Origin of the sequence: Janthinobacterium longum (genome assembly GCF_051380735.1) — a bacterium.
GTDB lineage: Bacteria > Pseudomonadota > Gammaproteobacteria > Burkholderiales > Burkholderiaceae_D > Janthinobacterium.
The window spans coordinates 226419-284089 of the sequence record NZ_JBNYXQ010000006.1 but is presented as its reverse complement, the minus strand read 5'-3'; the positions used below and the strand labels follow the sequence as shown (position 1 = coordinate 284089).

Annotated in this window: 40 protein-coding genes and 10 tRNA genes (1 of these 50 only partly in view); 18 read left to right on the top strand and 32 right to left on the bottom strand. The window is 62.3% G+C overall.

The window, feature by feature from the left end; all coding sequences use genetic code 11:
- Window positions 1-147: 147 nt before the first annotated feature.
- Window positions 148-1182, bottom strand: coding sequence for a phosphate ABC transporter substrate-binding protein PstS (gene pstS / locus ACQ4WM_RS17340; protein ID WP_436547907.1), 1035 nt, complete (start codon window positions 1180-1182; stop codon window positions 148-150).
- Window positions 1183-1486: 304 nt separating this feature from the next.
- Between pstS and ppk1 the strand changes: the two genes are divergently transcribed.
- From ppk1 to ACQ4WM_RS17325, 3 genes are all read left to right on the top strand, one after another.
- Entirely contained in the window at window positions 1487-3577 is a 2091-nt protein-coding gene (ppk1, locus tag ACQ4WM_RS17335; RefSeq protein WP_436547906.1) for a polyphosphate kinase 1, read from the top strand.
- A gap of 40 nt (window positions 3578-3617) precedes the next feature.
- Window positions 3618-4076: a phosphohistidine phosphatase SixA gene (gene sixA, locus ACQ4WM_RS17330; RefSeq protein WP_436547905.1), complete on the top strand. Its 459-nt coding sequence runs from the start codon at window positions 3618-3620 to the stop codon at window positions 4074-4076.
- A 149-nt stretch (window positions 4077-4225) separates the two neighbouring features.
- Window positions 4226-4351, top strand: a complete 126-nt coding sequence (locus ACQ4WM_RS17325; RefSeq protein ID WP_436547904.1) for a hypothetical protein — start codon at window positions 4226-4228, stop codon at window positions 4349-4351.
- 83 nt (window positions 4352-4434) lie between these two features.
- Here the strand turns inward: ACQ4WM_RS17325 and ACQ4WM_RS17320 are convergent, their stop codons facing one another.
- The 7 genes from ACQ4WM_RS17320 to ACQ4WM_RS17290 form a co-directional block, all read right to left on the bottom strand.
- Entirely contained in the window at window positions 4435-5550 is a 1116-nt protein-coding gene (locus ACQ4WM_RS17320) for a polyamine ABC transporter substrate-binding protein (protein ID WP_436547903.1), read from the bottom strand.
- Window positions 5551-5650: 100 nt separating this feature from the next.
- Complete coding sequence (gene clpB, locus ACQ4WM_RS17315; protein WP_436547902.1) at window positions 5651-8257, bottom strand: ATP-dependent chaperone ClpB; 2607 nt, start codon at window positions 8255-8257, stop codon at window positions 5651-5653.
- A gap of 136 nt (window positions 8258-8393) precedes the next feature.
- Window positions 8394-8855 carry a molybdopterin synthase catalytic subunit MoaE gene (gene moaE, locus ACQ4WM_RS17310; protein WP_436547901.1) on the bottom strand — a complete coding sequence of 154 codons (462 nt, stop codon included), beginning with the start codon at window positions 8853-8855 and terminating at the stop codon, window positions 8394-8396.
- Window positions 8852-11458: a DUF349 domain-containing protein gene (locus tag ACQ4WM_RS17305; protein WP_436547900.1), complete on the bottom strand. Its 2607-nt coding sequence runs from the start codon at window positions 11456-11458 to the stop codon at window positions 8852-8854. Before ACQ4WM_RS17305 ends, moaE begins: the two co-directional genes overlap by 4 nt.
- Window positions 11459-11585: 127 nt before the next feature.
- The gene (locus ACQ4WM_RS17300; RefSeq protein ID WP_436547899.1) at window positions 11586-12221 is read right to left on the bottom strand and encodes a hypothetical protein; all 636 of its coding nucleotides are present in this window, start codon (window positions 12219-12221) and stop codon (window positions 11586-11588) included.
- A gap of 129 nt (window positions 12222-12350) precedes the next feature.
- The gene (locus tag ACQ4WM_RS17295) at window positions 12351-15020 is read right to left on the bottom strand and encodes a bifunctional acetate--CoA ligase family protein/GNAT family N-acetyltransferase (RefSeq protein WP_436547898.1); all 2670 of its coding nucleotides are present in this window, start codon (window positions 15018-15020) and stop codon (window positions 12351-12353) included.
- A gap of 130 nt (window positions 15021-15150) precedes the next feature.
- Window positions 15151-16140 (bottom strand): DUF2804 domain-containing protein, encoded by a 990-nt coding sequence (locus ACQ4WM_RS17290; RefSeq protein WP_436547897.1) that lies wholly within the window; start codon window positions 16138-16140, stop codon window positions 15151-15153.
- Window positions 16141-16428: 288 nt separating this feature from the next.
- On the opposite strand from ACQ4WM_RS17290, the gene ACQ4WM_RS17285 reads away from it, so the two are divergent.
- Window positions 16429-19611 (top strand): di-heme oxidoredictase family protein, encoded by a 3183-nt coding sequence (locus ACQ4WM_RS17285; protein ID WP_436547896.1) that lies wholly within the window; start codon window positions 16429-16431, stop codon window positions 19609-19611.
- A gap of 89 nt (window positions 19612-19700) precedes the next feature.
- Here the strand turns inward: ACQ4WM_RS17285 and ACQ4WM_RS17280 are convergent, their stop codons facing one another.
- The gene (locus tag ACQ4WM_RS17280; RefSeq protein ID WP_436547895.1) at window positions 19701-20072 is read right to left on the bottom strand and encodes a YajD family HNH nuclease; all 372 of its coding nucleotides are present in this window, start codon (window positions 20070-20072) and stop codon (window positions 19701-19703) included.
- 193 nt (window positions 20073-20265) lie between these two features.
- On the opposite strand from ACQ4WM_RS17280, the gene ACQ4WM_RS17275 reads away from it, so the two are divergent.
- The 8 genes from ACQ4WM_RS17275 to ACQ4WM_RS17240 all read left to right on the top strand — a co-directional run bounded on the left by ACQ4WM_RS17275 (window position 20266) and on the right by ACQ4WM_RS17240 (window position 31134).
- Window positions 20266-23277 (top strand): PAS domain-containing protein, encoded by a 3012-nt coding sequence (locus tag ACQ4WM_RS17275; RefSeq protein WP_436547894.1) that lies wholly within the window; start codon window positions 20266-20268, stop codon window positions 23275-23277.
- 44 nt (window positions 23278-23321) lie between these two features.
- Window positions 23322-24548 carry an exonuclease SbcCD subunit D C-terminal domain-containing protein gene (locus ACQ4WM_RS17270; protein WP_436547893.1) on the top strand — a complete coding sequence of 409 codons (1227 nt, stop codon included), beginning with the start codon at window positions 23322-23324 and terminating at the stop codon, window positions 24546-24548.
- Window positions 24549-24566: 18 nt separating this feature from the next.
- Window positions 24567-28322, top strand: coding sequence for an AAA family ATPase (locus tag ACQ4WM_RS17265; RefSeq protein ID WP_436547892.1), 3756 nt, complete (start codon window positions 24567-24569; stop codon window positions 28320-28322).
- Window positions 28323-28399: 77 nt separating this feature from the next.
- On the top strand, window positions 28400-28609 hold the full coding sequence (locus tag ACQ4WM_RS17260; RefSeq protein WP_065308902.1) for a hypothetical protein: 210 nt from the start codon (window positions 28400-28402) through the stop codon (window positions 28607-28609).
- A gap of 77 nt (window positions 28610-28686) precedes the next feature.
- Window positions 28687-29559, top strand: a complete 873-nt coding sequence (locus ACQ4WM_RS17255) for a hypothetical protein (RefSeq protein ID WP_436547891.1) — start codon at window positions 28687-28689, stop codon at window positions 29557-29559.
- Window positions 29560-29634: 75 nt separating this feature from the next.
- Window positions 29635-30813: a methyltransferase gene (locus ACQ4WM_RS17250; RefSeq protein ID WP_436547890.1), complete on the top strand. Its 1179-nt coding sequence runs from the start codon at window positions 29635-29637 to the stop codon at window positions 30811-30813.
- Between the two features lie 47 nt (window positions 30814-30860).
- Window positions 30861-30937: transfer RNA gene (locus tag ACQ4WM_RS17245), tRNA-Met, on the top strand.
- A 120-nt stretch (window positions 30938-31057) separates the two neighbouring features.
- Window positions 31058-31134 (top strand) — tRNA-Met (locus tag ACQ4WM_RS17240).
- A 55-nt stretch (window positions 31135-31189) separates the two neighbouring features.
- On the opposite strand, the gene ACQ4WM_RS17235 is transcribed toward ACQ4WM_RS17240, so the two are convergent.
- Entirely contained in the window at window positions 31190-31861 is a 672-nt protein-coding gene (locus tag ACQ4WM_RS17235; protein WP_436547889.1) for a hypothetical protein, read from the bottom strand.
- Window positions 31862-32092: 231 nt separating this feature from the next.
- On the opposite strand from ACQ4WM_RS17235, the gene ACQ4WM_RS17230 reads away from it, so the two are divergent.
- The 3 genes from ACQ4WM_RS17230 (at window position 32093) to dbpA (ending at window position 35769) form a co-directional block, all read left to right on the top strand.
- Window positions 32093-33745, top strand: a complete 1653-nt coding sequence (locus tag ACQ4WM_RS17230) for an acid phosphatase (RefSeq protein ID WP_436547888.1) — start codon at window positions 32093-32095, stop codon at window positions 33743-33745.
- Between the two features lie 217 nt (window positions 33746-33962).
- Window positions 33963-34208 (top strand): hypothetical protein, encoded by a 246-nt coding sequence (locus tag ACQ4WM_RS17225; RefSeq protein WP_436547887.1) that lies wholly within the window; start codon window positions 33963-33965, stop codon window positions 34206-34208.
- A gap of 121 nt (window positions 34209-34329) precedes the next feature.
- On the top strand, window positions 34330-35769 hold the full coding sequence (dbpA, locus tag ACQ4WM_RS17220) for an ATP-dependent RNA helicase DbpA (RefSeq protein ID WP_436547886.1): 1440 nt from the start codon (window positions 34330-34332) through the stop codon (window positions 35767-35769).
- A 19-nt stretch (window positions 35770-35788) separates the two neighbouring features.
- Here the strand turns inward: dbpA and ACQ4WM_RS17215 are convergent, their stop codons facing one another.
- The 3 genes from ACQ4WM_RS17215 to ACQ4WM_RS17205 all read right to left on the bottom strand — a co-directional run bounded on the left by ACQ4WM_RS17215 (window position 35789) and on the right by ACQ4WM_RS17205 (window position 39131).
- Entirely contained in the window at window positions 35789-36172 is a 384-nt protein-coding gene (locus tag ACQ4WM_RS17215) for a hypothetical protein (RefSeq protein ID WP_436547885.1), read from the bottom strand.
- An 84-nt stretch (window positions 36173-36256) separates the two neighbouring features.
- Window positions 36257-37651 (bottom strand): cysteine--tRNA ligase, encoded by a 1395-nt coding sequence (gene cysS / locus ACQ4WM_RS17210; protein WP_436547884.1) that lies wholly within the window; start codon window positions 37649-37651, stop codon window positions 36257-36259.
- 241 nt (window positions 37652-37892) lie between these two features.
- Window positions 37893-39131, bottom strand: coding sequence for an MFS transporter (locus tag ACQ4WM_RS17205; protein WP_436547883.1), 1239 nt, complete (start codon window positions 39129-39131; stop codon window positions 37893-37895).
- A 107-nt stretch (window positions 39132-39238) separates the two neighbouring features.
- Here ACQ4WM_RS17205 and ACQ4WM_RS17200 point away from each other — a divergent pair, with 107 nt between their 5' ends.
- A complete protein-coding gene (locus tag ACQ4WM_RS17200) occupies window positions 39239-40075 on the top strand; it encodes an AraC family transcriptional regulator (RefSeq protein ID WP_436547882.1) in 837 nt (278 codons plus the stop codon).
- Window positions 40076-40081: 6 nt separating this feature from the next.
- Here the strand turns inward: ACQ4WM_RS17200 and ACQ4WM_RS17195 are convergent, their stop codons facing one another.
- From ACQ4WM_RS17195 to ACQ4WM_RS17125, 15 genes are all read right to left on the bottom strand, one after another.
- On the bottom strand, window positions 40082-40492 hold the full coding sequence (locus tag ACQ4WM_RS17195) for a hypothetical protein (RefSeq protein ID WP_436547881.1): 411 nt from the start codon (window positions 40490-40492) through the stop codon (window positions 40082-40084).
- Between the two features lie 140 nt (window positions 40493-40632).
- Window positions 40633-41208 carry an elongation factor P gene (locus ACQ4WM_RS17190; protein WP_070223695.1) on the bottom strand — a complete coding sequence of 192 codons (576 nt, stop codon included), beginning with the start codon at window positions 41206-41208 and terminating at the stop codon, window positions 40633-40635.
- Between the two features lie 135 nt (window positions 41209-41343).
- Window positions 41344-42510, bottom strand: coding sequence for an elongation factor P maturation arginine rhamnosyltransferase EarP (gene earP, locus ACQ4WM_RS17185; RefSeq protein ID WP_436547880.1), 1167 nt, complete (start codon window positions 42508-42510; stop codon window positions 41344-41346).
- Between the two features lie 40 nt (window positions 42511-42550).
- Window positions 42551-43198, bottom strand: a complete 648-nt coding sequence (locus ACQ4WM_RS17180; RefSeq protein WP_436547879.1) for a retron system putative HNH endonuclease — start codon at window positions 43196-43198, stop codon at window positions 42551-42553.
- Entirely contained in the window at window positions 43188-44534 is a 1347-nt protein-coding gene (locus ACQ4WM_RS17175) for an AAA family ATPase (RefSeq protein WP_436547878.1), read from the bottom strand. The genes ACQ4WM_RS17180 and ACQ4WM_RS17175 overlap by 11 nt, the downstream gene beginning before the upstream one ends.
- A 160-nt stretch (window positions 44535-44694) precedes the next feature.
- Window positions 44695-44770: transfer RNA gene (locus ACQ4WM_RS17170), tRNA-Glu, on the bottom strand.
- Window positions 44771-44826: 56 nt separating this feature from the next.
- Window positions 44827-44902 (bottom strand) — tRNA-Glu (locus tag ACQ4WM_RS17165).
- Window positions 44903-45026: 124 nt separating this feature from the next.
- Window positions 45027-45102: transfer RNA gene (locus tag ACQ4WM_RS17160), tRNA-Glu, on the bottom strand.
- Between the two features lie 303 nt (window positions 45103-45405).
- A tRNA-Ala gene (locus ACQ4WM_RS17155) sits at window positions 45406-45481 on the bottom strand.
- A 50-nt stretch (window positions 45482-45531) separates the two neighbouring features.
- Window positions 45532-45607: transfer RNA gene (locus ACQ4WM_RS17150), tRNA-Glu, on the bottom strand.
- Window positions 45608-45643: 36 nt separating this feature from the next.
- Window positions 45644-45719: transfer RNA gene (locus ACQ4WM_RS17145), tRNA-Ala, on the bottom strand.
- 134 nt (window positions 45720-45853) lie between these two features.
- Window positions 45854-45929, bottom strand: a tRNA-Glu gene (locus tag ACQ4WM_RS17140).
- Window positions 45930-45993: 64 nt separating this feature from the next.
- Window positions 45994-46069, bottom strand: a tRNA-Ala gene (locus ACQ4WM_RS17135).
- 126 nt (window positions 46070-46195) lie between these two features.
- Entirely contained in the window at window positions 46196-47602 is a 1407-nt protein-coding gene (gene gltX, locus ACQ4WM_RS17130; RefSeq protein WP_436547877.1) for a glutamate--tRNA ligase, read from the bottom strand.
- A 69-nt stretch (window positions 47603-47671) separates the two neighbouring features.
- Window positions 47672-48583, bottom strand: coding sequence for a LysR family transcriptional regulator (locus ACQ4WM_RS17125; protein WP_436547876.1), 912 nt, complete (start codon window positions 48581-48583; stop codon window positions 47672-47674).
- A gap of 102 nt (window positions 48584-48685) precedes the next feature.
- Here ACQ4WM_RS17125 and lysA point away from each other — a divergent pair, with 102 nt between their 5' ends.
- Together lysA and ACQ4WM_RS17115 are read left to right on the top strand one after the other, a co-directional pair.
- Window positions 48686-49924: a diaminopimelate decarboxylase gene (lysA, locus tag ACQ4WM_RS17120; RefSeq protein WP_436547875.1), complete on the top strand. Its 1239-nt coding sequence runs from the start codon at window positions 48686-48688 to the stop codon at window positions 49922-49924.
- Between the two features lie 57 nt (window positions 49925-49981).
- Entirely contained in the window at window positions 49982-51547 is a 1566-nt protein-coding gene (locus ACQ4WM_RS17115; protein WP_436547874.1) for a phospholipase D family protein, read from the top strand.
- A 14-nt stretch (window positions 51548-51561) separates the two neighbouring features.
- Here ACQ4WM_RS17115 and ACQ4WM_RS17110 read toward each other — a convergent pair whose 3' ends face one another.
- From ACQ4WM_RS17110 to apbC, 4 genes are all read right to left on the bottom strand, one after another.
- The gene (locus ACQ4WM_RS17110; RefSeq protein WP_436547873.1) at window positions 51562-52515 is read right to left on the bottom strand and encodes a hypothetical protein; all 954 of its coding nucleotides are present in this window, start codon (window positions 52513-52515) and stop codon (window positions 51562-51564) included.
- 219 nt (window positions 52516-52734) lie between these two features.
- Window positions 52735-54399, bottom strand: coding sequence for an alkaline phosphatase family protein (locus tag ACQ4WM_RS17105; RefSeq protein ID WP_436547872.1), 1665 nt, complete (start codon window positions 54397-54399; stop codon window positions 52735-52737).
- Between the two features lie 147 nt (window positions 54400-54546).
- Window positions 54547-56697, bottom strand: coding sequence for a TonB-dependent siderophore receptor (locus tag ACQ4WM_RS17100; RefSeq protein ID WP_436547871.1), 2151 nt, complete (start codon window positions 56695-56697; stop codon window positions 54547-54549).
- Between the two features lie 226 nt (window positions 56698-56923).
- On the bottom strand, window positions 56924-57671 hold the 3' portion of the coding sequence (gene apbC, locus ACQ4WM_RS17095) for an iron-sulfur cluster carrier protein ApbC (RefSeq protein ID WP_436547870.1). Its footprint extends 353 nt past the window's final position; the window shows 748 of its 1101 coding nt (coding positions 354-1101); the start codon falls outside the window, past its right edge; the stop codon is at window positions 56924-56926.

Sequence of the window (57671 nt, the reverse complement as noted above, 5' to 3'; positions counted from 1 at the left end):
TGGTGGTACTGACGGTACAGCTCGATGACTGTTTTGACTCGTTTAGCCGGGAGCGCCTGCCGTGGAGGCGGGCGGCCCTGGCTAACTCCCTGCTGCGCCGCAGGGCGCGGCGTAGCAAGGAAGGGACTTTAGGTTAAAGCTGTCTGATTAGTAGATCGCTTTGCCCGATGCATCTTTCAGGTTGGCTTTCCACGATTCCTGCACCAGTTTCACGACCGATGCCGGCATCGGCACGTAGTCCAGTTCCACGGCAGCGGGGCCACCGTTTTTGTAGGCCCAGTCGAAGAACTTCAGCACTTCCTTGGCCTTGGCGGCATCGGCTTGCACTTTGTGCATCAGGATGAACGACACGCCGGTGATCGGCCAGCTGTTCTTGCCAGCTTGGTCGGTCAGTACCACGCCGAAGCCTGGGGTCTGGGTCCATGGTGCCGAGGCAGCAGCTGCCTTGAAGTTTTCGTCGTCAGGCTGCAGGAAGTTGCCGTCCTTGTTTTGCAGCTGGGTGTGCGACATATTGTTTTTCTTGGCATACGCCCACTCGACGTAGCCGATGGCGCCCTTGATACGCTGCACATTGGCGGCGACGCCTTCGTTACCCTTGCCGCCCACGCCCACTGCCCATTTCACGGCCGTGCCAGCACCGATTTTCGATTTGAATTCCGGATTGGTTTTCGACAGGAAGTCGGTGAACAGGAAGGACGTGCCCGAACCGTCGGCGCGGTGCACCACGGTGATTTCGGTATCCGGCAGCTTGACGCCGCTGTTCAGCGCAGCGATTTCCGGCGCGCTCCATTTGGTGATCTTGCCCAGGTAGATGTCGGCAACAACCTTGCCGGTCATTTTCAGCTGGCCAGGTTTCACGCCGTCCAGGTTGACGATGGTGACCACGCCGCCCATGATGGCCGGGAACTGCATCAGGCCGGCTTCTTCCAGCTCTTCTGCTTTCAATGGCATGTCGGACGCGCCGAATTCAACCGTCTTGGCCTTGATTTGCTTGATGCCTGCGCCGGAACCCACGGATTGATAGTTCAGGCCGTTGCCGGTACTGGCTTTGTAGGTCTCGGCCCATTTGGCGTAGATCGGGTACGGGAAGGTTGCACCAGCACCTGTCATATCTGCCGCCATGACGGAAGCGGAAGAAAATGCCATCGCTGCCGAAGCACCCACGACGATAAATTTGAACATTTGCTTCATTTGCATATCAAGTCCTCAGGTTATTACAAGGTTGTTGGGGCCTTATGCCCCGGTGAATGCTGTGCAGTCTAGCAAGCGAATATGACAGGTTTATGACATGCCAAAAATTAGTTGAAATATTTGCCTACGCCCCGCAAACTGCAGTTTTGCATGGCCTTCATGACAGCCGGAACCGCCATTTATGACATGCTTTGTCACCAGCGCGTCATATTTCATGATTACACTTCGGGCACGTCTATGCATGTCCACGCGCCCGAATACGGCTAGAATTAACTATCTGCAAAGTTAGAAGAATATGAAACCTGAACTGCACACGGAAGTGACCAAATCGGGCACCCTGCTTGACCGGGAATTGTCGCAACTGACCTTCAACCGGCGCGTTATGGCGCAGGCCGAAGATCCGAATATTCCCCTGCTCGAACGCCTGCGCTATCTGTGCATTGTCAGCAGCAACATGGATGAGTTCTTCGAAGTGCGCGTGGCGAGCCTGCTGGCAGCTGGCAGCATCGGCAGCACGCTGGCCGGCCACCCTGCCCTGGTCGCCAACCTGAAGCGTATCGACAAGGAATGCCATGCGCTGGTAGAACAGCAATACGAGATCCTCAATAATGACGTGTTGCCGGCTTTGCGCACGGCGGGCGTACACCTGCTGCGCGACCAGGACCGCAACGAGGCGCAACGCGCCTGGGTCAAGGATTATTTCGACCGGGAAGTGCGCCCCCTGCTGACGCCGATCGGCCTGGACCCGGCCCATCCGTTTCCACAAGTAGTAAACAAGAGTCTCAATTTCATCGTCTCGCTGAGCGGCAAGGATGCGTTTGGCCGTGGCACGGCGATTGCCATCGTCAAGGCGCCGCGTGTCTTGCCGCGCGTGATCAAGCTGCCCGATGACATCTCGGACGGCGTATCGTTCTGCCTGTTGTCGTCGGTGATCCACGCGCATATCTCGGACCTGTTCGCCGGGCGCGAGGTGATCGCCTATTCACAGTTCCGCGTCACGCGCGACAGCGACCTGTGGGTCGACGAGGACGAAGTCAAGAATCTGCGCCAGGCCCTGAAGGGCGAGCTCGTCGGCCGCCAGTTCGGTACCTCGGTCCGGCTGGAAGTGGCGCACAACTGCCCGCAAGAATTGTCGCAATTCCTGCTCGACCAGTTCAGCCTCGACCAGAGCCGCTTGTACCGGGTCAATGGCCCCGTCAACCTGGTGCGCCTGTCGGAAATGATCGACCACGTCAAACAGCCGGCCTTGCGCTTCGCGCCGTTTTTCCCGGGCCAGGCGCACAAGGGCATCGGCAACGATATCTTTGCCGCCCTGCACAAGCACGATATCCTGCTGCATCACCCCTACCAGTCGTTCCAGACCGTCATCGACTTTATCCGCAGCGCCGCCTATGACCCGAGCGTCGTCGCCATCAAGCAGACGATTTACCGCACCGGCATGAATTCGGACCTGATGGAGTCCTTGATCACGGCCGCCAAGCTGGGCAAGGAAGTGACCGTCATCGTCGAGCTGATGGCGCGCTTCGACGAGGAAGCCAATATCAACTGGGCCGACAAGCTGGAACAGGCCGGTGCGCAGGTGGTCTACGGCGTGGTTGGTTTGAAGACGCATGCCAAGGTGGCGCTGGTCATCCGCCGCGAAGAAGGCGCGCTGCGCTTCTATGCCCACCTGGGCACCGGCAACTACCACCCGACCACCACCAAGCTGTACACGGATTTCGGCTTGCTGACGGCCAAGCAGGACCTGGCGGTGGAAGTGAACGAAGTGTTTATCCACCTGACCAGCCTGACCAAGCCGCATAACCTGAACCACTTGTGGCTGGCGCCGTTCGGTCTGCAAAGCGAGATCATCAAGGCCATCCGCAACGAAGCCAAGATCGCCCGTTCGGGCCGCCGTGGCCGCATTATCGTCAAGATCAATGCGCTGGTGGACGAATCGGTGATACGCGCGCTGTATGCGGCCTCGACCGACGGCGTGAAGATCGACCTGATCGTACGCGGCGCCTGCACCCTGAAACCGGGCGTACCTGGCCTGTCCGAAAACATCAAGGTGCGCTCGGTGATCGGCCGCTTCCTGGAACACAGCCGCATCTATTACTTCCGCAACGACCTGGCACACGATGTCTACCTGGCCAGCGCCGACTGGATGAGCCGAAACCTGTTCCGCCGCGTGGAAGTGGCGTTCCCGATACTGGACCGCGCCCTGAAACGGCGCGTGATTGCCGAAGGACTGAACCCGTATCTGAAGGATAATACGAATGCGTGGGAACTCGAATCGAGCGGCCACTATACGCGCCGCAAGCCGCGCGCCAAGCAGATGCCGTTCAGTGCCCAGCAATATCTGATGCACAACCTGGGCACGCCCGCGCCGGACGTGGGCGAGTAAGCCCGCCGACAGCCACAGTTACTATCAGGAGAAAACCATCATGGATCTTATCTTGTGGCGCCATGCCGAAGCCGAACCGGGCGTGCCCGACCTGGAACGTGCCCTGACCGTCAAAGGGCAGAAACAGGCACGCCGCATGGCCGAATGGCTCGGTTCGCAGTTGCCAGACAATTGCCGCATCCTCGTCAGCCCGGCCGTGCGCACCTTGCAAACGGCCGAGGCGCTGGGCCGCAAGTTCAAGCTGATGCCGGAACTGGCGCCCGGCGCCGAAGCGGAAGATATCCTGAAGGCGGCCAACTGGCCAGGAAACAAGGAAACCGTGCTGATCGTCGGCCACCAGCCGACCCTGGGCCAGGCGGCTGCACTGTTGCTGACCGGTGAAGCGCAGGATTGGGACATGCGCAAGGCCAGCGCCTGGTGGTTTTCCCAGCGCGAACCCGGTGATGCCCAGAGCGTTTATCTGAAGGCGGTAATGGCGCACGACCTGGTGGTGAAGTAAAGGTCAAAACCGGTGCAATGCCATTGCACCGGTCGCTTGTAAAGTGGCGACTATCTGCTAGAGTTTAATTGCATCAACTACGCGCCGTGGCACTGCTGCGGCGCATTGAGCAACCCAGCGGACAGCCGTCCAACGGCGGCTGAAACACCATGTTGACCTTTCTTGTGTTTCTCTTTATCGCCATCTTTGCCGCCATCGTCGGCTTTGTCGCCTTCGAACTGATAGCAGAAACGCGCGGCAGCCACCATAAACTGATGGACCGCTATCACGAGTAGCGCACCCCAGCTCCTGGCCCTCAGGCCTTGGGCTCATCAATGGCGCCAGTGGCGAATACTTCGCCCCTCGCGCCATCGCTTTTTTACACCCCGGTCTTGAACTTGGTATAAATCCGCGTCATCAGGCGGCGAATATCGGCCGAGATCGGCTCAGGCGCAGCCATGCGCTGCTTGTCGGCGTCCGGCAGGAAGATGGCCTTGTTCTCGGCAATGTCCTTGCGCACATACTTCAGGCTCGGCACGTTCGGGTTGGCATAGAACACCTTGTTGGTCAGGCTGGCATGCACTTGCGGACGCAGGATGTAGTTAATAAAGGCGTGCGCATTGTTCGGATGCGGCGCGTCGGCAGGAATGGCCATGGTGTCGAACATCAGCGCCGCCGTTTTCGGCACCAGCACCTGGATCACATTGCCGTTCTTGGCGTCAATGGCACGCTGGCGCGCAATATTGATGTCGCCCGACCAGCCCAGCGCCACGCAGACGGAACCGTTGGCCATGTCATTGATATAGCCCGACGAGCTGAACAGGGTTACGTACGGACGGATCGCCTGCAGCACCTTGCCCGCTTCCTGGTAGTCGGCCGCCGTTTTCGAATACGCAGGCTTGTTCAGGTATTGCAGCGCGGCCGGCAGCACTTCGGAGGGCGAGTCGAGAAAAGAGACGCCGCACGATTTCAGCTTCGACACATATTTGGGGTCAAAAATCAGGTCCCAGGCGTTTTCCGGCATCGGCATGGTACCGAGCGCGGCCTTGACCTTGTTGACGTTGATGCCCACCGTGGTATAGCCCCACAGCCAGTCGACCAGGTAGTCATTGTTCGGATCGATCTTGGCCAGCTTGGCCTGCAGATTGGCGTCCAGGTTGCCGATGTTGTTCAGCTTGCTCTTGTCGAGTTTGCGCAGCAGACCTGCATCGATCTGCAGCCGTGCCCACTGGGCCGTCGGCACCACGATGTCATAGCCCGACTTGCCGGCGACCAGTTTCGCGTTAAGGATTTCGTTGTTATCGAAAACATCATAGCGTACCTTGATGCCGGTTTCCTTCTCAAAATTCTTGATCGTCTCGTCGCCGATATAGTCCGACCAGTTGTAGATATTCAGCACTTTTTCTTCCTGCGCATGCGCAGGCGCCGCCAGCACGGCCGCCGCCAGGCTCATTCCAAGTACGATGCGTCGCCCTGCCTGCCATTTGCTTGCCATATCCCAACCTCCAGAGTCATCGAAAAATATCGTTGATGATAGCAACAAGGGCGCGCTCAGGTCCAGCCTGATCGCGCCCTCGCCTTTACTGCAAGAAAGATTACACCTTGTCGTGGCCCACCTGCGTGCCGGCAAACACCAGGTTGCCGGCCTGGGCATCGACACGGATCTCGTCCTTCGGACCAAAACGGCCTTCGAGTATCAGTTTCGACAGCGGATTTTCGATCTGCTGCTGGATCGCCCGCTTCAGCGGCCGTGCGCCATACACCGGATCGTAGCCTGCCTCGGCGATCTTCTGCAGCGCGGCATCGCTGATCGACAGGCCCATGTCCATGCGCGCCAGGCGTTCTTCGAGGATCTTCAGCTGAATCTTGGCGATCGCGCCGATATTTTTCTCGTCCAGGCCATGGAACACCACGATCTCATCGATACGGTTGACGAACTCGGGACGGAAGTGCGAACGCACCTCGGCCATCACCGCCAGTTTCACCACGCCGGGGTCATCGCTTTCCATCGCCTGGATTTTGTGCGAACCCAGGTTCGAGGTCATGATGATGACGGTATTCTTGAAGTCCACCGTGCGGCCCTGGCCGTCCGTCATGCGGCCGTCGTCCAGCACCTGCAGCAGCACGTTGAAGACGTCGGCATGGGCCTTTTCCACTTCGTCGAGCAGGATCACGCTGTACGGTTTGCGGCGCACGGCTTCGGTCAGGTAGCCGCCCTCGTCGTAGCCTACATAGCCGGGCGGCGCGCCGATCAGGCGGGCCACCGAGTGCTTCTCCATGAATTCGCTCATGTCGATGCGTATCATCGATTCTTCCGTATCGAACAGGAAAGTCGCCAAGGCCTTGCTCAGCTCGGTCTTGCCGACGCCCGTCGGCCCCAAAAACATGAACGAGCCATACGGACGGTTCGGGTCCGACAGGCCCGCGCGCGAGCGGCGGATCGCGTCGGCCACGGCCGTGATCGCTTCATCCTGGCCCACCACGCGCTCGTGCAGCTTCTCTTCGATATGCAGAAGCTTGTCGCGTTCGCCCTGCATCATGCGCGACACGGGGATGCCGGTTGCGCGCGACACCACTTCGGCGATCTCTTCGGCGCCCACCTGGGTGCGCAGCAGCTTGGGCTGGTCGGACGGCACATTCGCCAGCCCGCTATCGGCCTGCTTGAGTTGGGCTTCGAGTTGCGGCAGCTTGCCATACTGCAGCTCCGACACCTTCTGCCAGTTGCTCTCGCGCGTGGCCTGCTCCATCTGCAGCCTGACCTGTTCGATCTCTTCCTTGATATGCGTGCTGCCCTGCACCACGGCTTTTTCCGCCTTCAGGATTTCCTCGAAGTCGTTATATTCGCGCTGCAGCTTGAGAATCTCTTCGTCGATCAGGCCCAGGCGGCGCAAGGACGCCTCGTCCTTCTCTTTCTTGACGGCTTCTTTCTCGATTTTCAGCTGGATCAAACGGCGTTCCAGGCGGTCCATCACTTCCGGCTTGGAGTCGATCTCGATCTTGATCTTGGCCGCCGCCTCGTCGATCAGGTCGATCGCCTTGTCGGGCAGGAAACGATCGGTGATATAGCGGTGCGACAATTCGGCCGCTGCGATAATTGCCGCGTCGGTAATCTCCACCTTGTGGTGCAGCGCGTATTTGTCCTGCAGGCCGCGCAAAATCGCAATCGTTGCCTCCACCGTCGGCTCGTCGACCAGTACCTTCTGGAAGCGGCGCTCGAGCGCGGCGTCTTTTTCGATATATTTGCGGTACTCGTCGAGGGTGGTGGCGCCCACGCAGTGCAGCTCGCCACGCGCCAGCGCGGGTTTGAGCATATTGCCGGCGTCCATCGCGCCTTCAGCCTTGCCGGCGCCAACCATGGTGTGCATCTCGTCGATAAAGACGATGCTCTGGCCTTCATCCATCGCCAGTTCCTTCAGCACCGATTTAAGCCGTTCCTCGAATTCGCCACGGTATTTGGCGCCAGCCAGCAGGGCCGCCATGTCGAGCGACAGTACGCGCTTGCCTTTGAGCGACTCGGGCACCTCGCCATTGACGATGCGCTGCGCCAGGCCTTCGACGATGGCCGTCTTGCCGACACCGGGCTCGCCGATCAGCACCGGGTTATTCTTGGTGCGGCGTTGCAAAATCTGGATGGTGCGGCGAATCTCGTCGTCGCGACCGATCACCGGATCGAGTTTACCCTTGCGGGCGCGCTCGGTCAGGTCCAGCGTGTATTTTTTCAACGCCTCACGCTGGCCTTCGGCTTCCTGCGAGTCGACTTTATTGCCGCCGCGTACGGCTTCGATGGCCGATTCCAGCGACTTGCGGCTCAAGCCGTTTTCGCGCGCAAGCTTGCCCGCATCGGACTTGTCGTCAGCCATCGCCAGCAGCACCATTTCGCTTGAAATGAACTGGTCGCCAGCCTTTTGCGCTTCCTTGTCGGCCAAGTTGAGCAGCGCCGCAAATTCGCGGCTGATCTGCACATTGCCGTCTGTGCCCGAGACTTTCGGCAGGCGTTCGAGCGAGGAGGTCAGCGCTTTGGACAGGCCGCCAACATTCGCGCCGGCGCGCTGCAACAGCGAGCGCGCGCCGCCGTCGTCCTGGTTCAGCAGGCTGGTCAGCAGATGCACCGGTTCGATATACGGATTGTCGTTGCCGACGGCCAGGCTCTGCGCGTCGGCCAGGGCTTCTTGCAGTTTGGTGGTGAGTTTATCTTGTCGCATGATGAAAAGTGCTCCCGGTTAATTCGTTGTGAATCAAATTGGGGTAAGGCAGAACTTTTCAAGCATACACATTGCAACAAAATAATGCCGTGGCGCTGCGCCAGCGTCTACGGCAATCTTGACCTGGGAGGCCGTTTTACAAGCTGCGCCACTTGTCCAGCGCCGTTTCATCGGTCACGCGTGCATCGACCCAGCGCGCGCCTTGCGGCGTGGCTTCTTTTTTCCAGAATGGCGCTTCGGTTTTCAGGTAGTCGATAATGAATTCGCAGGCGGCAAACGCCTCGCCGCGATGGGCGGACGATACCGCCACCAACACGATCTGCTCCTGCGGCCTCAAAGGCCCTACACGGTGGATCACCACGCTGCCTGCCAGCGGCCAGCGTGCTGCAGCCTGCGCGACGATGGCCTCGATCGACTTTTCCGTCATGCCCGGATAGTGTTCAAGTTCCATCGAGGCCACGTCCAGCCCCTCATTCATGTCGCGCACGGTGCCGACAAACCCCACCACCGCGCCCACCTTCGGATCGTGCGCACGCAATTGTGCGATCTCTTGACTCAAGTCAAAATCGGCTTCCTGGATGCGCACGCTGATACTCATTGCGCACCGCCGATGCGGCGCAGCAGCGCCTCGATGCGGCTGGCCGTGCGGGCATCGGTCAGCGCGGCGATCGCGCACAGCTGCATCAGCTGCGTAGCCTGACTCAAAGGCTGCTGGCCCGATTTCAGCGACGACTGCAGCACTTCGACCTGCATTTTCAGGCGATCGCGCGCATACTCGGCGCCGCTGTCGACACCGGCAACGATTTCCAGGCGCAGCACTTCTTCCAGCAAACGTGGCTGGTTCGCGTGCAACTTGGCCACATACGCAGCGCTGCCGTCACCGATGGCAGCGAGCGCGGCGGCAAAGCGCGTCTGCAAGCTGCGTTCGTATTGCGCGTCCAGCGGCGGCAAGGCGCTCCAGCGTTCGGTCCAGGCCTGCGCGTCGGTGGCACCAGCGTCGGCCAGCTCCAGTTCCAGCGCCTGCACCAGGCGCAGCTTGTCGCGCATGGCGTTCGCTTGCGCGGCGCCCGCACGCTGGGCGATGGCGTCGGCCTGCGCCTGCAGCGAGGCGACCGCCATCTGGTAGCGCTGCTCAATTCTCTCTTCGCTGGCGCGCGGCACCGGCCCAGTGCTGTTCCAGGCGGTGCGCGTGTCGCGCAGCAGCTGATGGATAAAAGCAGTACGCTGCTTGTCGTCGCCTTCGGGTACCACGGCCGTTTCCAGCTTTTCGCACAGCGCTGCGCGCGCCTGCAGATGTTCGCGCCGCTCATGGTCGGCCGCATGGGCGGTTTCCTTGCGCCTGGCAAATATATCGTCGCAGGCGGCGCGGAAACGCTGCCACAGGGCTTGTTCGGCGCGGCGCTCCAGCGGCAGCGCCTTGGCCAGCTCCTGCCATTTGTCCTGCAGGGCCTTGAGCATGTCGACCGTATTGCGTTCGGACGGTTTCAGCAGGCCCACTTCGACGATCAGCTGTTCGCGGCGCGCCGTTTCGATCAGCCGCTGGGTTTCCAGCGGCTTGGCCAGGGCGTCCAGCGCCTCGCCGAATTCGACATCCAGGCGTTTCTTTTCCTTGCGGTCGATGGTACCCAGGCGCGTCCAGGCCTGGCGCAGGCGCTGCGAGCTGGAAGCGACCTGCTTCCAGTCAGTGCTTTCCTGGGCGGCCAGGTGGCTCGCCTCCAGTATCAGTTCCTGAGCCCTGGCAGCGTTGCCGTGGCGCTCTTCGGCCAGTTGCTTGAAATGCAGCGCCGCCGGCGCATAGGCCACCGTGCAGGCGGCGTCGAAACGCTCCCACAGTGATTTCGGTGCCGGGCCGGACAAGGTGTCGAGCGACTTCCAGCGCTCGCGCAGGCTGCCGACCTTTTTCGCCAACTCGCTCATAGGCAACGCTTGCGCCGGCAATTCTTCGCCGGCCTTGACCAATTCCTCGCGCGAGACATTGCCGCCCCAGCGCGCCCAGTCGGCCAGGCGCTTGAACTCGCCGCGCACATGGGCAAGGCGGTCGGCCTGGGCCGGCGTCAAGCGGCCATGCTTGCTGTCGCGCAGGGTTTTATCGTGTTCGGAGGCCACCTGCAGCAGGCCTTCGGCCAGCGCCGCTTCCATGGCGTCGAGGGCCTTGAAAAATTGTTCGGTGGTTTCCTTTGACGCCGCGGCGGCTTCATGGCGCGGCTTGCGCATGTTCGAACCTGATTCGGCAGCTTCCGTAGCGGCTGGAACGTCAGGCGCCAAAGGGGCCGGCGCGCTGGCCAGCAGCGCCTGAAATTGCTTCTGCAAGCTGTCGCTCAAAGGCGATACAGGCAGGCGCGGCAGTGCTTGCCAGCTACGCCTGAGCGCATCCGCGTCCAGTGTGGCGCCATCCTGCGCCTGCCATTCGGCCAGCGCCGCCTGGCGCGCGTCGAACACGGCCTGGTGCTGCTGCAGCGCCTGCAAGGCTGACTGCGCCTGCTCGCGCGCCTGGGCGAAGTCCGAAGCGAGGTGTTTCGGCAGCGAAGCGCACTCGGGCGACTGCATATGCTGCGCATGCGCGGCATCGAGCAATGCCAGCGCTTGCGCCAGCTTTTGCGTCGACGCTTGCGCCGACTGGCCGCCGGCGGCCAGCTTGCGGGCAGCAGCGACCGCGTCGATCACGGCGCGCTGCAGCGCCACTTGCGCTTCCAGGCGCGCTGCCAGGCCGGCGCGCACGCTGGTGAATTGTTCAGCCAGTTCCGGTGTCGCCTTGATGACTTGCCATTGGCGGTCCAGCTCGGCTACCTGGTTGGGGCTGAGTTTTTCATCGTTCAGCAAACGCTGCGCGGTGGCGATGCCGGCCAGGGCGCGCTGCGCCTCGGCCGCCTGGTGGCGCAGCAGGTCGATGCGGCCCTGCACCAGCTTGGCGACGCGGCGGTCGGTGTTGCGCATGGCCTGGTGGACTTTTTCCAGCAGCGGCAACGCGTGCACATGTTCGGCCGCGATCAGGCGGGCTTCGGCAAATTCACTGGCAATAATGAATTCAAAGGCGGCCGCTTCATCGCCGGCCAGGGCATGCGCGCGCGCCACCTGTTCGGCGCGGCGCGATGCGCTCTGCGCCGTGGCTGCGGCCTGCTCTGCCACCACAGGAGACGGTGCGGTGGTTTTGCCGGCCTTGCTGGCCTTGCTGGCAGTACGCTTGAAGAGAAATTCGAACATGACGGGTTTCGCGTGGATCAAAAACACCATCATAACAAAGCCGGGGGTATTGCATCAGACAGCAATGAAGTAATTATTAAAAAATTAACTTTAGATTTTTTTCATTGCATCCATCCCGATGTCCGCCTCATGCAACATGGTGCAGCGCCAGCACCGCCCCCTCCTGCATACTGGAGTTAGCGGCCACTGCAGGTGCATGGGCAGCAGGGGCAAGCGCGGCTGGCGGCACAAAGGGCAGCACGCGCGCCTTGCTGCGGCGATTCTCTGCCAGCCGCGCATCATGGGCCAGGAACTGGTGGGCGATGGCAAACCAGGCCTCGCCGGCGATCACCCGGCGCGCCAGCGCGAACAGTACGCGCTCGTCCATCTCGAGCCGCGCCATCAGGGCGGCGCAGAAGCTGTCGATGGCCGCGCCCAGCTGTTCCAGTTGCTCCGAGTCATAGCCGGCCGCCATGGCGCGCCGCCGTACCAGGCTGACGCTTTCCAGCGCGGCATGGTTGAGCCGGTCAAGTTCCGCCAGCAGGCCATCGGCATGCGGCGTGGCCTGGCGTATCGCGGGAAGCAGATACTGGTCGACCTTGCGCCAGTAGCTGAACTGATACACGCGGTTCAGCCAGTCGCCCGCATAATCGAGGTGTGCCAGCGTCAACTGGCGCTGCTGGCGCAACTGCGCATGCATATATTGCTGGAACGTCAGCAGGCTGACGCGGATGCTGGCCTGCTCGACCGACAGGGATACCAAAGCATATGTAGCTGTTAGCATGCACTCACTCCTCTCACTACCGCTATGCGCTCGATGACGCAGGCTGAAAGTAAAAGTGTAAGGATTGCCGACACTCTCAGGCTTGATCCTGCACAAAACTGGCGCAGGCCCGGTCTAGCCGGCCAACCGTCAGGTTGGCGTGCGCAAGCTGATATGCAGGTCCACCACGCCAGGCTCTTCCGATGGCGTGACGGTGCCGCCAAAGCTTTTCACCAGCCTTTGCATGCCCTTGTTGCGCGCCATCGCCTCGCCCACCAGTTCCTCGGTGCCGCGGCTGCGGAAGTAGTCGACCAGCTTTGCAAACAGGATATGGCCCAGGCCCTGCGCTTTCAGTTTCGAGCGCACGGCAATCGCGAAGTCGGCGGTGATATTGTCCGGGTCGGCCACCGCGCGTACCACGCCCAGGGTTTCCCGTTCGCCGTCCGACCGCACATGGGTGGCGATAAAGGCCATCGCGCGGTCGTAATCGATCTGCGTCAGGCGCGCCAGCTGCGACAGCGGCAATTCGCGCATCGAGGTGAAAAAGCGCAGCCGCACGTCGTCCGGGTCGAGCGCATTGAACAGGTCGATATGATGCAGCGCGTCCTCGGGGCGGATCGGGCGCAGCACGATGGACTGGCCCATCCACGTCACCTCTTCTTCCAGCTCCTGCGGATACGGCCGGATCGCCAGGCGGTCGGCGCTTTGGCCTGGTTGCAGGCGGATGCGCGCGTCGAGCGCGATCACGCCGTCGGCATCGGCTACCAGCGGGTTGATGTCCAGTTCGGCCAGTTCGCCGATATCGGCCACTAGTTCTGCCACCTGTATCAGCGCATAGCAGATGGCGTCGATATTGGCGGCCGGCTGGTTGCGGTAGCCGGCCAGCAGTTTCGACACCCGCGTGCGCGAGAGCATGTCGCGCGCCAGCACCATGTTCAGCGGCGGCAGGCCGATCGCGTGGTCGGCCGTCACTTCCACCGAAATGCCGCCCTGCCCCACCAGGATCACGGGGCCGAAGGCGCTGTCAGTGGTCACGCCGACTATCAGCTCATGCGACTGCGGCCGGCGCGCCATCTGCTGCACCGTGAAACCGTCGATCAGCGCGTCGGGTCGCATCTTGCGCACGCGCTTTTCCATCGCCGCGGCCGCCGTACGCAAGATGGTCGGATTGTCGAGGTCCAGCGCCACGCCGCCGACATCGGATTTATGCGCAATATCGGGCGAATGGATTTTCAGCGCCACCGGGTAGCCGATGTCAAGCGCCACCGCCAGCGCCTCTTCCACGTCGGCTGCCATGCGGGTAATTGCCACCGGGATGCCGTAGGCGGCCAGGATCTCTTTTGACCTGCATTCGCCCAGCACCGTCTGGCCGGCGGCCAGCGCCTGCGCGACGATTTCACGCACGCGCGCGCGGCGCGGCGTGTTTGACTGCGGCAACTGCGCCGGCACCTCCATCAAGGTGTCCTGGTTGCGCCGGTACTGCACGATCTGCATAAAGCCATGCACGGCTTTTTCGGGCGTATCGTAGGTGGGAATGCCGGCGCGGTTGAACACCTGGCGCGCCGGCGCTACCATGGTGCCGCCCAGCATGCACGACAGCACCGTGCGTGAGGTGGCCTTGATCAGCGGCGTCACGGCTTCGGCGATCTCCACCGAGGACACCATGGCGGTCGGTGCATGCAGCAGCAGCATGGCGTCCGCCTCAGGCTCGGACAGCAGGGGCTTGATGGCATCGACGTAGCGCTGCACCGGCGCGTCGCCGGCCAGGCCAACCGGGTTGTCGTGCGACCAGCCGGGCGGCAGGGCTTTTTCCAGTGCGATCACGGTTTCGGGCGACAGCTCGGCCAGCTTGCCGCCGCTGCCCACCAGCGCATCGGTGGCCATCACGCCCAGCCCGCCGCCATTGCACAGTATCGCCAGGCGTTCGCCGCGCTGGGCGCGGATATGCGTCAGCGTCTCGACCGCGTCGAACAACTCCTCGGCCGAATACACGCGCAGCATGCCGGCGCGGCGTATCGCCGCGTCGTACACGGCGTCCGATCCCGCCAGCGCGCCCGTATGCCAGGCCGCCATCGCCGCGCCTGCCGCTTCGCGCCCCGCTTTCAGCACAATCACGGGCTTGCTGCGCGCCGCCGCGCGCGCGGCCGACATGAATTTGCGCGCCGCCTGGATGTCTTCCATGTACAGCAGGATGGCGGCCGTATCGATGTCGCCGGCCAGGTAGTCGAGCAGGTCGCCGAAATCGATATCGGCGCTGCCGCCCAGGGAAATGAATTTCGAAAAGCCCACGCCATGGGCATGCGCCCAGTCCAGCACGCCCGACACCAGTGCCCCCGATTGCGACACAAAGGCGATCTTGCCGACGCTCGCGCCGAGATGGGTAAAACTGGCGTTCAGGCCAATTTTTGGCACCAGCAGGCCCATGCTGTTCGGCCCCAGGATGCGCAGCAGGTGCGGCTTGGCCGCTTTCAGCATCAAATGGCGCTGCTTGCCGTGTTCGGCGTTGTCCAGGCCTGCTGTCATGACGATGGCCGCGCGCGTGCCCATCGCGCCCAGGTCGCGTATCAGGACCGGCAAGGTGGCCGGCGGGGTGCAGATGATGGCCAGGTCCGGCGCCTTCGGCAGTTGCCCCAGCTTGTGATAGCAGCGCAGGTCGTGCAATTGATCGTACTTGGGATTGACGGGATAGATGGCGCCCTGGAAGCCGCCCTGCAGCAGATTGCCCAGGGCGATGGCGCCCAGGCTGTGTTCGCGCCGGGAAGCGCCGATCAGGGCCACCGAGGCCGGCTTGAACAGCTTGTCGAGATTACGGATACTCATGCTCTGGCCTTATGGACTGTGCTTGCGATCTGCCTGCAGCGGCTGCGCCAGTGTATAGGATGCGCCTGCAAAAAAACTTGATCCTGTGGTGTATTTTGCAAAAAAAAGTGGCGACGTGCAAACAACCCCGCTACCAGCGTGAACGATGGCTCTCCGTCACCCCCGCCAGCTGGGCCACGATGCGCTTGGGCGCCTGTGCGCTGGCGCGCACCCAGCCGCTGAAGGTGCCGATCGGCTGAATATAGCGGCTTGACGCCAGCCACAGATTACGCTCTTCGCGGCGCGCGCCTTCGGGCTTGAAATGCAGGTCCAGCAAGTCGTCGTCGGTCCAGACATGCCAGGGCGCCAGCGGATCGTCGGGATTGAAGTCGAAATGGGCGCGCGCCAGCCGATACAGCTGGCCATCGAGCCACAGTGCGTTTTCGTGGGCGCCGAAATACCCGGCCTGCAGATTGAAGCCCAGGTCCAGGCCATGCGCCGAGGCCCAGCGCCATTCCGTCTCGCGCGCCAGCAGGCCATTCGAATAGTCGAAGCTGGCCACGCCGTCGTCGAGGCTATAGCCGATGGCGCCGCAGCGCACAGTGCCCCACAGCGGCAGGCCGCCCGACTTTTGCGTCGCATGCACGCTGCCGCCATCGACCGGGCCGACGGCCAGCAAAATCGGCGACACCGGCGGGCCGAATTCGGCGTCGATGCCAAAGTGGCCGCTATCGAGCCGCAGGCGGTAGCGGTGCTGGGGCGCCGCCTCGATGGTGATAGTCTGCGACAGGAAACGGAAGCGGCTGCCGGCGGCCGCATGCGGCGCCAAGCTGGTCGACAGGCCCGGCACGCCGTCACGCGAAAAAGACGCCACCAGCTTGCCCTTGTGGCGATCGAAAGCGTAGGCAAAGGCGGTGCTGGTCCAGCCCAGGTCGACAATGGCGGCGGCGCAAAACAGCTCCGGCGTGGCCAGCGCCACGTAATGCCAGCGCTTGTGGTGGAACAGCCGCCACAGCGCCCCGCGCGCGTACGGCGGCGCCAGCCGCGCCCAGTCAAAGGCTTGCACCAGGCCGGCATGGTGGCCGAACAGCGGCGCGCCGCCGGCGTCAATCACGATGGCAGGGGCTGGCGGCAAGGTCATGCGACTGGCCTGCCGCATGAGGGGAAGCGGCAATGCTGGCGATAGGGTGTCTTCATGCGATAACGATACCGCATTTTTGCCGCGCGGTTCGCATGTTTGACGCCCCGGCTTGCCGCCATACGGCGCGCTTGACAGGCCCGGGAGGCTGCGATAATGTGAGTAAATATTTCCACAAGGAAATTAAATTCCCCGGCACCAATGATCATTCTGCAAACGCCTCGCGCGCGGGTGGTGCGTTGGTGGCTGGAAAACCTTCTCATCTATAATTAAAAATCAAGGAAGCGTGTCATGAATCAATTTCGGCATAGCCTGCGCGCAGTTCCACTACTGCCGCTGGTATTGGCGCTGGCGGCCTGCGGCGGTGGCGGTGGCAGCGAAACAACGGCAGCAGCGTTGCCTGCGGCGCAGCTGGGAGCGGTAGTTTCGTCGGAAACCGTCCTGACGCCGGTCGGCGCCACGGCCAGTTCGGCCGAACGGGGCGACCTGTCGGCGCTGGCGGCCATCGACCGCAACGACAGCACGCGCTGGGGCAGCGGCTTTGGCGATGCCGAATACCTGACGCTCGATTTCGGCGCCTCGAAAGCGATTAACCGCGTGCGCATCTCATGGGAAAACGCGCATGCCAGCGCCTACCTGCTGCAGGTGTCCGATGACCTGAACAACTGGAGCACCATCCGCAGCGTCGACAACAGCAGCGGCGGCGTCGAAGACATCACCGGCCTGACAGGCCAGGGCCGCTACCTGCGCATGCAGGGCGTCAAGCGCGCCGGCCAGTACGGCTACTCCATCTTCGAGATCCAGGCTTTTTCGGGCACACCCTCCACCACGCCGACCGAACCACCGGTGACGCCGCCGGTGATTCCCGCCGACCCTACGCAGCCGGGCGTGCTGCTCAAGCCGGTCGCGGCCACCTCGTCGCCGGTGGAAAACCCCGGCATGTCGGCCGCCATGGCAATTGACGGCAAGAGCGCCACGCGCTGGGCCAGCAGCTTTGAAGACGGCGCCTGGATCCAGTTCGACTTTGGCGCGCCGACCGCCATCGGCTATCTGCAGCTGCAATGGGAAAACGCCTACGGCAAGGAATACGCCTTGCAAACTTCGAACGACGGCAACACCTGGACCCAAGTGCGCTACGTCAGCAATGGCAAGGGCGGTACCGAAGAATTCTTCAACCTGGGCGTCACAGCGCGCCATATCCGCCTGCAGGGCGTGGCGCGCGCCACTCAGTATGGCTATTCGCTGCTGGAAGCCGTGTTCAAGTCGCCCGGCAGCGACAATACCCTGCCGTCCGCCGCCACCTCGGCGCTGAAATTCCCGCTTGACGGCAGCGCCATGCAGCCGCTGCCGCAAGCCAAAGAGCCGCTTGAAACGCTGCAGTTCTCGCTGCCCGACGGCACCCTGGTGACACGCTTTGGCGCACGCGGCCTTGCCCGCCATGGCCGCGAGCGGGGCGAGGACTGGAACGAGATCGGCTATGGTCCGAACGAGACGGTCGACCCGGTGACCGGCCTGGCGCTCGACAAGGGGCCGGGCAACTACCTGACGTTCGTACCGCAATACTTCAAGAACCGCACCTGGGGCGTCGAGATCATCGACAACAGCAAGGTGGCCGGTGTGGTCAAACCGACCCTGATCGTCAACCAGTACACCACGGTCGACTTCCTGTCCGGCGGCGTGGCCTTCTTCCGCGGTTTCGACCGCCCGGGCGTGACCGGCTACGGCTGGATGTCGCCCGGCGAACTGGTCGACCGCAACGTGCCGGTATGCAAACCGCTGGCCTACCCGGCCGCCGGCAAGCTCAATACCGCCAACGGCATCAACGGCGCCTGCACCCTGCTGATCAAGGACTACCCTGGCCACGGCGGGCTGGACGCGAACGGCATGCCCAATGGCGTCGACGTCAAGGCGCGCGCGCTGGTGTCGGGCGACGTCATCGAAGTGTCGCCGTCGATGTTCTCCACCAAGGAGGCGATGGCGGCCCAGGGCGACGACGGCGGCATCCGCTATTACTCGTATGAGTGGACGTATGTGGTCGGCGCCGGCCTGCGGCCGTGGTATGGCGTGCAGCCGCGCCTCAATTCGGTGCCGCTGCCGGCCGAGACGCTGTCGGGCGGCCTCGGTTCCGTGTCGTACAACTATTCGGACAACGCGCTGTTCATGTTCCAGCAGCCGCACAACCATATCGGCATGCAGAACATGCAGCGCTTTGTCGAAGGCCGGCGCCTGGTGCACACCAATTTCCGCACCGGCGAACACAATGAAGGCGGCAATGACCGCTACGCGCCGGCCGTCGGCCTGCAAGGCCAGCGCTACACCCAGTCGGCCTGTATCGCCTGCCACGTCAACAATGGCCGCAGCCCGGCGCCCGCTGCCATCAACCAGCGGCTCGACATGATGGCCGTGCGGGTCGCCGCGCTGGACGCCAGCGGCCGGCAGGTGCCGCATCCGCAATACGGCACGGCGATCCAGATGAACGCTGTCTCGGGCGCCGGCGTACCGCAAAACTGGGGCAACAGCGTCAGTGTCGGCAGTTTCGAGACCAGCAAGGTCGCGCTGGCCGATGGCACGCAGGTTGAACTGCGCAAACCGGTACTGGCTTTCGACGGCACAGTGCCGGCCATCGTCTCGCTGCGCGCCGCGCCGCCAATGATCGGTACCGGCCTGCTCGAAGCGGTGCCGGAGGCCGACATCCTGGCGCGCGTGCGTGCCACGCCAGACGCCGACGGCGTCAAGGGCCAGGCCAACTTCGTGTTCGATCCGGAAAGCGGCGCCGTGCGCCTGGGCCGCTTCGGCTGGAAGGCCGCCAAGGCCACCCTGCGCCAGCAGGCGGCCGAGGCGCTGCTGCTGGACATGGCCGTCACGTCACCGGTCTACCCGAACCGTGCCTGTACTTCAGGCCCTGCCGCCTGCGCGGCCGGCGGCAAGCAGGACGGCATCTCGGAATCGGACCTGCAGTCGATCTCGCACTACCTGGCGCTGGTGGCGGTACCAGCCCAGCGCAGCATCGCCAGCGGTTTCCCGAAAGGCGTGGCGCCGATCGACGAACTCAAGGTCGATGCGCAGCAAGTCGCTGCCGGATCAAAACTGTTCCAGGGCATGCGCTGCGCCGCCTGCCATACGGTGGAAATGAAGACCGGCTCGGGCCACCTGTTCGCCGAACTGCGCGACCAGACGATACGCCCTTACACCGACCTGCTGCTGCATGACATGGGCCCCGGCCTGGCCGACAAGTTCGCCGAAGGCCAGGCGCAAGGCAGCATGTGGCGCACCGCTCCCCTGTGGGGCATCGGCTACACGGAAAAAGTGATCGGCAAGGAAGGCAAGGCGGGCTACCTGCATGACGGCCGCGCGCGCAGCCTGACCGAAGCGATATTGTGGCACGGCGGCGAAGGCACGCGCGCAAGGCAGCGTTTCGAAGCGCTGTCGAAGGCGGAACGCGAATCGCTGCTGGCGTTCCTGAAGTCGCTGTAAAGCTTAGTACCGGGGTCAGACCCTCAATGCCGCTAACGCTGAGGCTTGCGCTAGCGGTCGTGGGGGTCTGACCCCAGATGTTAAAAAAATCAGTCTTTTTTCCTGATCAGCCCCGCCAGCGCCGCAAACGGATTATGCGTGGCCGGCGCCACCTCGGCTGACAGCAGGCCCGCGCCACGGTCAGCTTCCAGGTAGCGCGAGTGCTCATTGTCGTGGCAGTACAGGCACAGCAGCTCCCAGTTGCTGCCGTCGGGCGGGTTGTTGTCGTGATTGTGGTCACGGTGATGCACGGTTAGTTGCTGCACGTTGGCGCGCGTGAATTCGCGCATGCAGCGGCCGCAGATCCACGGATACATTTTCAGCGAGCGTTCGCGGTAGCCGCTCTCGCGCTGGTCGGCGGCGCGGCGCGCTTCGGCGACGATTTTATCCAGCCGGGCCGCGTCGGGCTTTTTAGTCTGCATGGCAAGCAACTTTCAGAATGGGAGGGAGAAGGCGCCATTTTAGCCCCTGCGGCAGCTGGCATGGCACGGCAGCAGCGTATTGTCACCGTCGGGCAACTTTTTTAGGTTCAGTTGCTCCATTCCCCTTTGATTTAAAGGAAAATGAGGCCAGGCGATCCGTCCTTCCCACAAAATCTTGCGCGCCAGCATATCGATGATAAAAACCCTGCAACGACTGGCCGGCCGCCTGTACCGCACCAGTCTGCTTCCACTGTTCGCGCTACCGCTACTCGTTGCGCTGTGGGGCGGCTTGTTTTATCAGCTGGGCCAGGAACGCGCCGGCGCCACGCGCGCCGCAGTCGCTGCAAGCCAGTCGCTGGCGCGCACGCTGGCCGACCATACCGGCTATATCCTGCGCCAGACCGAACACGCCACCCAGCTGTTCAAGCTGCGCCATGAAGCCACCGACTCGCGCCTGTCACTGGCACAGTTCACACGCAGCAGGGGCCTGCTCGACAGCGTGCTGCCGTCGAAACTGGAACTGCCGGTCGCCGTCACCGACAGGCTGGGCAATGTCATCGACAGCGCCAATGGCTACGCTGGCGGCAGTCTGGCCGGCGAGCCCTTCTTTCGCACCCTGGCGGCCACGCCGGGCGACATGTCGATCATCGACACGCCGGTCGTCGACAAGGCCAGCAAAAAATGGATGATACGTTCGGCACGCCGCCTGAACGACGCCCGGGGCGATTTTGCGGGCGTGATCGTGATCGTGGTCGACCCCGCCTATTTTGTCGACGACTATGACCGCCTGGACCTCGATGAGCAAGGCGCGCTGATGCTGGTCGCGCGTGACAGCGGCCTGACGGTTGGTCGCATCGGCGAGCGGCTGGTGATCAGCGACCAGTTCGACTTGCGCATGCCCGGCCCACCCACCCGTGCCCCCGAAGAAGCGGTCGTCACGCCAGCCGTTGACAGCATCGCGCGCATCTACAGCTACCGCGATCTCGGCCGCTACCCGCTGCTGGCGGCGGTCGGCGTCAGCGGCGACACGGCGCTGGCCCATTTCAAGCACCGCCGCCGCGTGTATGTCAGCGTGCTGGTGGCCGCCAGCCTGCTGATCATTGCCTTTACGGCGCTGCTGATGCGCCAGGGCGGACGTCTGCGCCGCAGCATCCACCAGGCACAGGAAGCACAGGCGCTGCTGCGCGCGGCGCACCAGGGCAGCCTGGATTCGGTGATGCTGCTGAAAGCCTGGCGCCCGGCGCCCGGCAAGCCGCCCGAAGATTTCATTTTCGCCGACGTCAACGAGCGCGCCGCCGAGGTGCTGGGCAAGCCGCGCGCCGAACTGCTGGGCCAGCGCGCGCTGCCGCTGGTGCCGGTGCTGTGCGACGCGCGCTTCTTCGACCGCTTCGTGCTGGTGATGGAGTCGGGCCGGCCACTGGAAGACGAATTCGAACTGGCCTTGCCAAACGGCGGCACGCGCTGGCTGCGCCACCAGATCGTGCCGATCAGCGACGGCGTGGCCGTCACCTCGCGCGACATCAGCGCGCGCAAACTCGACGAACTGGCGCTGCAGGACAACCGCAGCTTCCTGCAATCGCTGATCGATCACCTGCCGGTCATGGTGTATGTGAAAAGCGCGCGGCTTGACAACTTCGGCCAGATGGAAGTGTGGAACCGGGCCGCCGAAGACATCACCGGCTACCCGGCCGGCGACGTGATCGGCAAGATAGCCTGCACCGCCTTCGCAGTTGATTTCGGCCTGCACGACGCAGAAGACGACCGCGCCATCCTGGCCGAACGGGGCGTGATCGACCATCCTGAAAAGCCGCTGCGCCTGCCCGACGGCAGCGTGCGCCACCTGCACGTGGTATCGGTGCCGGTATTCGACGAGCGCGGCCAGGTGGAACATATTCTCGGCATCGGCGACGACATTTCGCAGCGCCGCCAGCAGGAACTGGCGCTACGCCAGAACCAGGCCGAGCTGGCGGCCGTCAACGACGCGTCGCCACTGGGCCTGGTGCGCCTGGACCGCGAGCGCCGCTGCACCTACGTCAACCGCACTTTTGAAGCGATCACCGGCCAGCCGCGTGCATCGGCGCTGGGCGCAGGCTGGACCAGCGCCCTGCATCCCGACGATTTTGCGCGCATGCACGCGGCGTTGGCCCAGCTGCGGCACAGCCATGTGCCGATCCAGTCCACCCTGCGCTGGCTGCACCGCGACGGCAAGCTGGTATGGGTGTCGATGAAGATCGCCCCCATCCTGGTCGATGGCAGCATCGAGGGCTATGTGGGCAGCCTGGACGACATCACCATCCTGCGCGAATCGGAGGTGGCGCTGCTGGAAAGCGAAGCGCGCCTGCGCACCATCGCCAACGCCCTGCCGGCCATGATTGCTTATATCGATGCCGATGAAATATACCGCTTCCTGAACCTGGCCTACGAACGCGAGTTCGGCCTGGCCGGCTTGCCGGCACTGGGGCGCAACGTGCGCGAAACCGTGGGCGCCGTGCGCTACAGCATGGTAGCGCCGTACATCGCGCGCGTGCTGGCCGGCGAGACGCTGAGCTTTGAAGAGGACGACATCAAGGAAGGCATCGAGCGCTGCATGGAAGTGATCTATATCCCGCAGATCGGCGAAGACCATCCGCAGGTGGTGGGCTTTCACGTGATGCGCCAGGATATCACCGTGCAAAAACGCGAAAAACAGCGGCTGCTGCAGCTGGCCCAGGTCGATGCGCTGACGGGACTGTCGAACCGCGCCGGCTTTGTGCAAAAGCTTACCGACGCCATGCACGCCAGCCGCAAGCAGGGGCGGCTGATGGCCGTCATGTATATGGACATCGACCGCTTCAAGCCGGTCAACGACACCCATGGCCACGGCACCGGCGACGCGCTGCTGCGTGCATTTGCCCAACGCCTGACGCACACCATGCGCGCCACCGACATCATCGCCCGCCTGGGCGGCGACGAATTCACCATCATCATGGAGCATATCGGCCGGCCCGAGGATGCGGCCGTGCTGGCGGCCAATATCGTCTACGCCATGCGCCTGCCGTTCGAACTCGATGGCGTCACCGTGCATATCTCGGCCAGTATCGGCGTGGCCTTCTACCGCAACGAAGACATCTCGCCGGCCGCCCTGCTGCAGCAGGCCGACGTGCTGTTGTACCAGGCCAAGCAGGACGGCCGCAATACCTACCGGGCCGCAGCCATCATCGACTAGGGCAGATGGTATATTGGTGCTTTGCCCTTCTCACCGCTTCCACCATGCGCCTGCTGCACACTTCCGACTGGCATCTGGGCCAGACCCTGCACAATTACGAGCGCGGCTACGAGCACCAGCATTTCCTCGACTGGCTGCTGGCCACGCTGGCGGCCGAACGCATCGACGTGCTGCTGGTAGCCGGCGACGTGTTCGACAACGCCAACCCGTCGGCCGCCTCGCAAAAGCAGCTGTATGTGTTCCTGCAACAGGCCCGCGTGCGCCTGCCTGCCCTGCAAATGATCGTCATCGCCGGCAACCACGATTCGGCTGGCCGCCTGGAAGCGCCGGCGCCGCTGCTGGCGGACTACGGCACCCGCATGCTGGGCCATATTGTGCGCGATGAAAAGGGCCAGATCGACCTGGAACGTCTGCTGCTGCCATTGACCGGCCCAACCGGCCAGGTTGAAGCCTGGTGCCTGGCCGTGCCCTTCCTGCGCCCCGGCGACGTGCCGAAACTGCCGGCCGGCAGCACGCAAGACGCCTATCTCGGCGGCATCGCCCTGCTGTACCGGCAACTGACCGACCTGGCGCAGGCACGGCGCCAGGTCGGTCAGGCGATTATCGCCATGGGCCACTGCCATATGGTGGGCGGCGAGATGTCGAACGACTCGGAACGGCGCATCGTCATCGGCGGCACCGAAATGCTGCCCTCGGGGATTTTCGATCCGGTCATCGCCTATGCGGCACTGGGCCATTTGCACCTGGCGCAGGCAGTCGGCGGCCAGCCGCATATCCGCTACTGCGGCAGCCCGATCCCGCTGTCATTCGCCGAAGTGCATTACCAGCATCAGGTGCTGTGCCTCGATATCGACGGCGAACAGCTGCAACAGGTGCGCAGCATCGCCATTCCGCGCGCCGTGCCGCTCTTGCGCGTGCCTGAAAAACCGGCCCCGGTGGCGCAGGTGCTGGAACAGCTGGCCGCGCTGGACATCGCCGACGCACCAATTGACGCACAGCCCTTCCTGGAAGTGCGCGTGCGCCTGGACGCACCCGAGCCTGGCTTGCGCACGCGCATCGAGGCGGCGCTGGACGGCAAGCCGGTGCGCCTGGCGAAAATCGACACCTCGAGCGCCGCGCGCAGCACGCAGATAGAGGCCATGACCCTGGACCAGCTGGCCCAGTTGCAGCCCGACGAGATTTTCCGCCGTCTGTACCAGCAAAAATTCGGCAAGGAAGCGCCACCCGAACAACTGTCGGCACTGGCGGAACTGCTGCTTCCCGGCGCCTGAGTTTCAATATAGAGCAACATGAAAATCCTCAATATCAGTGGCAAGAACCTGGCCTCGCTGGCCGGCGAATTCATGGTCGACTTCGAGCAGGAACCCTTGGCATCAAGCGGCCTGTTTGCCATCAGCGGCCCCACCGGTGCAGGCAAAAGCACGCTGCTCGACGCGCTGTGCCTGGCCTTGTACGATGCCACCCCGCGCCTGCTCAAGGTACAGGGCCGCAACGCCGTGCCGGACGTCGGCAAGGACACCGTCAACGCCCAGGATACGCGCACCCTGCTGCGCCGCGGCACGCCGGACGGCTACGCGCAAGTCGATTTTGTCGGCAACGACGGCCACAGCTACCGCGCGCGCTGGAGCGTGCGCCGCTCGCGCACCAGGGCCGAAGGCGCGCTGCAGGCCACTGCCATGAGCTTGCACCAGCTGCCCGCACTGCAGGCCATCGGCGGCACCAAAACGGAAGTCAAGGAAGCGATCGAACAACGCATCGGCCTGTCGTTCGACCAGTTCACGCGCGCCGTGCTGCTGGCACAGAACGAGTTTTCCACCTTTTTGAAAACCGAGGACAACGAGCGCGGCGAACTGCTGGAAACGCTGACCGGCAGCACCATCTATTCCGATATTTCGATCCGCGCTTTTGAACGCGCCAAGCAGGAAAAACAGGCGCTGGAACGCCTCATCGACAAGCTGGCCGACCAGCGCCCCTTGGCAGTTGAAGAACGCACGCTGATCGAACAGCAGGGCGCGCATGCGGAAGCGGCCCTGCAGCAGCTGGAACTGCGCAAATCGGTGCTGGAACAGCAGCAGCGCTGGCACCTTGACGCGCAGCGCCTGCAGGCCCAGGCCAAACAGGCCAGCGAAGCGCTGGACGCGGCAAACGTGGCGCTGGCTGACGCCGGGGTACGCCGCGACGCGTTGGCGCAATGGGACCTGCTGCAGCCGGCCCGCCCCTTGCTGGCGGATGTCGCACGGCTGGCCGCCGACAGCGCTGCGGCCACGCTGGCGGTGGCCGCAGCGCGCCAGCAGGCGCAGGATGCCTTGGCCGGCCAGGAACAACTGGCTCTCGCCGCCCTGCACGCTTCGACCCAGTTGCAGGCGCAGGAAACGGCGCAGCGCGAAGCGGCGCCGCAGCTCAACCTGGCCAAGGCGCTGGACGCCGGCATCGCCGCGCAATTGCCGGCACATCGCCAGGCCAGGGACGCCGCGCAGGCGATGGACGCCGCCAACGACGCGGCGCGCGCCCAGTTGCTGGCGGTACAGCAGCACCAGCAAGACTTGAATTCCCAGCAGCAGACAGGATCGCAATGGCTGGCAGGCCATCGTCACTGGCAGGCGCTGGCGAAAGACTGGACCTTGTGGGACCAGCTGTTTGCCCAGGCCGGCCAGGCGGCCGCGCAAGCCGACATAATGGATGCCAGCCTGGCGCAAGCGGCGCAACTGGTACGCCAGGCAACGCTGGACAACAGCAGCGCAAACGAGGCGCTGGCGGTCGCCGTCAAAAAGTCGGCCGCGCTGGAAGAGCAAAGGACCGCGGCCGCTGCCACGGTGCAGGCCATCGATGGCGAACAATTGCCGGCGCAGCGCCAGCAGCTGGAACGCCACGCCAAAGTGCTGGCGGCAGCCGACAAGACCTGGGCCGAACTGTCGCGCCAGCAGCAGCAACTGGCGCACTGGCAAGCAAGACAGGCACAACTGACGCAGGCCGCCGCTGCCGAAAACGCGGCGCTGGCGCAGGCAGCGGCCAAGGCGCCGGTGATCGAGGCATCACTGGCGCAGGCCGAAAAAGCATTGAAAGGCGCCGAAGCGGCATGCGCCGCCAGCGTTGAGCAGCTGCGCGCCACCCTGCGTGACGATGCACCCTGCCCGGTCTGCGGCGCCCTCGAGCACCCGTATCAACACGCCGACCATGCGCTGCAAGCCATGCTGGCCAGCCTGCAGGAAGGCGTGCGCGACTGCCGCGCCCAGGCGCTGGCCAATACCCGGCAGCTGGCGGCGCACCAGGCCGCCTTGAGTGGCCATGCACGCGAGCAGGCCGCCGCCGCGCAGGAACTCGATCGCCTGCCACCAAAAATAGCCAGCCTCGCCACGCAGTGGCAGGCGCAGTCCAACGGCCTGCCATTGCCTGAAGAAAGCCTGCGCAGCGCGTGGTTCGCCGAACAGCTGGCCGCCAATGATGCGGGCCTGCAGGCGCTGGCCGAACAGGAAAGCGCACTGCGCCTGGCCATCGCCAGGCGCGAGCAGCTGCAAGCGGCGCATGAGCAGGCGGCCAGGGAACAGGCCCGCCTGACGGCGCTGGCGGCCGATGCGCAGGCACGGCTGGCGCAGTTGCAGGCGCAGCAGGCGGCCGCCAGCGACAAGGGCCAGAGCGCACGCGCCAGCCTGGACGCCCTGCTCGGCCAGCTGGACAGCGCCTTTGGCGACGCCGACGGCGCGGAGAACTGGAAGGACAGCTGGCGCCAGGGACCGGCCGATTTCCGTGCCGCGCGCCACGCCGAAAGCCAGCAATGGCTCAAACAGCAAGCGGCGCAGGACGAACGCAGCCAGGCGCTGCTGACGGTGGCGGCACAACTGGAAGCGCTGGACACGGCCGCTACCAGGGCGCGCCAGGCGGCGCAAGACGCCCATACCGCCTTCAAGGCGCTGGACACGAAACTGATCGCCGCCCAGGCCGAACGCGCGGCGCTGTGGCAGGGCCAGCCGGTGCTGGACGTGGAACGCGCGCTGGCAGCCGCCGTCGAGACGGCAAGGGCTACCCTGGGCGCGCGGCAGGCCGCAGTACAACAGGCCAGCTTGCAGCGCACGCGGTTTGATGAAGCGCGCGCACAAGCCATGCAGCGCCTGGACAGCTTGCAGGCACAGGCCGGCGTTGCGACAACGGCGCTGGAGGACTGGCTGCGCGGTTTCCAGCTGGCCCATCCAGTCCATGCACCGGCTAATGTTGCCACCCTGCGCGAACGCCTGGACCTGGCGCCGGAAACGGTGCGCGCCGAACGCGAGGCCTTGCGGCTGCTCGACAATCAAGTGGCCGAAGCGCGCACGGTGCTGGCCGAGCGGCTGCGCCAGCAAGCACTGCATCGCGAACAACCACCGGCTAACCTGGAAGCCGATATGGCCGTTGTGCAAGCGTCGCTCGATGCCCTGCAGGCCGAACGCCAGCAAGCCAGCCAGGCCGCCACCGCATTGCGGCTGGCGCTGGCCCAGGACGATGCGCGGCGCCACAGCGCACAGGCGATGCTGGCGCAGATCGACGCACAGGCGATAGTCGAGCGGCGCTGGGCCAGCCTGAATGAACTGATCGGCTCGGCCGATGGCAAGAAATTTCGCAATTACGCCCAGCAATTCACGCTGGAGGTGCTGCTGGGCTATGCCAACGCACACCTGAACCACCTGGCGCGCCGTTATCAGCTCGAACGCATCAGCAACCCGAACAGCCCTTCGCTGGGCCTGATGGTGCGCGACCAGGACATGGGTGGCGAGCTGCGCTCGGTGCACTCGCTGTCGGGTGGTGAATCGTTTTTGGTCTCCCTGGCGCTGGCGCTGGGCCTGGCCTCGCTGTCATCGAACCGGGTGAGGGTCGAGTCGCTGTTTATCGACGAGGGCTTCGGCAGCCTGGACACGGAAACCCTGCGCGTGGCCATGGATGCGCTCGACGGCCTGCAGGCCATGGGCCGCAAGGTGGGAGTCATTTCACACGTACAGGAAATGACGGAGCGCATCGCCACCCGGATACTGGTGCAGCCGGGCGCCGGCGGCAAAAGCGTGGTCAGCGTGCGCTGAGCTGCGTGGCGGGTTTGCAACAGGCAGTTGGGTTAAAATCTCGCCCTTCGCGTTTCCATACTATACAAAGGAATTCCATGAAAGCCGCCCGCAGCCTTACCTTCAAATGCGTCAAATGCCAGAAAGCCGTGCAGGTCTACCTGCAGAAAGTGTCGGCATGCTCGCATATCCAGCCCTACCAGGGCCTGTGCCAGTGCGGCGAACTGAAGCGCCACGCCACCGGCCAGGCCGATGCCGTCAAGTCCTACCTGGAGTCGGCCGACGGCAGCTGGTCTCACCATCATTGAACCTGTTACAAACCAACAGTTAAAGAATGCGCGCAGCCTGCCGTTAATTCCGATACAACGTTGATTTGGACAAGACCATGGCCACTACCCTGCCCCAGCTTCCCGCCCTTGGCGCGCGCCAGACCGGCGCCAACGCGCTCACCGGCCAGCAAGCGGCCAAAACCGGCGGCAACACCTCCAGCACCGCCGACGCCCTGATGCAGCGCACGGCGCAAGACGTGGTGGCCCTGTCGAAAAAAGGCCTGGACCTGTCGGCGCAAGGGCTTGCGCAGCGCACCGATGCGCTGGGCAACGCCACCCTCGACGTGGCGCAGGATTTCGTCGGCAATATGGCGCGCCAAATGTTCGGTGACGGCGCCAGCATCAGCTTCGATTCGGTCGACCTGTCGGCCGCCTCCGGCTATGCCGCGCAGGCATCAAGCAGCTCCGGCGCCGGTGGCACGCGCAATGCGGCCGCCTTCAGCCTGGCGGAAAATGCCCACTTTATCGGCAAGGGTACGATCACCACCGCCGATGGCCAGACCTTCGATTTCGAACTGGAAGTGCAGTACGAATCGAAGATCAGCGCCAGCGCGGCATACGAAACCAGCAACGCCAATGAACAAGCCGATACAGGCGACAGCGGCGACCTGCCGACCCTGCAACTGCCAGCCATGAATTTTGCCGGCAGCCTGAGCGACCTGTTCAAGATGCTGGGCCAGCAGATGCAGAACAGCATCTACAATGCCGGCCAGGACAGCGCCGACCAGACCACGTCCAAGCCTGGCGACGAAGTCGGCAGCCTGACGTTGCGCTTGCTTAATTTGCTGCAGCCGCCGAAAACCGTCGATGAAGCGGCAAAGCCTGTGGACGTTCCCATCGCTGCTGCGCCCGAGTTGACACCCGAAGCGCAGGCCCGCGCCCGCGCAGTGGCCGAAGCCTACGGCGGCAAGCCGGGCGCATCGGAGTAGACGCCGGGGACGTATAATGGAAGACGGCCTGCGCAGGCGACCATGCCGCGCGCCACCTTCTTTCGATTGAATCCCATGCCTGACACCTCTACTTCCACCGTTCATCCGCAGATCCACTGGAGCGAAAACGGCGTCGAACAATCGGCGCGCTGGCGCTCGGAAAGCGGCATGCCGCCGCCGAAACGCGTCGTTATTGCCGATGACCGCACGACGGCCGACCAGGCCTACCGCCTGGCATGCGAAGGCACGGCCATGCTGTGGCGCGGCGACTTCCAGAACGCGCGCCAGTTGCTGCAAGCGCTGGCCCGCCGCGCCGACCACAAGAACGACAAGCCCAGCAAAAAAGCCCTGGCCGCCAAACTGGCCAAGCCAGAACCAAGCGCCACCGAAGCATTCCACTTGCACCGCCAGGCCCAGTCGCAGCGCGCCCGCACCCTGGCCATGCTGCTGCTGCATTTTGACGCCGACTACACGATCCCGCTGCGCCGCGCGCCGGACGTGAAACTGGCCTGCAATGAGGCCTATGGCCGTGGCGAAACACCGTTTGTCGCGTCGCTGCGCGAACTGCTGGGCCTGATCGGCGCCCATGAATGGCGCCGCACCGGCGTGGAATTGCCGGCCCTGGGCCAGCGCATCCACCCGCACTATGGCGTATTCGCGCCTATCCGCAGCGAGTACGTGGGCCTGGTCGCCGACGCACCGCTGCCACCGCGCACCAGCCTCGCCTTCGACATCGGTACCGGCACCGGCGTGCTGGCGGCCGTGCTGGCCCAGCGCGGCGTCAAGCGCATCGTCGCCACCGACCAGGACCCGCGCGCCCTGTCCTGCGCCCGCGAAAACCTGGCGCGCCTCGACCTGGCTGGCCAGGTGGAAGTGATCCAGGCCGACCTGTTCCCGGCCGGCCGCGCACCGCTGGTGGTGTGTAACCCGCCGTGGCTGCCGGCCCGCCCCAGCTCGCCCATCGAATACGCCGTCTACGACCCCGACAGCCGCATGCTGCGCGGTTTCCTGGCCGGCCTGGCCGACCATCTGGAGCCAGGCGGCGAAGGCTGGCTGATCCTGTCGGACCTGGCCGAACACCTGGGCCTGCGCCCGCGCGCGCAACTGCTTGAATGGATCGCCGCAGCAGGATTGAAAGTCGTCGACCGCCTGGACGTGGCCCCGACCCACCCGCGCGCGCAGGACGCCACCGACAGCCTGCACGCGGCCCGCTCGAAGGAAATCACCTCGCTTTGGCGCCTGGCGGCGGCGTAATCTCGCCCGCTTATTGCGCAATGCAGCAAACCCGGCTATAATTCGCCTGCGGGGTGGAGCAGTCTGGCAGCTCGTCGGGCTCATAACCCGAAGGTCACAGGTTCAAATCCTGTCCCCGCAACCAATACTTGAAAGCCGCTGAATCTGTAAAGATCAGCGGCTTTTTCATGCGCTGCGGATGTGTCAACCCTGCCCTGTCAGCCCTGTCCTTTACGCCGGGTGACAAACCAGTATATAATCTTGGTGCGGGGTGGAGCAGTCTGGCAGCTCGTCGGGCTCATAACCCGAAGGTCACAGGTTCAAATCCTGTCCCCGCAACCAGATACAAAAAAAGGCTGATCCCGCGATCAGCCTTTTTTGCATTCTGTCCCCGGTTTTATGCTTGCGCCTGCTGCATCATGCGTATCTGCTTTGTGGCCGCCTGCAAGCTGGCGGTGACACGGTCGAGCTTGTCTTCGCCGGCCGCGTCGGATAGCGCGGCAAAGGCGCTGACATAAAAGGTAGCGACCATCATCGGCGGCACGCTGCATTCCAGTGCGGCCGTGCACAGCGCGGCGCCGGCGTCGAGGAAAGCCGAGCTGCCCGCCTCGAACGCATGCTTGGTGTCGATCAGGTCCTGGCCGCCTTCCGCCATGGCCAGGCAGTCCTCGACTTTTTGCTGGAACGCGGGCAGCAGATGGCCTTCGGGCGCAACCGGCTCAGGTTCTTCCGCCAGCCCTTCCGCGGCTGGCACCGGGACCGGCTCGGGCTGCGGCAAGGGCGTGTCATGCAGCGCCAGCCAGCGTTCGACGGCCAGGTAGTCGGCGAACGGCTCGGCCACCCTGGGCTTGAGCAGCCATACTTCGCCAGTGCGCCAGTCGATCCTGGAGTTGCGCTCGTTCCTGGCCAACAGGATATCCTTGCCACCGGCAGGATTCGATACGCGGCCGATTTCCAGCCAGTTCAGCAATTGCGCCTGGCGCGACATCGCCTGCACGCGGTGAAAAAAAGCCATCCACAAAAATACGGCAATCATGAGCAACAGGATAGCGCCTACCAACCACATCATCTTTTTCTCCGCAACTTCATCAAAGGCCATTCTCGCACATCGAGGCTTGCCATCAAGAAACTTCAGGAATCGTGCCAGTGGTGTTTGCACAACGCGGCGCGGCTGGCGATTGCCAGGCGCCACTTTCCGCCCCGGCAAAAGCGCCTGGAGCTGCATCAGAAGGCCCAGGGAGCAGCCTGCTGATGCAAGCTGCTACAATTTCCCTCTTTGATTTTTACTCCGGAGATCCTTGTGAAACCCAGCGACCCGCAAGCCCAGTCCACCGACCTGCCAGCCAATCCCGCGCGCCGCCGCATCTTCCAGGCCGCCACCGCAGCAGGCCTGGCCAGCAGCGGCATGCCGGCCATGGCGGCGGCAAAACCGTCCGTGGTCAAGGGCTCGCTCGACGCCAAGCTCAAGGCACATGTCAAAAACGTGGTCGTGATCTACCTGGAAAACCGCAGCTTCAATAATCTGTTCGCCAACTTCCCCGGCACCAGCGCGCCACTATCCGCCGTCACGCCGGCACAGGCACGGCAACTGGACCGCAATGGCCAGCCTTTGGCGACCCTGCCGAAGATCTGGGGCGGCATGGTGCCGGACCAGCAGAATGTCGGCGGCATTGATTACCTGATCAAGGAAGACCAGATTTCCGGCCTGGCCAATGCACCCTACAAACTGAGCGACGCGGCCGGCAAGCCGCTGCCCGAAAGTATCATCACGCGCGACCTGGTACACCGCTTCTACAACAACCAGATGCAGATCAACGGCGGCAAGAACGACTGCTTTGCGGCCTGGGCCGACAGCGGTGGCCTGGTGATGGGCCACTATGGCGAGACGTTGAAAAACCTCAACCTGTGGCAGATCGCCGAGCAGTACACCCTGTGCGACAACTTCTTTATGGCGGCCTTTGGCGGCTCGTATATGAACCACCAGTTTTTGGTCACGGGCCGCGCCAACGAATACTTCAATGCGCCTGATACGACGGCCAGGAAAAAGATCGCGGTATTGTCCGACGGCCCGCAGGGCGTGCGCCTGGCGCTCGCCGCAGATTGCCCGGCGTCGGCGCTGGACGGCAAACCGAAGTACGTCAACGACGGCGCGATTACCCCGGACGGCTATGTCGTCAACACCATGGCGCCGCCGTATCAACCGAGCTATATCCGCCCCGCCTACGACGGCGACCCGCTGCACGCCGACCCGGCAGACGCCAATACCCTGCCGCCGCAAACCTATGACACCATCGGCGACCTGCTGTCTCGCAAGGGCGTGAGCTGGGCCTGGTACGGCGGCGGCTGGCAGGCCGCGCTGGACCACAAGGGCGGCGGCAGCAAGCCGAACTTCCAGTTCCACCACCAGCCACTGAATTACTTCAAGCAGTTCGCGCCAGGCACCTCCGCGCGCGCGGAACACCTGCGCGATGGCGGCACCGGCGACAGCCCGATCTCGAACAAATTTTTGGCCGCTGCCGTGGCGGGCAAGCTGCCGGCCGTGACTTTTTATAAACCACAGGGCAATCTGAACTTGCACGCCGGGTATTCGGATATCGAATCGGGCGACCAGCACGTGGCCAATGTAATCCAGCACCTGAAGCAGTCGCCGCAGTGGAAAGACATGATCGTGGTGATCACGTTTGACGAAAACGGCGGCTGGTGGGATCACGTGGCGCCGCCAAAAGGCGACCGCTGGGGACCGGGCACGCGCATACCCGCCATCGTCGTCTCGCCGTTCGCGAAAAAAGGCTCGGTCGACCACAGCTTCTACGACACCACGTCCATCCTGCGCCTGATCACGCGCCTGCACGACCTGCCGCTGCTCGAAGGGCTGAAGCTGCGTAACGATGCGTTTGCGTCGCGCGGTGCCTTGCCGCCGGGCGACCTGACGGGCGCACTGAGCTTCCGCTAAAGCGTCATCAGCGCGCCCACGCTGTGGCACGCCTGTGATACACTGCGTGCCGCACTTAAATCCGCAGGACAGGTATTCCTGACGAGAGAGCCCACCATGAGCCCGACTCCAGTAGCCGGGCTTTTGTTTTGTGGCACAAGCGTACCAAGCACAGATACAGCGGGCAGATTGTTGCCCGCTCCCCGGCCTTGTTCGACCGGGGACCAGAGGTTCAGAAATGAGAGACAAAAAAGACAACGCCACCATCGACTTGCCCGGTTTCGGTCCGCCGCCAGCGCCTGATGCGCCCGCGACGACCGAGGCTGCGCCAGAACCGCAGCGCCGCCCGCGCGTGCGCAAGGCGGCACTGAAACAGGTTCAGCTCGAACTGCTGGAGCCTACCGATGCCTCCGGCCTGCCTGTCTGGACCCGCGATGAAGGCCTGGACCTGACCGGCTTGCCGATCTGGGCGCCCGCGAGTTGAAACCATTGAAACAAGACGGCGGCTGTTTGCCACCAGTACCACCTGCAACACCACCCGCACAAGGGCGTAGAACGCCTGTAGACTGTGCCCATCCCACCCAGTTTTTTACCGGCTACGCCCCATGACATCGACCACCGACACCAGCAGCACGGCTGCTACCGCTTTTTCAAGCCTGCCACTGACCCCTGCCTTCCTGGCCAACCTGGACTCGCTCGGCTACCACGAGATGACCACCATCCAGGCGCAAAGCCTGCCGGCGGTGCTCGACGGACGCGACCTGATCGCGCAAGCGAAAACCGGCAGCGGCAAGACGGCCGCCTTCGGCATCGGCATCCTGCACAAGCTCAACCCCGCCTGGTTCGCCGTGCAGGGCCTGGTGATGTGCCCGACGCGCGAACTGGCCGACCAGGTGGCCAACGAGCTGCGCCGCCTGGCGCGCGCAGCCGGCAATATCAAGATCCTGACCCTGACCGGTGGCGCGCCGATGCGCCCGCAAATCGCCTCGCTCGAACACGGCGCACACATCGTGGTCGGTACGCCAGGCCGTTTGCGCGATCACCTGGGCCGCGGCACCATCAACCTGGGCCACGTGCAGACCCTGGTGCTCGATGAAGCCGACCGCATGACGGACATGGGCTTTTACGAAGAAATCGCCGGCATTGTCAGCGCCTGCCCGGCGCGCCGCCAGACCCTGCTGTTCTCGGCCACCTACCCGGAAGACATCCGCCGCGCCACCGCATCCTTCCTTGTCAATCCGCTGGAAGTGACGGTCCAGGCGCAGCACGACAACGACAAGATCGAGCAGCGCTTCTATGAAATCGGCTTCGACGAGCGCAACAGCGCGGTGGGCAAGCTGCTCAAGCACTTCAAGCCCGAGTCCACGCTGGCCTTCTGCAACACCAAGGTGCATTGCCGCGAACTGGCCGAAGAACTGCGCCAGCAAGGCTTCTCGGCCCTGGCCCTGTACGGCGAACTGGAACAGCGCGAGCGCGATGAAATCCTGGTGCTGTTCGCCAACCGCAGCTGCTCCATCCTGGTGGCCACAGACGTTGCCGCACGCGGCCTCGATATCTCGGACCTGGGTGCGGTGATCAACGTCGATGTGTCGAAGGATACCGAAGTGCATATCCACCGCATCGGCCGCACCGGCCGTGGCAGCAAGAAGGGCCTGGCCCTGTCGCTGTGCGCGCCAAACGAAAAGAAATGGGTCAAGCTGATCGAGCAATACCAAAACAGCGCCGTCGAGTGGCACGAGCTGAAGGAACTGCCCGAGGACGATGGCATCGAAGCCTTGCCGGCGCCGATGGTGACCCTGTGCATCATGGGCGGCAAGAAGGACAAACTGCGCCCGGGTGACCTGCTGGGCGCACTGACCGGTGACGCCAGGCTGACCAAGGAGCAGGTGGGCAAGATCAATGTGTTCGAGTTCATGACCTACGTGGCGCTCGAGCGCAGCGTGGCCGAAGCGGCTTTCAAGCGCCTGAACAACGGCAACTCGCTGGGCCGCGACTTTGGCAATATCAAGGGGCGCAGCTTCAAGATGCGCTTTATCGAGGCGTAAGCCTCGCGTGCTGCCGGAGTCACAACATCATCGGCAAGCCAAACAGCAGGAATACAAATAGCACGGCACTCGATACGTAGGCCAGAATGCTCAACGCGGAGGCGCGCAGCCATCCCGCAGGCAAGCCATTGCTGCGGAGCGCATTGCGTTGGAAATACCATGCGCACGTGGTGATGGGCCAGCACAGTACTACGATCGATGCCAATTTGTGAGGCAACAGCGTTGACGGGGTCAGGCCAGTGATATTGGCGCAGGTCGTCACCGTCGCCAGGGCCAGCGAATACAGGAAACAGTGACGCCAACTGACGCTAATGCGGCGCATCAGCCTGGCGGCGAATTTGAGACAGAATGTGAATAAAAGCATCACCGGAAAATACATCAGGCTTTTGTAGAACATATCCATGCAAGCACCGTTCCGACAGATGAGAGAAGCTGATTGTACCTTGCCATATTGGCCAGCTCTTGCGCGATTCGCTTGAACAATATTTCAGCCTGGTATAGCCAAAGGTATCCTGCGCACCAGCGGCCCTGCCTGCGTATCCTCGATGTCATATCCCGCCCCGCGCACCAGCGCCCGCAAGCCATCGGCGTCCAACCAGCGCCGCTCTTTGCGTGCCACCTCTCGCTGTGCCATCCATTGCTGCACCTGCTGCGGCACCGCTACCACCGCAGGCTGCCAGTTGGCCAGGTCCAGCCCCAGCGCCGCATCAAACTGCAGAATGGTCGCCTTTTTTACACCATCAACCAGATCGCTTTTCAGGAGCTCCCACAGCACCGCCAGCGCGCGCGGATAGTTCAGATCGTCTTTGAGCGGCGCGGCAAACTTCGCCAGCCATGCCGCATCGGCATCGCCCTGTGCCTCGCCCAGGCCATGCACGCAATTACGCAAGCGCGCCAGTCCGCTGGCCGCCGCAAGCAAAGCCTCGTCGCTGAAATTGAGGCTGCTGCGGTAGTGGGCGCCCAGGCACAGATAACGGTAGGCCAGCGGATCGACACCCTGCCCGACCAGGCTTTGCAGGCGCAAAAAATCGCCTGAAGACTTCGACATCTTCGCATCCTGTGTTTTCAGGAAGGCGCCATGCAGCCAGAAGTTGGCCAGCCGCGTGCCGTGGCGCGCCTGCGTTTGTGCGATCTCGTTGCTGTGGTGGACCGCCACATGGTCTTCGCCGCCGCAATGAATATCGAAATACGCGCCCAAGTGCTTTTCCGCCATCGCCGAGCATTCGATATGCCAGCCCGGAAAGCCCAGGCCCCACGGGCTGTCCCATTCCATCTGGCGCACTCCCGGCGTGCCGCTGAACTTCCACAGCGCGAAGTCGCAGATATCGCGCTTGTCGCCCAGTTCCACGCGCTTGCCGGCCTGCAGGCCATCGCGGTTCAAGCGTGCCAGCTGGCCGTAGTCGGGCTGGCGCGCGGTGTCGAAATAAATACCGTCTTGCGTGCGGTAAGTAAAACCCTTCGCTTCCAGGTCCAGGATAAAGGCGATCTGTTCGCCGATATGGTCGGTGGCGCGGCACCAGACGGTGGGCGGCAAAATGTTCAGCAAAGCCAGGTCGCTTTCGAACGCCTGCGTGAACTGCGCTGCCAGGTCCCATGCCGACTTGCCGCTGCGGGCGCTGCGTGCTTCGAGCTTGTCGTCGCCGGTATCGGCGTCCGAGGTCAGGTGGCCCACGTCGGTAATATTCATTACATGCCGCACCTGGTAGCCGTTAAAGGCTAGTGCGCGGCGCAGGCCGTCGACAAACAGATAGGTACGCAGGTTGCCCAGGTGGGCGTAATCGTAGACGGTAGGACCGCAGGCATACAGACCCGCCTTGCCCTCTTCGATGGCCTCGAACGGACGCAGGCTGCGGCTATACGTGTCGTACAAATGAAGTGTCATGCGGGACTTTCACAAGTGGTTCGGCAAAAGAAAATGGCCACAGGTTTTTCAACACTGTGGCCATCGGAATGAGGAATGAAAAGTTTAACGGCGCCGGGCCGCATCCTCACGGGACCACATAGCCGGACAGGTACACAGCGCAGCAGCGGCGCCGGTGATCGATACTGGATGGATGGTGGAGGAGTTCATGGCTTTGACTATCGCATGGACTGCGGCGGGCCGTCAAGCCCGCCGAATCCGTTTACTTTTTCGGCGCCTGTTCGATATGCGGCAGCAGCACCGTCAGGATGCCCAGCAGCGGCAGGTAGGAGCAGATTTTGTACACATAGGCGATGCCGGCGATATCGGCGATATGGCCCATGGCGGCAGCCGCAATGCCGGACACGCCGAACATCAGGCCAAAGAAAATACCGGCGATCATGCCGACCTTGCCCGGCACCAGTTCCTGCGCAAACACCACGATGGCCGAGAACGCGGACGAGATCACGAAGCCGATAATCACCGTCAGCACGGCCGTCCAGAACAGGTCCACATACGGCAGCAGCAAGGTGAATGGCGCGGCGCCCAGGATCGAGATCCAGATCACGCGCTTGCGGCCGATGCGGTCGCCGATCGGGCCGCCCATAAAGGTGCCGGCAGCCACCGCTGCCAAAAACAGGAACAGATACAACTGGGCTGCGCCGATGGTCAGGTGGAATTTGTCGATCAGGTAAAAGGTGTAATAGCTCGACAGGCTGGCCATGTAGATGTACTTCGAGAACACCAGCAGCGCCAGCACGGCCAGCGCACCCAGCACCTTGTTGCGCGACAGGTTGGGGCCGTGGCCGGCCGCTTTCGGCTTGAAGCTGGCCAGGTGGCCGCTATACCAGCGGCTGACGCTGTACAGCACGGCGATGGCCAGCACTGCCAGCAGGCTGAACCACGCGATATTGCCCTGGCCACGGCCGACGATGACGGCTGCCGCCAGCAGCGGGCCCAGCGCCGAACCCACATTGCCGCCCACCTGGAACAGCGATTGCGCAAAGCCGTAGCGCCCGCCCGAAGCCATGCGCGCCACCCTCGACGCTTCCGGGTGAAAGGTCGAGGAACCCACGCCGATCAGCCCGGAAGCGATCAACAGCGTTGGAAAGGTCGACACGATGGACAGCATCAGCACGCCCGCCAGGGTAAAGCACATGCCAACCGGCAGCAAAAACGGCAAGGGACGGCGGTCGGTATACAGGCCGATCCACGGCTGCAGCAGAGAGGCCGTGCACTGGAAAGTCAGGGTAATCAGGCCGACCTGGGTAAAGCTGAGGGCAAACTCGGCTTTCAGCATCGGGTAAATCGACGGCAGCAGGGCCTGGATCAGGTCATTGAGCAGGTGCACAAAGGCGACGGCGCCCAGGATGTGCATGGCCAGGCCGGATTGCTGCGGGGAAGAAGAAATGGTCTTGGCCGCCGTGACAGGCGTGGCCAGGGTATCGGTAGTGGTATGCATGGTGCTTTCAGGATCGTGCAGCCCCTGGGGCGGGCCGGCAGGAAAGCCAGTATAGTATGGGCGTCGAACTGATGACTTCCAATAATCGTCGCCCAAGTGACAAAACGATGCAGACAAATCACCTTGCTCCGGTCGATGCCGATGGCATGCCATTTACGCGCAGCAGCAATGCCGGCGACTACCAGCATGTGCCGCGCCCGGTGGCGGTGATGTCCAGGCAATATGACGCCGCGGCCCACACCGCGCCGCACAGCCATGTGCGCGCGCAATTGCTGTTCGCCACCGAGGGCGTGATGCGCGTGACCACCGAACACGGCGTATGGATATTGCCGCCGCGCCGGGCGCTGCTGATACCGGTGGGCGTGGTGCATGAACTCGATATTCTCAGCGCCCTGAGCATGCGCACCGTGTATATCGATGCGCAGGCCGCCGCCCTGTTTGGCCCGGCCTGCAAGGTGGTGGAAGTGAGCCGGCTGCTGCGCGAACTGATCCTGGCGCTGCTGGATGAAGAAGTGCATTACGAGATCAACGGCCGCGGCGACTGGCTGGCCAGCCTGATCCTGTCGGAACTGGCGCGCGCCGACACGGTGCCGATCGCCATCCCGTGGCCACGCGACCGGCGCCTGGTGGGCGTCTGCACCGCCATCATGGCGGCTCCGGGCAGCCGGCGCAGCATTGAAGACCGGGCGCAGGACGCGGGCGCCAGCGCGCGTACCCTGATCCGGCTGTTTCCACGCGAAACGGGACTGCACTACCGGCAATGGCTGCAGCAGGTGCACCTGGCCGAGGCATTTTGCCGGCTGGACCGTGGCGAAAGCGTGGGCGCGATCGCCTTTGCACTGGGCTACGCCAGCCCCAGCGCCTTTTCCGCCATGTTCCGCCGCATCCTGGGCCGCACGCCACAACACTACCTGAGCGAATGGCGCGGCGCCGACCTGCCCTGACTGGCCTTACAGCGAGCAGCGCACGCCGACCACGCCATTGACCTTGCCTTCGGGCCAATGCACTTCGCGCCAGCGAAAGACGCCGGGCGCGACAAAAATCAGCTGCCATTCGACCAGTTTGCCGTCTGCCGTGCGGCGGGTTTCATTGTCGTAGCGCAGGGTCAGGCTATGTTCCGTTTCCGCCAGCACGGTGGCGGCAAAACGGTTGGTTTCGCCCAGTTTGCTGGTCCAGGTGCGGTCGTTGAAGATGGCCAGCTTTTGACGATCATCCGACAATTGCATGCGCGAAAAGCGCCGCTCTCCACTGCAAGCGCTGTTGGCATTGACGCTTTCGGCCCAGCTGCCGGACAGCTGCGTCTCATCGAAAACAGGGGTAGTGGCGGTAACGGCGGCGCTGAGCAGCAAAGTGGCAAGCATGGAGGTCGGGGTCGCTGGAAACAGAACAAGTTTGCAGCATAGCAGTGTCTGAACAGAAATGTTGTTACTTAGTATTAAATTCAGGTAAAAAAAAGCGCTGCCCGCAGGCAGCGCTTTTCTGTCACAGCAGCGGCAACGTATCAGTTACGTACGACGCGCTTGTATTCGTTGGTACGGGTGTCGATTTCGATCACGTCGTCTTGTGCCACGAACAGTGGCACTTGCACGGTGTGGCGATGTGCATCGATGGCGTTTTCGATCTTGGCTTCTTTCAGGACGTTGCCCGAAGTATTGCCCTTGACTGCAGGCTCCGAGTAGACGACCTGGCGTGCGATGGTGGTTGGCAGTTCGACCGAGATTGCCTTGCCATCGTAGAAAATGGCTTCGCATTCCATGCCATCTTTCAGGTAGTGCAGTGCGTCGCCCAGGTTTTCTTCTTCGATTTCGTACTGGTTGTATTCGGTGTCCATGAACACGAACAGCGGGTCGGCGAAGTAGGAGTAGGTAACCGGCTTTTTATCCAGAACCACCACGTCGAACTTGTCGTCGCCGCGGAACACGTTTTCCATCGGGGTGTTGGTCAGAAGATTTTTCATCTTCCATTTGTAGGTGAAGCCCGTGCGGCTCGAGCCGTTGACATCAGAACGCAACACGATCATAGGCTTGCTGTCGACCATGATGATATTGCCAACACGAATTTCTTTTGCGGGTTTCATAGAAGTGTACGTAAAAAGTGGGTTGCATGAAGACCATCTGCCGCCGGTGCGCCATCGGCGCCGCAGGCTTGCGTTTGATCGGTTTAAAATCTGTCAGAAATAACCGGGCATTTTACCTTAGTTTTGAGCCTGCGCCTACCGCGGCAAACGCACGAACGACAGCAGGTTGCCGGCCAGGTCGCCATTAACCAGCATCTGCGCCTGCCAATCCCCTGCCTTTGCCGCCATGCGCGGCATGTCCGTACGCAAGGCCGGCCACAGGCCGGACCAGCCAGCTTCCGCCGTCCTTGCGCCATTCCAGTATTCGCTGGCGTCCGCCAGGCTGTCGATGACACCATCGGCATCCAGCGCATAACGCTGGAGAAAGGCGCGCAGCTTGACGTGGTGCAGGTTTTCATCCTGCGGATAGATATGCCAGATAAATGGCTTGCCGGCCCACTGGGCGCGCACAAAGGAATCTTCGCCGCGCACAAAGTTGAAGTCGCAGGCCCACAGCAGTCTGTCGTAGTCATCCTGCGGCACGAAAGGCAGCACGCGCACGGTCAACGCGCCTTGCGTGCACGTCGCTCCTGCGATGGCATTGGCGCCGATAAAGCCGCTGACGGCATCGAACGCCACCCCTTCCGGCACCAGGCACAAGATGGGCTCGCCACCACCTTGCCAGCTGGCCAGCAGCTCGGCCACCGGTGCATGCGGATAGCAGAACAGCGACACTTTGGTCGCAGTCATCTCATGCGCCGTGACGCCAAATGGCGCCAGGAACGCCCGCATGGCCGCCGGATCGGCCTGGAATTGCCGGCGCCGCTCTTCCAGCCCCGCCTCGCGCAGCAGGCCACCGGTTTTATCGGTAAAGCCGGGAAAGAAAAAATGCTTGATCATGCCGTGGCGCGGCGAAGTGAGCTTATGGCAGCCTTCGACCCACTCTTCCGCACTCAAGCCTTCTAGGTTAAGCCACGCAGGCTGCGGCTGCCGCTGCGCCATGGCCGCGATATAGCCGGGTGGAATATCGCAGGCAAAAAATTCGATCACGATATCGGCAATCTCGGCCGGTGCGAACTGGCTACCTTGGTCGCGCCAGTGACGCACCGTCACGCCCGCCTGCTGCTGGATAGTTGCAGCCACATCAATTTCCGGGCAGATCCGCCTGAAACTGGCCAGATCATCGACCCACAGCGTGACAGCCACACCATGCTCGCGCTGCAACTGTCGCGCCAGGCGCCAGCAGATGCCGATATCGCCGAAGTTGTCGACGACCTTGCAGAAGATGGCGAGGGAGGTCGTTGATTCTTGATTGATGGACATATTGATTCGGGGCGCACATAAAGGCCGCGATTATGCCCGATTATGCCATTAATGCCAGCATTTGCTCGGCGTATCGCGCAATGACATGGGCCAGATCCTTCATTCTGCCGTCCGCGTCGGGCTGGCGATGTACCGAGCAAATATGCAGCAGCTCGTCAACAGTCAGGAAAAAGTCATCAGGAAACAAGCCTTCCAATACGCCCTGACGTCGATTACGCAGGTATCTTCCATCGAGCGCGAGCAACCGTATCATGTAGATTGCACTGCTATCGTCCGGCGCTGCCGGCAATATCTGGCCATCGGCGGCATAGAGAAAACGTTGCTCGCAGCCGGGATCGGATGGTGCGATGTGCCGCACCTCATCGAATTTTCCGCCTTTCGCTTGACCACAGTGCAGCGGAAAACGCGGCTCGACAAGCGTATTACAAGAGCAAAACAAGTTGGTGTAATCGAGGTCCAGCGCTGGATAGCTGTTTTGCGGCCGATAGTGCTCGATATGACTGTCAGTCTTGTCAACGCGCCGCCCACAGTAGCAGCATACCCAGCCCTGCTCTTTCAGTAACGCAACATGCAGCTCACCCTTTTCGGGCTGCCGCAAATCGCCATAGGCAGGCGCCCATCCTTCGTCACCCTGGACCTTCCATTGCTCGAATGCTGGCGGTGCCTGCCTACGTATTTCATCGCCCAATGATTTCCTTGCGACTGATAATCGCTTCAGCGCGTCCGACTTCGGGCAGGTTGGGTGCAAGTGCAGACAATGTGGCAATGTGTTCGCGCGCCACGACCAGTTCATTGCGCGCCAGCGCTGCGAATAACTGAGTCAACTTTTCTTCAATCGACTCCGCACGCATGGGGGCGTCCATCACCTCTTCCAGTATCTTGCTTGAATCGAGCCCGTAGCTTGCCTCCGGATGTGCCGTTGCTTCGGCATTGAGCAAAATGATTTGCTCGGGCTGCAATTCTCCCAGTACCTGGGGTGAATGACTCGATACGATAAACTGCAAGGCTGGAAATGCCTGCTGCAATCCACGCGTGAGATCACGTTGCCAGCGCGGATGCAGGTGCATGTCGAGTTCATCAATCAGGATCACCCCTGGCGTATCGCGGATGACGGCATCGCCCAAATGCGGATTGAGCAGGCAAAGTCGACGCGCAATATCGACCAGCAAGCCGACCACGGCCTTCTGTCCATCGCTGAGGTTGGAAAATGGCGAAGCAGGCTCAAAAGCATCATTTTTTTCCAAAAACAAGGTTCGCTGCTTCATGTCATAACGCAGACCCTTGTAACCAGGAAGCACGGCTGCCAAAGCACCATTGACCAGGGCAAGTTCGTCATCATCAATCGCATCGAAAGCGATGCCGGACTCGGACGATTTTTGATAGCGCTCCAGGCATTTTCCAATCACCCAGTTCTGCAAGGACGATGCGTCGAGCGAAGCATCCCACCAACTGCTGTAGGCATCGAAACGCGAGTTGCGCTCTTGCGCGGCGTGCAGCTCATCGGGCTGGCCTTGGTCCCAGCTTCGCCTGGCACGATAGAACAAGAGCAGAGGCAGTGTCTGTTGAGATTCGCCAGCCATAAGCTCACGGCTGAAATCTCTTCTCAGGTACGCAGGGAAGATGCTGGAGAGTGATTCGAAGTCATTCCTCGTACGCCCTTCTCCTGCGACCTGCTCATCAAGCTGCGCCGGCGCGACAGGCGACTCTTTTTTCACACCCCAATGGGCCAGTTGCTCGAATACCTCACCCCACATCTGCACCTTCAATGGATACTGAGGTTCAAAGCGAATCTGATGGCCATTCGCAATGGGCTGCAAGCGCGCGAGAGCGGTATCTTTCAGGATATCGGGACTTTTAACCTGAAGAAATTGCGTGAAGCCCGTAAAGGTTTCGCAGATGGCATTGAGTATCGTCGTCTTGCCGCTACCGTTGATCCCAGCGAGCACATTGAAGTGCGCATGAAAATTGATTTTCAGGTCGCGATAACGACGGTAGTTCTCCAATCGAACGGTATCGATCTTCATGAGCAGTTCTCTGTAGGTGCGTCAAGCCGGTGTCGGCATCAGTGCCAGTCATCGGCATAATGATTATAGTATCGGGATGGAAGGCGCAGGAAAGTTCTCGTGAAAACAAAAAAGCCGCGCTGTTACCAGGCGGCTTTTTTGTTGGCTGAATCAGCCGGTCTGGCGTCCCCAAGGGGATTCGAACCCCTGTACTCACCGTGAAAGGGTGATGTCCTAGGCCTCTAGACGATGGGGACAAAAACTCTGTCCTGGATGCGGTGCGCTGCATCCGGCCTTGCTTGCTACTCGAATCTGGCGTCCCCAAGGGGATTCGAACCCCTGTACTCACCGTGAAAGGGTGATGTCCTAGGCCTCTAGACGATGGGGACAGAAATCTGTCCTGAATGCTCTGCTACGCATCCTGACCCTGTACTACAACAATATTGCAGAAACAAAAAAAGCCTGACTTGTCAGGCCCGTTCAGCACTGCAGTTACTTTACAACTAAAAATCCTGGCGTCCCCAAGGGGATTCGAACCCCTGTACTCACCGTGAAAGGGTGATGTCCTAGGCCTCTAGACGATGGGGACCTGTGCTGGCTTTACTCTCAGCGGACTCTTCGTTGAAGGCCTTGCTTGGCCCCTCAAAAAAGCGTGCGCGAAGTATAGCATGGGGTGGCTCACGAAATCAACTGGCGGGGATTTTATTTTGCAGCTTATTTTAAGTATTTCCCTATGGGAATCGGATGTTGACTTAGAGCGGCGGCATTGTCGGATTACGCGTGCCGCTAATCCGACCTACGCCACACCCCCTTCATGGGTATGGCGATAAATCTGCGGACGTAAAAAAAGCCGCTCCAGGCGACTTTGATTACTGTGTACATTCTGCGCTATTGGTGGAGGTAAGCGGGATCGAACCGCTGACCTCTTGCATGCCATGCAAGCGCTCTCCCAGCTGAGCTATACCCCCCGTGCGCAGAAACTGCTGCTACTCTTTGCTACAAAAACACCAGACCGAACTGGCGTCCCCAAGGGGATTCGAACCCCTGTACTCACCGTGAAAGGGTGATGTCCTAGGCCTCTAGACGATGGGGACCGCGGAACTACTTTTGCTGCTTTACTTCTGCGCTATTGGTGGAGGTAAGCGGGATCGAACCGCTGACCTCTTGCATGCCATGCAAGCGCTCTCCCAGCTGAGCTATACCCCCCGGGCGCAGAAATAATAAAAGCCGCACTTGGCGACTTTGTTCCACTACTTGCTTTCCATCCAGAACCGATTTTTTACCGGCCTGAACTTGCAACAATCAGTACAAACAACTGCCACTACTATAACACAACTACCTGGCGTCCCCAAGGGGATTCGAACCCCTGTACTCACCGTGAAAGGGTGATGTCCTAGGCCTCTAGACGATGGGGACCTCGGAACTTCTACAGCTACTGCACCGCTTTAACGACTAACAAAACGTGACACTGTTTTGCTGCTGGTGGAGGTAAGCGGGATCGAACCGCTGACCTCTTGCATGCCATGCAAGCGCTCTCCCAGCTGAGCTATACCCCCGTTGGTGCAGAAACAAGAGTATAGCAAAGAAGTTTCACTCTGCAAATACCCTTTTTCGCCCATGACACAGTTTTCACAGGCCACGGTTTTTCGCACCGTCATTCCAGCTTTATCTGACAGCGGCGCTTACAACCACTTCGCCAGGCGCGCCAGCACGGTCTCGCGGCCAAACACCACCACCACCTGGTCGATGGCCGGCGTCTGCAATTGACCGGTCAGGATCAAACGCAAAGGCATGGCCAGCAGCGGCATCTTGATGGTGTTGGCGGCCAGAACTTCCTTGATCATGACAGCCACGGCCTCCTTGTTCCACTCCACCGTGGCGATGCGCTCGGCAAACTGCGCCAGCACCGGCTTGATGGCGTCGGTAATGTGCTGCGCAACCAGCGCCGCTTCGGGCTGCGGTTCGCGGAAGAACAGCATCGAAGCGCTTGCCAGCTCATTGATGGTATTGGCGCGCTCTTTCATCATGCCTAATACCAGCGCCAGCTCGGGCGCGCCTTCGAAGACGGCGCCAGCAGCCACCATTTGCGGGCGGGCCAATTCGGCCAGGCGGGCGTTATCGGCCTGCTTGATGTAGTGGTTGTTCAGCCAGGCCAGCTTTTCATTGTTGAACTGGGCCGCCGATTTCGACAGGTGGTTCAGGTTGAACCACTCGCAGAACTGCGCGGTCGAGAACACTTCATCGTCGCCGTGGCTCCAGCCCAAACGCGCCAGGTAGTTCAGCATGGCCTCTGGCAGGAAGCCCTGCGCCGGGTAATCCATCACGCTGACGGCGCCATGGCGCTTCGACAGCTTCTCGCCGTCCGCGCCCAGTATCATCGGCAGGTGGCCGTACAGCGGCAGCGGTGCGCCGATGGCACGCAGGATATTGATCTGGCGCGGGGTGTTGTTGACATGGTCGTCGCCGCGGATCACGTGGGTGATCTGCATGTCCCAGTCGTCGACGGCGACACAGAAGTTATAGGTCGGCGTGCCGTCCGGGCGCGCGATCACCAGGTCGTCCAGTTCGCGGTTCGAGATCGTGATGGTGCCCTTGACCACATCGTCCCAGGTAACGTCGCCATCGAGCGGATTCTTGAAGCGCACCACGGGCTTGCGGTCGGCAGGAATGGCCGGCAGGGTCTTGCCCGGTTCCGGGCGCCAGGTGCCGTCGTAGCGCGGCTTTTCACCGGCGGCGCGCATGCGCTCGCGCATGGCTTCGACTTCTTCCGGCGACGAGTAGCAGTGATACGCAGTACCTTCGGCCAGCATCTGCGCCACCACTTCGCGGTAGCGGTCCATGCGCTGCATCTGGTAGAAGGGACCTTCGTCGTGGTCCAGGCCCAGCCATTTCATGCCTTCGATGATGGCTTGCACGGCTTCCGGCGTGGAGCGCTCCAGGTCCGTGTCTTCGATACGCAGCACGAAAGTGCCGCCAAAGTGGCGGGCATAGGCCCAGCTGTATAAAGCGGTGCGGGCGCCGCCCAGGTGCAGATAGCCGGTCGGGCTGGGAGCAAAACGGGTGCGGACGGGAGTAACGGTTGTGGTCATCGAAGTCATCAGGCCAAATGAAGTAAAACGCCATTTTACTCTGTTGGCCGCCGACGCTCCACCAGCAGGCTACAACTGCAGCAATCGTCTTTTCACCTCGTCCGCCTGGGCATGCAAGGCCTGTTCGAACAGGGCGACCAGCTGCGACAAGGGCCGGTGCAGCGGCTTGACGATATTCACGGTGAACGGCAGCGACACGTCAAAACGGCGTATCTGCAAACCGTGGCCGGCAAAATCGAGCGCCGTCAGCGGATTGACGATGGCCAGGCCCACGCCCTCGCGCACCATGGCGCAGACCGACGCCGCGCTGTGCGTATCGAGCGCCATGCGCCGCTCGACGCCGGCCTGGGCAAAGATGGCATCGATCTGCTGGCGATAAGGGTCGACCGCCGCCAGGCTGATAAACGGCAGCCCCGCAAAGTCCAGCGGCGCCAGGATAGCCTTGCCGGCCAGGGCATGGCCATCGGGCAGCACGCACACTTCATCGACCGACATCAGCTTGGCCAGCAGCGTGCCGGGCGGCGCATTGTCCACTTCCGTCAGGCCGAAATCATGGCGCTGAGCCGACAGCCATTCTTCCAGCAGCGGCGACTCCTGCGGCGTGATGCTGATGCTGACGTTCGGAAAATCTGCCACGAACGATTTGCAGGCCTGCGGCAGCAGCGACTGCGAAAACACCGGCAGGCAGGCGATCGACAGCTGGCCTTGGTCGAACTGGCGCAGAGCGGTGGCCGTGCTGACGATGCGCTCCAGGCCGAAATAGGCGCGCTGCACTTCCTCGAACAGCTGCAGGGCCTGCGCGGTGGGACGCAGCCGGCCGCGTTCCCGTTCGAACAGGCTCAAGCCGGTCAGGTATTCCAGCCGTGCCAGCTCGCGGCTGACGGTGGGCTGCGAGGTATGGAGCATGGCGGCGGCGGCAGTCACGCTGCCGGTGGTCATGATGGCACGGAAAACTTCGATATGGCGCAGGGAGATGGACATAAGCCATATCATAAATGAATAAGGCCGCCCCAAATGGATATTTTATGTTAGCGCGATAAACCGTGATGATGATGCTATTGATCCCTCACACGAAAGCGCACGATGAAGCCCGTCAACGACCAGACCCTCGCCCAACTCGCCCAGCAGCACGGCACGCCCCTGTGGGTCTATGACGCGGCCACCATACGCGCGCGCATCAGGCAACTGGCGCAGTTCGACACCGTGCGCTTTGCCCAGAAAGCCAACTCGAACATCCACCTGTTGAGCCTGATGCGCGAGGCGGGCGTGCATGTGGACGCCGTCTCGCTGGGCGAGATTGAACGCGCGCTGCAGGCCGGCTACACGCCGGCGCAAAGCTATGGCGCGGCCGGCGTGGTGTTTACCTGCGACCTGTTCGACCGCGCCACCCTGGCGCGCGTGGTGGAAGCGAAGATCGAAGTCAATTGCGGCTCGATCGACATGCTGCGCCAGCTGGGCCCTGTATCGCCGGGCCACCGCGTCTGGCTGCGCATCAATCCCGGTTTTGGCCATGGCCACAGCAACAAGACCAATACGGGCGGCGAAAACAGCAAGCACGGCATCTGGCATGAAGAGCTGCCGGAAGCACTGGCCGTGATCCGCACCCATGGTTTGCACCTGGTGGGCCTGCACATGCATATCGGCTCCGGCGTCGACTACAGCCACCTGGAAACCGTCTGCGGCACCATGGTCGGCCTGGTGAAAAACATGGGCCACGATATCGAAGCCATTTCCACCGGCGGCGGCCTGTCCGTGCCCTACCGCGACGGCGAGCAGCCGGTCGATACCGATCACTACTTCCAGCTGTGGGACGCGGCCCGCAAGCAAATTGAAGCGCACCTGGGCCACCCGGTCCACCTGGAGATCGAACCGGGCCGCTTCCTGGTGGCTGACGCCGGCCTGCTGGTGGCGGAAGTGCGCGCCACCAAGCAAATGGGCGGCAATCATTTCACCCTGCTCGATACCGGCTTCAATGAACTGATGCGCCCCGCCATGTACGGCAGCTACCATGCGATGACGGTGATCGCGCATGACGGCCGCGCACTCGATGAGCAGCGCGACACCGTGGTCGGCGGCCCGCTGTGCGAATCGGGCGACGTGTTTACCCAGCGCGATGGCGGCGTGGTGGAAACCCGTTTGCTGCCGGCGGCAACGGTGGGCGACTATGTGGTGTTCGAAGGCGCGGGCGCGTATGGCGCGTCAATGTCGTCGAACTACAATAGCCGTCCGCATGCGGCCGAATACCTGGTCGATGATGACGCGTCCCGGCTCATCCGCCGCCGCCAGACGGTGGCCGAACTGATCGCGCTCGAAGCTGTGTAATACCTCGGGCACGGCGCTCTTCTGCTACCATCGGGCAACCCCGTAGAAAAGAGCGCCATGACCCGTATTGCCCTGCCCTCGCGCCGCATCAAGGCACTGTGTTTCACGCTGCTGCTGTCCCTTCTGCTCGGTGGCTGCGCCGACCTTCCTTCGCTGGCGGACCGCACGCACAGCATCACCCTGACCGACATGGCCGACACCAGGCTGGCGCAGGCCATCATGCCGCTGGCCGCCCAGCATCCGGGGGTCTCGGGAATCTATGCACTATCCGACGGGCGCGATGCGTTTGCCGCACGTGCCCTGCTGGCCGCCGCCGCCCAGCGCACGCTCGACGTGCAGTATTACATCTGGCACAAGGACATCACCGGCACCCTGCTGTTCGACTCCTTGCGGCAGGCGGCAGAACGCGGCGTGCGCGTGCGACTGCTGCTGGACGATAACAATACGTCCGGACTTGACGACACCCTGGCTTTGCTGGCCAGGCAGCCGAACCTGGAAATCCGCCTGTTCAATCCCTTTGCCCTGCGCTCGCCGCGCGCACTGGGTTTCCTGACCGATTTTTCGCGCCTGAACCGGCGCATGCACAATAAATCGTTCACGGCCGATAACCAGGCCACCATCGTTGGCGGGCGCAATGTGGGTGACGAATATTTCGGCGCCGCCGGCGACGTGCTGTTCGCCGATCTCGACGTGCTGGTGATCGGCACCGTGGTGGGCGCCGTGTCGAACGACTTCGACCGCTACTGGAACAGCCCTTCGGCCTACCCGGCCACCTTGCTGATCAAGCGACCGGCCGCAGGTGACGCCGGCGAGATCGCCCGCGAAGCGGACCGCATCGACGACACACAGGCGGCAGCGCAATATGTGCTGGCGATGCGCACCTCGCCCTTCGTGCAGCAACTGATAGAGCGCCAGTTGCCGTTCGAATGGGCGCCCACGCGCCTGGTCAGCGACGATCCGGCCAAGGTGCTGGACAAGGCGCGTCCCGGCTCCGGCGTGGCGGCCAAGCTTAAAACACTGCTGGGCGTGCCGGAGAAAGAGCTCGATCTGGTCTCGCCGTATTTCGTACCCGGCAAATCGGGCACGCAGGCGTTTGCCGAGCTGGCAAAAGAAGGCGTGAACGTGCGCATCCTGACCAATGCACTGGAAGCGACCGACGTGGCGGCCGTGCATGCGGGCTACGCCAAGTGGCGCAAACCGCTGCTTGAAGCAGGCGTGACCCTGTATGAATCACGCCGTTCGTGGGATAAGGGCGACGCGCGTGAAAAGACGGGCCGCTTCGGCAGCTCGGCCTCGAGCCTGCATGCGAAAACCTTTGCCGTCGACGACCAGCGAATCTTTGTCGGCTCCTTCAATTTCGACCCGCGCTCGATCGACCTGAATACCGAAATGGGCCTGGTCATCGACAGCCATGCGCTGGCCAGCAAGCTGGGCCAGGCCATGCGCAGCACCATCCCCCAGCGCGCCTACCAGGTGCTGCTGGGCGACGACGGGGAACTGTACTGGATCGCGCGCGACGCCAGTGGCGCCATCACGCGCTACGACACCGAGCCCGGTACCAGCGTATGGAAGCGCATGGGGGTGTCGATTTTGTCGCTGCTGCCGATAGACCGGTTGCTGTAACACGAGAGTTGAATTTATTTCCCATGATACGGGCGACAATATTTAAAACTTGGTTTTGCGTTCTCGCCGGCCCAAACCAATCTGAAGCCAATAATGGTGTCTGAATAATGACAATAAAAATTGGGATGATCTGGCACAGATAATATCGGCAGTGCCGGGCTGAGTTCAAGCCGAAACATCGTGCTCATTGGCTGGACGACCTCGGACAAGCGCATGGCCCTACGTGTGCTACCCTTCGGCAGCTCGACATCACGTAAAACCATACGGGGCTGACCAAAATCTGATTGGCCCACCAGACTGCCGCTAATGTAAAACAGCATCATTGGTGTACGCAAAATAACATCGAACTGATCGCCGCCGTCAAAATTAAATATACTACGCGGAGAAAATCCAGCCGGCAGATCGCTTCGGCAACCCGAGTCATTTTCCGCAAAAATCCATATATTTTCGTCGTCAAATACAACAAGGCGAGGCACAGGATCATCAACTCTACATGGTGCATTAGAATATAGATTAATTTCAACAATCCCAGCACTATTCACTTTCAATGGATGACTATCGCGCTTAACAAATCCAGACCGCAGTAAATATATTTTTCCGAACTTTCCTTCGTCGACGCCAATTACGCGATATGTTGTATTGGCATGGGCAGACAATATCGGTTTAAGTTTACCAGGGTGCCATACGCTCACATCGAAGCTGCCTATCTTGCTCCAATCGGGCTTCTGCGCACGATCCACGACCAAAAAACCCGGCATATCACATTTTGGCTGCATTTCAGCATCACTGCATCTGCTATAAGCATGTAATTCAAGCCCATTACTCAGACTTAGCCAAGGTTTCTCGGCATCCAAAGGCACGGCATAATAGTTATCAAATGATGCATGATCAAACTGCGGCACGATGCATCCTTGCAACAGAGACGATAATAATATCAAGCTATAAAATTTTACTAATACAATATTCATTGACGACCTCATAGTGAAAAGTAAATTTCACTATGCGCCGAAAGAATAATATACTTATTGATATGGGTCGCATTGCAGCTAAATGCATTGAACTGTGAAACTCCGTAGGACTGATTAGCAAGCTCAACCCAACAGCGCTGCCGCCCGCAGCGACAAAGTTGTTGAATTACGCGGCTTCGCCGCGAATTCGACCTGCGGAATCCGGGATTGCGGTTGGTTTTACCGCACCGCCTCCGTCAACACCCGCCCTTCCGACGCCGACGGCTGACGCACGCGCAGCACATGGGCCAGGGTCGGCGCGATATCGACCACTTCCGCATATTGGCCATACGCGCCCGGCTTGACCCAGCGCGGGCCGTAGACCATCAGCGGCACATTGGTGTCATAGGTATAAGGCGAACCGTGCGAGGTGCCGCCCACGCCCTTGCCGAAGTACCAGGCCGGTTTCGTCACCACCATCAGGTCGCCCGACAACTGGCGGTTCCAGGCACGGCGCATCAGCGTGTCCATGCGGGTCGCCACCGCCCCCGTTTCCATCTGCGTGCGCGTGTACACCTGCGCCAGGCCATCTTGCTGCAGCAGGTAGCGGCTGGCTTCCTCTTCCAGCTTGATGCGGCTGATGCCGTTTTTTTCCGCCAGCGCGTAGTCCAGGTAGATATTCGGCATTGAATGCGTGGTGACCAGCTTGTCGACGCCCAGCGCGCTTGCCAGATGCTGGTTCAGCGACGCCACCAGCTGTGCGCCATCGATGCGTTTGGCGGGAATGCCGCGCGTCTCGCTAAATTCGGGCACGTTGGCAAAGCCGTGGTCGGCCGTCAGCACCACCAGCACATTGTCCATGCCGACCTTTTTATCGAGGTCAGCAAAAAAGCCTGCCAGCATGCGGTCCAGGCGCTGCAGATGGTCGTGCGACATCCTGCTTTCCGGGCCGTAGGCGTGGTTGACGTAATCGTGCGCCGACAGGCTCACGCCCAGGATGTCCGGCACGCCGGCCGGATTGCGGCCCAGCTGCTCGCCATCGACGGCGGCGCGCGCAAATTCCAGGGTCAGCTCGTCGAGGAAGGGACCGGACTTGAGACGGCTGTAGTAGTCGCCATCAAGGCTGCCGCTATCGCTGTAATAACTGAACGGGAAGGTATTGCGCGCGCCCGGCTTGGCCGGAACGATATCGTCGCGCGCGTCATTGACATAGGCAGAATCGGCCAGCAGCGGGGTCCAGCTCTTGCCGTAGTAGCGGTCCTGCGGCTTGGCCGCCTGGTAGCGCTGCACCCATTGCGGATGCTGCTGCATGTAGTAGGTGGAGCTGGCGAAGTTGCCGGTCTTTTCCATGTACATATAGGCGGTACCGGTTTTGCCGGCCAGCAGGATGGCGCCACGGTCCTTGCCCGATACGGTAACGACCTTGGACTTGTCGCCGGTGGCGTAGCGCAGCTCGTCGCCCAGGGTGGAGACGCGCAGCCTGGCCGGCGAGGTGCCGTCGTCAGGCTTCGTCTCTTCACCGATATATTTGTGCGCGCTGTCTTCGGTGCAGTAGACCGACTGCTTGGTAACGGGATCGATCCAGTTATTGCCGATCACGCCATGCTGGTAAGGATAGGCGCCGGTCAGCACGGCCGAGTGGCCGATGGCGGTCACCGTGATGCCGTGCGCCTGGTGCGCGTCGCTGAACCAGGCGCCCTGCTCAAGCAGGCGGCGGAAGCCGCCCTGGCCGAACTGGTCGCTGTAGCGGATCACCTGCTCTTGCGGCAGGCCGTCGACCACCAGCACGACCACCAGCTTGGGTTGCGCGGCAGGCTTTTGGGGCGCGGGCGCAGCATGTACGGAGAATGCCGCCAGCAACAAGGCAGGCACTATCTTGCGTGTCAGGGAAATCGTGAGTGTCATGGAGTAGGTCGATGGCTGATTGATATGCGCGGCGTTCACGCCGCGGCCCGCCCGGCAGCATACAGAACCATGATGACAAGAGCATGACATCAGCATGACAGCGCGCACACCGGGACCGGGGACGCTGCCATGCTCGTTCAGTACTGTTCAAAAGTCAAACACGGCCTTGAGCGAGGCCACGCGCGGGTCGCCCAGCGGCAGCACATTGGCGTTCAGCACGCCCGCGTAGTACGCCTTGTCGAACAGGTTTTTCACGTTCAGGCTGAGCCGGTAGCCACGGCCCTGGTAAGCGAGGCTGGCGTCCGCCACAGTGTAGCTGGGCACCGTGTAGCTGACCGATGGCCCGGTCTTGGGCGCTTCGTAGCGCGCACCCAGGCCCGCCGTCCAGCAGTCCATCACGCCGCCACGGAAGCGGTAGTTGGCCCATACATTGGCGCTCTGGCGCGGCGTATTGAGCAGGCGCCGGCCAACCGTGCCGCCATTGTCCTCGGTGACGCGCGCGTCGAGCACGGTCAAGGCGCTCTGCACGCTCCAGCCATTGCGCAGGTCGGCGCTGATCTCGGCTTCGAAGCCGCGCGTGCGCTGCTCGCCCGTCTGCACCTGGGCACTCGACAGGATGGCGATATGCGCCGGGTCCGGATCGGCCGTGGTGACGTTGGTGCGCGTCAGGTCATACAAAGCGACGGCGCCGTTGATGCGCCCGCCGGCGAACTGGAACTTGCTGCCCAGTTCTGCCTGGCGCCCTTCTTCCGGCTTGAACTGCACGCCGAAGAAGTCGCTGCCGCTGACAGGCAAAAAAGAGGTCGCATAGCTGACGTAAGGGATGATATTGGGCGTGAGAACATACGACAGCGCCACATTGCCGGTGTTGGACGAGGTCTGCTGGCGCTGCGTGACGCCCGTCAGCTCGTTCAATTCGCGGTTGCGCGCGCGGTCGTGGCGCACTGCCAGGTTCAATCGCCAGCTGTCATTGAGCTTGATCTGGTCGCGCAGGTACAGGCCCGTCGACGACACGGTGGTGTTGGTCAGGCGGCTGGCCGGCGGGCAGGCGACGGCCGTGTTGTAGACGGGATTGAGCACATTGAGCGCGGCAATGCGGCACACCTGGTTGGCGTAGCGCACGCGGTCGTTGTTCAGGTCCAGGCCGAACATCACGTCATGCGCCATGCCGCCCAGCGCAAACGTGCGCGAGGCGTTGGTATCGAGGGCGCGGTTATTGCCGTCGACATCCTGCAACTGCGCCGAACGGCTTTGCAGCAATTCGTTGGCAGACAAGCTGGACAGCGACACGAAGCGGCCATCCATCGACATGGTCTGCCAGCGGAAATTCTGCGCCACTCTCCAGCCATTCTCGAAACGATGCACCAGGCTGTAGCCGACTTGCTTCTGCGACGAGTCATACGGGCCGAAACCCGGTTCGCCATAGAATAGCTCGCGCTTGAGCGGGCCGTTACGATTCGGCAGCAAAGTGCCTTTCACAGGTGCGCCCTGGGTGCGCAGGTACTCGCGGCGCGTGTAGGAACCGAGTATCGTGAAGTCGGTATTGGCGCCCAGGTCCAGCGACAGCGACGGCGCCAGGTACTGGTTCTTGAACCAGACCTGGTCGGTCTGGTCGTCGGTATCGGACCACAGGCCATTGAGTCGGAAAGCCGCCTTGCCGCTGTCGCTCAAAGGCCGGCCCAGGTCGAACGTGGCCTGCTTGTAGTGGTAGCTGCCCACGGCCAGGCCAGCCTGGTTGAAGCTTTCCGCGCGCGGGCGCTTGCTGACCATATTGACCATGCCGCCAGGCTGCACCAGGCCAAAATTGATCGAGGCAGGGCCTTTGAGGATTTCGATCGACTCGACGCCGGACACGTCCTGGGCCACGTAGTTGGACTGGTTCAGTTTCAGGCCATCGACATAGATCGATTCCGACGCCCGCTGGCCGCGAATGGAAAAATCGTCCCAGCCCCGCTTGCCCCAGCTGCCCGACGACACGCCGGCCGAACTCTGGATCGCTTCGTTCAGGGTGGTGACCTGGCGCGAATCGAGCAGGTCGCGCGTCAGCACGGAAATCGACTGCGCCGTCTCGAACAGCGACAGGTCGGACTTGGTGGTCGTGCTGCTGGCGCGCGTGGCGCCAAAGCCTGCGTTCTCTTCGCGCGTGCTGGCGACATGCACGGTCTGGATGTCGGCCGGTACCGCGTCAGCGCTCTCATCAGCCAGCGCCGGCTGGCACAGCAAGGTGGTGGTAACAGTCAGGCAAAACAGGCGGGCGGCAAAGGCGATGGGACGGGGTGCGGGCAGGAAGCAAGGCATGAAGCATCTTTACGTAGTTGAGAATGATTCTTATTATTATATGTAAATTCAGGTAAAGATGCCATGGCGAGCTTGTTTTACTCAGACGAAAAAAATGCCGCGTCTTGGCAGCGCGGCATTTTTTGAGTTCTCGACGTATCAGCGGAGGGCCGGGGTCAGACGGGGACGCCGAGTCCCGTCGGGTCTGACCCCAGATCTTGCTTCTGTTGTACAAGTAAGCCAACAACTAGTCGTTTTTAATGACAATGTTCGGGAACTTGTTGGTCATGTCCTTCGCCTTTTCCGCCACCTTGATGGCGATGGTGCGGGCGATCTGCTTGTAGATCACGGCTACCGGGCCGTCCGGTTCGGCCACCACGGTAGGGGTGCCCGAATCGGTCTGCTGGCGGATCGCCATGGTCAGCGGCAAGGCGCCGAGAAATTCCACGCCGAAGTCCGCGCACATTTTCGCGCCGCCGCCGGCGCCGAAGATTTCTTCCGCATGGCCGCAGTTCGAGCAGATATGCGTGCTCATGTTTTCCACTACACCGAGGATAGGGATGCCGACTTTTTCGAACATCTTCAAACCCTTGCGTGCGTCGAGCAGGGCGATGTCCTGCGGCGTGGTGACGATCACGGCGCCGGTGACCGGCACTTTTTGCGACAGGGTCAGCTGGATGTCGCCGGTGCCTGGCGGCATGTCGACGATCAGGTAATCGAGGTCGCGCCAGTTGGTCTGGTCCAGCAACTGCTGCAAGGCCTGGGTGACCATCGGGCCACGCCACACCATCGGTTCGTCCGGATCGATCATGAAGCCGATCGACGATACTTGCAGGCCATGGTTTTCCATCGGCTCCATGCTCTTGCCGTCCAGCGTTTTCGGCTGGCCGCTAATGCCCAGCATCATCGGCTGCGACGGGCCGTAGATATCGGCGTCCAGCATGCCGACCGTGGCGCCTTCGGCCGCCAGGGCCAGCGCCAGGTTGACAGCGGTG

Coding starts and splice junctions, on each gene's coding strand:
- pstS (WP_436547907.1), bottom strand. CDS start 1,182: ATGTTCAAATTTATCGTCGTGGGTGCTTCGGCAGCGATGGCATTTTCT.
- ppk1 (WP_436547906.1), top strand. CDS start 1,487: ATGAAACCTGAACTGCACACGGAAGTGACCAAATCGGGCACCCTGCTT.
- sixA (WP_436547905.1), top strand. CDS start 3,618: ATGGATCTTATCTTGTGGCGCCATGCCGAAGCCGAACCGGGCGTGCCC.
- ACQ4WM_RS17325 (WP_436547904.1), top strand. CDS start 4,226: ATGTTGACCTTTCTTGTGTTTCTCTTTATCGCCATCTTTGCCGCCATC.
- ACQ4WM_RS17320 (WP_436547903.1), bottom strand. CDS start 5,550: ATGGCAAGCAAATGGCAGGCAGGGCGACGCATCGTACTTGGAATGAGC.
- clpB (WP_436547902.1), bottom strand. CDS start 8,257: ATGCGACAAGATAAACTCACCACCAAACTGCAAGAAGCCCTGGCCGAC.
- moaE (WP_436547901.1), bottom strand. CDS start 8,855: ATGAGTATCAGCGTGCGCATCCAGGAAGCCGATTTTGACTTGAGTCAA.
- ACQ4WM_RS17305 (WP_436547900.1), bottom strand. CDS start 11,458: ATGTTCGAATTTCTCTTCAAGCGTACTGCCAGCAAGGCCAGCAAGGCC.
- ACQ4WM_RS17300 (WP_436547899.1), bottom strand. CDS start 12,221: ATGCTAACAGCTACATATGCTTTGGTATCCCTGTCGGTCGAGCAGGCC.
- ACQ4WM_RS17295 (WP_436547898.1), bottom strand. CDS start 15,020: ATGAGTATCCGTAATCTCGACAAGCTGTTCAAGCCGGCCTCGGTGGCC.
- ACQ4WM_RS17290 (WP_436547897.1), bottom strand. CDS start 16,140: ATGACCTTGCCGCCAGCCCCTGCCATCGTGATTGACGCCGGCGGCGCG.
- ACQ4WM_RS17285 (WP_436547896.1), top strand. CDS start 16,429: ATGAATCAATTTCGGCATAGCCTGCGCGCAGTTCCACTACTGCCGCTG.
- ACQ4WM_RS17280 (WP_436547895.1), bottom strand. CDS start 20,072: ATGCAGACTAAAAAGCCCGACGCGGCCCGGCTGGATAAAATCGTCGCC.
- ACQ4WM_RS17275 (WP_436547894.1), top strand. CDS start 20,266: ATGATAAAAACCCTGCAACGACTGGCCGGCCGCCTGTACCGCACCAGT.
- ACQ4WM_RS17270 (WP_436547893.1), top strand. CDS start 23,322: ATGCGCCTGCTGCACACTTCCGACTGGCATCTGGGCCAGACCCTGCAC.
- ACQ4WM_RS17265 (WP_436547892.1), top strand. CDS start 24,567: ATGAAAATCCTCAATATCAGTGGCAAGAACCTGGCCTCGCTGGCCGGC.
- ACQ4WM_RS17260 (WP_065308902.1), top strand. CDS start 28,400: ATGAAAGCCGCCCGCAGCCTTACCTTCAAATGCGTCAAATGCCAGAAA.
- ACQ4WM_RS17255 (WP_436547891.1), top strand. CDS start 28,687: ATGGCCACTACCCTGCCCCAGCTTCCCGCCCTTGGCGCGCGCCAGACC.
- ACQ4WM_RS17250 (WP_436547890.1), top strand. CDS start 29,635: ATGCCTGACACCTCTACTTCCACCGTTCATCCGCAGATCCACTGGAGC.
- ACQ4WM_RS17235 (WP_436547889.1), bottom strand. CDS start 31,861: ATGATGTGGTTGGTAGGCGCTATCCTGTTGCTCATGATTGCCGTATTT.
- ACQ4WM_RS17225 (WP_436547887.1), top strand. CDS start 33,963: ATGAGAGACAAAAAAGACAACGCCACCATCGACTTGCCCGGTTTCGGT.
- dbpA (WP_436547886.1), top strand. CDS start 34,330: ATGACATCGACCACCGACACCAGCAGCACGGCTGCTACCGCTTTTTCA.
- ACQ4WM_RS17215 (WP_436547885.1), bottom strand. CDS start 36,172: ATGGATATGTTCTACAAAAGCCTGATGTATTTTCCGGTGATGCTTTTA.
- cysS (WP_436547884.1), bottom strand. CDS start 37,651: ATGACACTTCATTTGTACGACACGTATAGCCGCAGCCTGCGTCCGTTC.
- ACQ4WM_RS17205 (WP_436547883.1), bottom strand. CDS start 39,131: ATGCATACCACTACCGATACCCTGGCCACGCCTGTCACGGCGGCCAAG.
- ACQ4WM_RS17200 (WP_436547882.1), top strand. CDS start 39,239: ATGCAGACAAATCACCTTGCTCCGGTCGATGCCGATGGCATGCCATTT.
- ACQ4WM_RS17195 (WP_436547881.1), bottom strand. CDS start 40,492: ATGCTTGCCACTTTGCTGCTCAGCGCCGCCGTTACCGCCACTACCCCT.
- ACQ4WM_RS17190 (WP_070223695.1), bottom strand. CDS start 41,208: ATGAAACCCGCAAAAGAAATTCGTGTTGGCAATATCATCATGGTCGAC.
- earP (WP_436547880.1), bottom strand. CDS start 42,510: ATGTCCATCAATCAAGAATCAACGACCTCCCTCGCCATCTTCTGCAAG.
- ACQ4WM_RS17175 (WP_436547878.1), bottom strand. CDS start 44,534: ATGAAGATCGATACCGTTCGATTGGAGAACTACCGTCGTTATCGCGAC.
- gltX (WP_436547877.1), bottom strand. CDS start 47,602: ATGACCACAACCGTTACTCCCGTCCGCACCCGTTTTGCTCCCAGCCCG.
- ACQ4WM_RS17125 (WP_436547876.1), bottom strand. CDS start 48,583: ATGTCCATCTCCCTGCGCCATATCGAAGTTTTCCGTGCCATCATGACC.
- lysA (WP_436547875.1), top strand. CDS start 48,686: ATGAAGCCCGTCAACGACCAGACCCTCGCCCAACTCGCCCAGCAGCAC.
- ACQ4WM_RS17115 (WP_436547874.1), top strand. CDS start 49,982: ATGACCCGTATTGCCCTGCCCTCGCGCCGCATCAAGGCACTGTGTTTC.
- ACQ4WM_RS17110 (WP_436547873.1), bottom strand. CDS start 52,515: ATGAATATTGTATTAGTAAAATTTTATAGCTTGATATTATTATCGTCT.
- ACQ4WM_RS17105 (WP_436547872.1), bottom strand. CDS start 54,399: ATGACACTCACGATTTCCCTGACACGCAAGATAGTGCCTGCCTTGTTG.
- ACQ4WM_RS17100 (WP_436547871.1), bottom strand. CDS start 56,697: ATGCCTTGCTTCCTGCCCGCACCCCGTCCCATCGCCTTTGCCGCCCGC.